The sequence below is a fragment of the Roseateles toxinivorans genome, from assembly GCF_004362525.1.
GTDB lineage: Bacteria > Pseudomonadota > Gammaproteobacteria > Burkholderiales > Burkholderiaceae_C > Paucibacter > Paucibacter toxinivorans.
This window is the reverse complement of record NZ_SNXS01000008.1, coordinates 55,330-111,389: the sequence shown is the minus strand read 5'-3', so window position 1 is coordinate 111,389 and position 56,060 is coordinate 55,330. Positions and strand designations below refer to the sequence as shown.

Sequence of the window (56,060 nt, the reverse complement as noted above, 5' to 3'; positions counted from 1 at the left end):
CGCGCGAGCTGATTGCCGCCCATCTGGAAAGCGATGTGGTCGAGGTCTATGGCGATGGCGCCGCGGATGCGGCCTCGCAGCACGCGGCCTTGGCTGAGCGCGTCGAGAGCAGCGGCGAGACCCGCTTCTTCTATCTGCGTGAGCCCAAGGCCCTGCTGCAGGCGCTGGGCGCCGATCACACCATCCGCTATCTGCACCGCCCGGCCAATCTGGAGGACCTGTTCCTCAAGCTGACCGGCCGGCAGATCCGCGATGAAGCCTGAGGCCTGAGACCCACACCATGCTCGTATCCGCCTATGCCTTGCCCCGCGTCAGCTGGCGCTTCCTGCCGGTGCTGCAGCGCAATCTGCTGGTCTGGATCAAGCTCGCCGGCCCCAGCATCCTGGGCAATATCGCCGAGCCGCTGATCACCCTGGTCGCCTTCGGCTACGGCCTGGGCTCGATGATCGGGCAGATCGAGGGCCTGCCCTACATCCTCTACCTCGCCTCGGGCAGCATCGCCGTCAGCGCGACGATGGCGGCCAGCTTCGAGGCGCTGTACTCGGCCTTCTCGCGCATGCAGGTGCAAAAGACCTGGGAGAGCATCATGAATGCGCCGGTGTCGCTGGACGACATCGTGTTCGCCGAGATGCTGTGGGCGGCGCTGAAGGCGATGTTCTCGGTCGCCGCCATCCTGGTCGTGCTGTTCCTGCTCAATATCAGCCGCGAGCCGACGATGCTGCTGGCCCTGCCGGTGCTGGGCCTGGTCGGCATCACCTTCGCGTCCATGGCCCTGGTCTTCAATGCCCTGGCCAAGGGCTACGACTTCTTCACCTATTACTTCACCCTGGTGCTGACGCCGATGACCTTTCTGTCGGGCGTCTACTTCCCGATCGGCCAGATGCCGGAGTGGCTGCAGCTGATTGCCCATGTGCTGCCGCTGACGGCCGCCGTTGAGCTGGTGCGGCCTTTGATCATCGGCCACTGGCCGGCTCAATGGCTGGGGCCGATGGCGGTGCTGGCGGGCTATGCGGTGGTGGGCTACTACATTGCCCTGGTGCTGACGCGCCGGCGTTTTTTTCGCTGACATTTCGCTGAACCCTTTTCTGAGGCGGGCCGGAACCAATCCGACCGCGTCACTGTCTGCCGTCCTATGCTGAAACTGCTGCTTCGATCCCTTCTTGCCCTGCTGCTTGGCGCCGCCGGCGCTGTCCATGCTGCCGATGACTTCCTGGCGCCCGAACAGGCCTTCAAGCTGGCGGTGCGCGCGCTCAATCCGACCATGCTGGAAGTCAGCTACGAGATCGCGCCGGGCTACTACATGTACCGCGAGCAGTTCAAGTTCGAGGCACAGGGCGCTGCCGTCGGCACGCTCGACTACCCCAAGGGCAAGGTCAAGTTCGACGAGACTTTCCAGAAGGAAGTCGAGACCTACCGTGAACGCTTTGCGTTGCGGGTCCCGGTCGCCCCATCCGGCGGCGCGTTCAAGCTCGCCATCACCGGTCAGGGTTGCGCCGACCAGGGGCTGTGCTATCCGCCGCAGACTCAAGTCGCCGAGCTTGATCTGTCTGATCCGAATGCGGCGCGTATCAAGCTCATTGGCGCCGATGGTGAGGTGCCGGCCATCACGCCGCTGGCCGACGGCGACTCGCAGCTTGATGCAGCGCTGCAATCGGGCCGCTTCTGGTCCGTTGTCGGTGTGTTCTTCATCGCCGGTCTGCTGCTGTCGCTGACGCCCTGCGTGCTGCCGATGCTGCCCATCCTGTCGTCCATCATCGTTGGCCGCAGCGGTGCGTCGGCGTCCCGTGGTCGATCCTTTCTGCTGGCGGTCAGCTACTCGCTGGGCATGGCCTTGATCTACACCGCCCTCGGCGTGGCCGCCGGCCTGGCCGGCGAAGGGCTTGCTGCGGCACTGCAAAAGCCCTGGGTGCTGGGCCTGTTCGCGCTGGCCCTGGTCGGCTTCTCGCTGTCGATGTTCGGTGTCTACGAGCTGCAGCTGCCGCAGGCGCTGACCGGCGGTCTGTCCAGTGCCTCGCAGCGCCTGCCCGCCGGCCAGTTTGCCGGCGTGTTCGTGATGGGCGGCGTGTCGGCGCTGATCGTCAGTCCCTGTGTAGCGGCGCCGCTCGCCGGGGCTCTGGTCTATATCAGCCAGAGCCGCGATGTTGTGCTCGGCGGCACGGCCCTTTTTGCCCTGGCCTGCGGCATGAGCGTGCCGCTGTTGCTGCTGGGCGCCTCGGCCGGTGCCTGGCTGCCGCACACCGGTGCCTGGATGGATGGCGTCAAGCATTTCTTCGGCCTGCTGCTGCTGGGCGTGGCGCTGTGGACGGTACAGCCCGTGCTGCCGGCAGGTCTGGCCCTGGCCCTCTGGGGCGCGCTGCTGATTGGTGGCGCCATCGTCTTCGGCCTGTTCGAACCGGCACACGTTCATGGCCGGCCACGGCTGTGGCTGCGCAAGACCGTGACCGCCGTCGCCGCGCTGTTCGGCCTGCTGCAGCTGATCGGCGCCGCCTCCGGCGGCCATGACCCGCTGCAGCCGTTGCGCCACTGGGTCGGTGTTGCCGGCGCGGCCAGCCCCGCCGGCCAGCAGGTGGCCTTTCAACGCGTACGCAGCGTGGCCGAACTCGACGCAGTGCTGGCCAGCGCCGGCCGTCCGGTGATGCTGGACTTCTATGCCGACTGGTGCGTGTCCTGCAAGGAAATGGAGCGCTTCACCTTCAACGAGCCGGCCGTGCGCCAACGCCTGGGCAAGGCCCTGCTGTTGCAGGCCGATGTCACGGCCAATAGCGAGGCCGACAAGGCCCTGCTGCGCCGCTTCCACCTGTTCGGCCCGCCCGGCATCATCTTCTTCGATGCCCAGGGCAGGGAGCTGGACGGTGTGCGCGTGATCGGTTTCCAGGACGCCGAACGCTTCGCCAAGTCGCTCGCTGCTGCAGGCATCTGAGCAGGTCACGCAAAGCGTGCTATAATTCGAGCTTCAGTCGCGGGGTGGAGCAGTCTGGTAGCTCGTTGGGCTCATAACCCAAAGGTCGTAGGTTCAAATCCTGCCCCCGCAACCAAAATACAGGGCATCAAGGTCCGCAAAAAGCCGCTCACCAGTCGGGCGGCTTTTTTATTCAGGCAGTCAATCGATCAGTCGCGGGGTGGAGCAGTCTGGTAGCTCGTTGGGCTCATAACCCAAAGGTCGTAGGTTCAAATCCTGCCTCCGCAACCAATCAAGAAAACCCGCTGAATGCGTGAGCGTTCAGCGGGTTTTTCTTTGCCCGGCGCGCTAGGAGCACTCCCTATTTGCGTTGCAGCGCGCGCGGGCCTAGGATGGGTTCGCCGTGCTACGCGGAGATGCCATGAAACTGCTATGCCTGACGGCCGGTTTGATGATGCTCTGTTCCACCGCCTGGGCAGAACCCGTGTGCGAAGTGCTGGCGGTACGCGGCGAGGCCTATGTCGGCGGCCGAGCGCTGGCCGTCGGCGACAAGCTCGACAGTGGCGCCGAGTTGCGCACTGGAGCCCAGGGCCGGGTGCGGCTGCGCTTCGTCGACGGTTCGACCCTGGTGCTCAGCGACGCCTCCCTGCTGAAGATCGAGCGGTTCGAGCAGGCGCCGGGCCGGCCGCGTGCGGTGAGCCTGCTGCTGGAGATGGGCCTGATCGGCCAGAAGGTCACGTCGGCGCCTGGGGGCAACTGGCAGGTGCGTACCCCCACGGCGGTGAACGTGCAGTCGGGCCAGGTCTCGGTTGAGGCGGTGCCCTTGGGCAATGCCACCCGGGCCCTGCGCCCGTCGCGCAGCCGGGTCGTGCTCGAGTCCGCCCAGGCCGGCACCCGCTGTTCGGCCGTTGGTGGTTGCAGCGCGTCCAGCACCTGGTCGCCCGAGCGCGTGCAGCGCTCGCAGGACGGGCCGTCCGGTGTCTGACGCGCTGGGCTCGCGCCGTGCCTGGTTGGGCGTGGCGCTGGGCCTGGCGGCCCTGCTGCAGGGGCTGTTGCTGCAGCGCCAGCTGTTCCTGGCGCCGGCCTTTCCGGCCCTGGCCTGGGCCTGGCCGTGCTGGGCGCCACCGCGCTGCGCAGCGGCCTGGAGCAGGCACGCAAGCGCGCGGCGCTGGAAGCCTTGCGTGCCAGCGAGCAGCGCTACGCCTTGGCCGTGCAGGGGGCCAATGACGGCATGTGGGACTGGGGCATGTCCGCCGGCGCCGTCTACTTCTCGCCGCGCTGGCTGACGCTGATGGGCCTGCTGCCCGAGCAGGCGCAGTCCATGGCGGCCTGGACCCCGCCGCTGGACGAACGTGGCCGCCAGGCGTTCAATGCTGCGCTGGTTGAGCACCTGGCCGGGCCCAGCCTGCAGTTCCACCATGTGCTGAACTCCGAGCAGGGCGGCGTCGAGCGCTGGCTGCTGGCCCGCTGTGTGGCGGTGCGCGAGCAGGGCCTGCGGGTGCGCATGGCGGGCTCGCTGACCGACATCAGCGAGCAGCAGCTGCTACAGCGCCAGATCACCTTCGACGCGCTCTATGACCGCCTCACCGGCCTGCCCAACCGGGTGCTGTTCCTCGAACGGCTGCGCTCGCTGTTCGCCGCCGAGCCCGTGCTGACCGGCGTAGTGCTGGTCGATATCGACGGCTTTCGCGTGCTCAACGAGCGCGAGGGCACGCAGGCCGGTGACGAGGTGCTGCGTCAGTTCGACACCCCGTTTCTGGTCGCCGGCCACAGTCTGGGCCTGGGCGCCAGCGTCGGCTGGGCCCATGGCGCCCAGGCCCGCTTCACCGACGCCGAGCTGATGAATGCGGCCGAGCTGGCCCTGGCCCATGCCAAGGCCCGGCTGCGCGGCCGCGCCCACGCCTTCGACCCGGCCGAGCAACTGATCGAGAACTCGCGCCGCTGGCTCAAGGAGAACATAGCCCTGGCCCTGCAGAACCAGGAGTTCCGCCTGTTCTACCAGCCGCTGGTGCGGCTCAAGGACCGCGAGCTGCTGGGCTTCGAGGCCTTGATACGCTGGCCTCATCCGCTCAAGGGCATGGTCATGCCGGGCGACTTCATCCCCTTCGCCGAGGAGAGTGGCCAGGTCGTGCCCATGGGCAGCTGGACCCTGCTCGAGGCGGCCGCCCAGCTGGTGCGCTGGGACGCGCTGGGCTTCAAGGTCTCGATCGACGACTTCGGCACCGGCTATTCATCGCTGGCCTATCTGCACCGCTTTCCGTTCGACACGCTGAAGATAGACCGCTCCTTCGTGATCCGCCTGGCCACGGGCCGCGAGGCGGTGGAGATCGTGCGCACCATCGTCGGCCTGGCCTTGGCGCTGGACAAGCAGGTGCTGGCCGAAGGCATCGAGGAGCCGTCCCAGGCAGGGCTGCTGCAGGAGCTGGGCGTCCACGTCGGCCAGGGCTGGCTGTTCGCCAAGGCCCTGCCGGCCGATCAGGTCCAGCAGCTGATCCTGCAGGGCTCGGCCGGTATCAAGCCAGCTCGCTGAGCAGCAGGGCCTGCAGCAGGCTGAGCCGCTTGTCATCGCTGGAGCCCGGACCGTCCAGCTCGGTGGCCCAGCGGGCCGATGGGTGGGCCGGCGCGGCGATGGCGTCGAAGACCGGCACGCCGGCCTCCTGGCGCACCCGTGCGACCAGGGCGCTGTCCATGTCCTGGCATTCGATCGCGTCGTACAGGCGGCCCAGCATGCGTGCGGTGTGCTGAACCTCCTGGGCGCTGCTATGCGCCGACAGGCTCACCGGCAGGCGGGCCACATGGGCGCCCAGCGCCTCGGCGGCGCGGCGGAACAGCAGGGCTGCCTCGCCGTCCTCGGCTGCGCACACCAGGCCCAGCTTCTTGCCGCGCAGCAGCGGCTGCAGGCTTCCGGCCTGGGCGGCTTGCAGCAGCTGGCGGGCATGGGCGCGCGGGGCAGAGGGGTCTTGTAGCGACATGACAACGGCACTGGCGAGACGGGGTGGGTTCACGGTGTTGCAGAGGAGCCGGGCACGCGGGGTAGCTTTGTGCATGGTTCGCAGACTAGCTATGCCTTGGCGGCCGACTTTGACGTGGGTCAAGCCAGGCCCAGCCAGCCTGTGCTGATACCAAGCGGACACAAACCATTCATTCACTGTTACCGAGTGATGCGCAGCGTCGTCATCTGTTGCCGGGCGCTGCCTAGGATGCAAAACATCGAATCGCATCCAGCCCCACGGGAGAACACCATGCTCAGCACCCAGATCGCCACCGCCGCCCATGTCACCCTGGCCAGCACGCTGGCCACCTCGACCCAGGGCCCGGCCCGCACGCTTCTGCGCGCACCGGCGCTGCCGGTGCTCAAGTCCGATGCGGCGGCCAACCAGCGTGCCAGCCAGCATGTGGCCGAGACCCTGAAGCTGCTGATCGAGAAGCTGGCCCCGCAGCGCCGCGTCGTCCACGCCGGTGATCTGGTCTACCAGGGCGGCGAGTCCTTCGGCCATCTGTACGTGATGACCTCGGGCTTCTTCAAGCTGGTCAATCTGTCGGCCGATGGCCGCGAGCAGGTCGTGGGCCTGAAGTTCCGCGGCGACTGGCTGGGCTTCGATGGCATCGCCAACGGCCGCTATGCCTGCGACGCCGTGGCCATGGACACCGGCGAGGTGCTGGTGATACGTTATGACGCGCTGTTTGCCGCCTGCGCCGCCCAGCCCGCGCTGATGACGGCCCTGCACGAGGCGATGAGCCGCGAGATCGCCCGGGACCGCGACTCGCTGATGTCGGTCTGCACCCTGCCGGCCGATGCCCGCGTGGCCGATTTCCTGCGTTACTGGGCCGAGTCGCTGGCCCGCCGCGGCCTGCGCTCCGACCAGATCACGCTGCGCATGACCCGTGCCGAGATCGGCAACTACCTGGGCATGACCCTGGAGACGGTCAGCCGCTCGCTGTCCAAGCTGGCCCGTGCCGGCGTGATCGTGTTCGCCGAGAAGGGCCGGCGCGATGTGCAGATCCCCGACGTCGATGCCTTGAGCGAGTTCATCCAGCACTGCCTGGCACCGGCCAGCCCCGTGCTGCAGTAAGCCGGCCACAGGCGCTGCCCGCAGTACCCCGGCGCATCGACAATGACTTCTCCGACCCGTCGCGCGGCGGCGGCCGCGCCCAGCCATACCCCCGCGGGCCTGCTGGCCATCGGCTATGCCCTGTTCGGCGTGGTCTGGATCTATTTCTCGGACGACTGGCTGCTGGCCATGGCGCCCAATCTGCAGATCTTCGCCCAGCTGGGCCAGGGCAAGGGCGTGGCCTTCGTGCTGGCCACCAGCGCCCTGCTGTTCGTGCTGGCGCAGCGCCGCGAGCGCGCGGTTGCCGAGCGCCAGCGCATCGAGCAGGACGAGAAGCTGCACGTGCTGCAGCTGCTGGACGCCATCGCCAATGGCTCGCCCGATGCGATCTTTGCCAAGGATCTGCAGGGCCGCTATGTGTTCGCCAACCGCGAGACCTGCCGTCTGCTGGGCCAGGCCGAGTCCATCGTGCTGGGCCATGGCGACGACAGCGTGTTCCCGCTGCACGAGGCCGAGATGCTGACCCAGGCCGATGCCGAGGTGCTGCGCAGCGGCCAGCTGATGCAGCGCGAGGAGCAGCTGACGACGGTGGACGGCCTGCGCGTCTATCTCGCCAGCAAGGGGCCGCTGCACGGGCCCGACGGCAGCATCATCGGCCTGTTCGGCGTCAGCCGCGACATCACCGAGCGCAAGCGCATCGAGGACGTGCACCGGCAATGGGCGATGGCCTTCGAGAACACCCGCGACGGCGTGATGATTGCCGACGACCATGGGCGCATCCAGGCCATCAACCGCGCCTTCACCGAGATCACCGGCTACACCGAAGCCGACGCGCTGGGCCGGACGGCCAAGATGCTGCAGTCGGGCATGCATGACGACGGCTTCTACGAAACCATGTGGCGCGCGCTGCGCGTCCATGGCCACTGGCAGGGCGAGATCTGGAACCGGCGCAAGGGCGGCGACATCTATCCCGAGTGGCTGACCGTCAGCGCGGTCGGCGACACCTCGGGCAAGCTGACCCACTATGTCGGCGTGTTCACCGACATCACCCGCGTCAAGCACAGCGAGGCCCAGCTCGATCACCTGGCCCATTACGATCCGCTCACCGGCCTGCCCAACCGCAGCCTGCTGCACACCCGGCTCGAGCAGACGCTGGCGCGGGCCGCCCGCCACCACACCAAGGCGGCGGTGCTCTACATCGACCTCGATGGCTTCAAGACCGTCAACGACAGCCGCGGCCATCCCGTCGGCGACGAGTTGCTGGTCTGCATCTCGCGCCGCCTGCGCGCCCGGCTGCGTGAGGAGGACCTGCTGGGCCGCCTCGGCGGTGACGAGTTCCTGGTCGTCGTCGAGCTGCCCGGCGGGCCGGCCGAGGTGGCGGGGCTCGCCCGCGATCTGCTGGCCGCGGTGGCCGAGCCCGTGCCCCTGCCCGGCGGCGGCGATGCCTATCTGACCGCCAGCATAGGCATCAGCGTCTTCCCGGACGACGGCTGCAGCAATGCGGTGGAGATGCTGCGCGATGCCGATGCCGCGATGTACCGCGCCAAGGACCAGGGTCGCAACCGCTTCTGCTTCTACACCAGCGACCTGAATGCCGAGGCCCAGGCCAAGCTGGAGCTGGAGGCAGCGCTGAGCCGGGCGCTGGAGCGCGACGAATTCAGGCTGCACTACCAGCCCAAGGTCGAGGCGCTGAGCGGCCGCATCGTCGGCGCCGAGGCGCTGCTGCGCTGGCAGCGTGGCGGGGTCGGCCTGGTCTCGCCGGGCCAGTTCATCCCGATTGCCGAGCGCTCCAGCATGATTCTGGGCATTGGGGCCTGGGTCATCGATGAGGCCTGCCGGCAGATCCGCCGCTGGATGGATGCCGGCCAGCCGGTGCTGCGCGTGGCCGTCAATGTGGCGGCTCGCCAGTTCGCTGCCGGCGATCTCGACCAGGTGCTGGGCGATGCCCTGATTCGCCACGGCGTGTCGGCCGAGCACATCGAGATCGAGCTGACCGAAAGCATGCTGATGGAGCGCCCCGAGATCACCGCCGCCATGCTGGGCAAGCTCAAGGCTCTGGGCGTGAAGCTGTCACTGGACGATTTCGGCACCGGCTATTCCAGCCTGGGCTATCTGCACAGCTTCCCTATCGACACGCTGAAGATAGACCAGTCCTTCGTGCGCGGCATCGGCGTTGGCGTCCAGGGCGAACCGGCCCCGGTGCTGGTGGACGCCATCATCGCGCTGGCCCATCGGCTGGGGCTGAGCGTGGTGGCCGAGGGGGTGGAGACGGCCGAGCAGAGCGACTACCTGCTGCGCCAGGGCTGCGACGAGTTGCAGGGCTACCGCTTCGGCCGGCCCGACACCGCCGAGGCCCTGCAGCTGCGGCTGGCGGCTCAGGCGCAGCCGGCCATGGAGGCTCAGCTCACGCCTTGAGCCGGGCGATGGCCTGTGCCAGCTGCTCGCGCGTATAGGGTTTGGGCAGCAGCTCCCAGCTGGGCGGCGAGTCGCGGTCGGCGTCCAGCAGCTCGGCCGAGAAGCCCGACATCAGCAGCACGGCCAGGTCCGGAAAGCGGGCCTGAGCCCGCTGCGCCAGCTCGGTGCCGCGCATGCCGGCGCCCAGGGCCACATCGGTGAGCAGCAAGTCGAAGCGGGCCTCGGGCCCCAGCAGCAGCAGGGCCTGCTCGGCGCTGGTGCAGACGGTGGTCTGGCACTGCAATGTGTCTAGGAACTGCCGCACCACACTGCGCACCTCGCCGTCGTCCTCGACCAGCAGCACCTTCAGGTCGGGCGGCACGCTCAGATCCGAGGGTAGCTCGGTCTCGACGGTTGCGGTCTCGGCCGCCCAGGGGCGCGGCAGGCGCAGCGTCACCGTCGTGCCGGCGCCCGGGGCGCTGTCTATGGTGATCACGCCCTTGGACTGCTTGACGAAGCCATAGACCGTGCTCAGGCCCAGGCCTGTGCCGCGACCGGCTGCCTTGGTGGTGAAGAAGGGCTCGAAGGCCCGCTCCTTGACGGCCTCGGGCATGCCGGCCCCGGTGTCGGAGATGGCAATCTCGACCAGCCGCTCATGGGCCATGCTGGGGTCGTCGAGTTCGCGCCGCGCCTCGGCCGGGAGGACCGTGCAGGCATGGGCGCGAAAACGCAGGGTGCCGCCTTCGGGCATGGCGTCGCGGGCATTGATGGCGATGTTCAGCAGCGCCGACTCCAGCTGTCCCGGGTCGGCCAGCACCGGCGGACTGTCACCGCAGTCGACCTCGATGCGTATGCGCTGGTCCAGCGTGCGACGCAGCATATCGGCCAGCGAATGCAGCATCACCGCCACATCGACCGCCGTGGGCTGCAGCACCTGACGGCGCGAGAAGGCCAAGAGCTTGGCCGTCAGCTCGGCGCCGCGCTTGGAGGCGCGCATCGCCGCGGTCACCAGCTGCTGGCCTTGGCTGTCGTCGGCCAGCGCGGGCAGCTCTTCCAGCACCTGCAGATTGCCCTGTATCACCGTCAGCAGATTGTTGAAGTCGTGCGCTATGCCGCCAGTCAGCTGGCCCACGCTTTCCAGGCGCTGGGCATGGTTCAGCGCCTCCTCGGACTGGGCCCGCTGCAGGCTGGTGGCCAGCAGGCTGGATAGCGACTCCATGAAGCGCAGCTCGTCGTCGCCGAAGCGGGCCTCACGTCGGGTGCGCACCGTCAGTGCACCGATGATGCGTCCGCGGTCCGACAGCGGCACCGCCATGCCCTGCACAAGCTCGGCGGCCAGATAGCTTGGCGGCACGGCAAAGCGCGACTCCAGGCGGTAGTCGGTCACCACCACCGGCCGGCCTTGGGCCAGCACAAAGCCGGGAGCGGTGTCGGGACGGTTGGGCACCAGCTGGCCAATGGCTTCGCCCTCCAGCAGACCCAGGCCGCTGGCGACACGAAACTCCAGCCGGTTGGGCTGCAGCAGCCAGACCATCGCCAGCTCGGCCTGCAGGGCCTCGGCGGCCATCGCCGGCACCTGGTCCAGCAGCACCTGAGGGTCGCGCGAATCGACCGCCAGCCGGCCCAGATTGGCCAGGAACTCGCTGTACCGGGCGCGCTGCAGCGCCTGCTTGACGCGGGGGTAGGCGCCGATGTCGCGGATCGAGGCGACGACGAAGGGCAGGCCATGGTCCTGCAGCGGGCTCAGCGCGATCTCGACCATCACCTCGCTGCCGTCACTGCGCTTGGCCGCCAGCTCCATCTGCGTGCCCATGGGGCGCGGCTTGGGGTTGTGGCCGTAGGTTTCGCGATAGGCGGCGTGGCGCGAGCGCACCGCATCCGGCACCAGCGCATCGACCCCGAGGCTCAACAGCTCGGCATTGCTATAGCCCAGCAGCGCGCTGGCGGCCGGATTGGCCAGCACGACCTGGCCCCGGCCATCGACGACCAGCAGGGCATCGGGGTAGGCCGTGTGCAGCGAGCGGAAGATGGTCTGCTCGTCGATCCCGCTGATCCCTTGCTGGGGTTGCGGCGTGTCGGGTGTGGTGGGCATGCTCATCAGCCCTGGGTGACCGGCGGCACCAGGATGTAGCCCGCGGCCCGCACCGACTTGATCAGCTGCGGATGCTCGGCGTCGGGTTCCAGCTTCTTGCGCAGGCGGCCAACCTGCACGTCTATCGTGCGGTCGAACGGCGCGGCCTCGCGGCCCCGCGTGTGCTCGAGCAGGAAGTCGCGCGACAGCACACGGCCCGGGTGCTGGGCAAAGGCGCACAGCAGGTCGAACTCGCCGCTGGTCAGTGCCACCTCCTGCCCCTGGGCGTCCAGCAACTGGCGCGCGCTCGGGTCGAGCTGCCAGCCGGCGAACAGCAGACGGTTGCGCGTGCCGGGGGCCGGGGCGGAGGCGGGCGCCGAAGCCTCGGCCGGGGCGATGCGGCGCAGCACCGCCTTGATGCGGGCCAGCAGCTCGCGCAGATCGAAGGGCTTGGTCACATAGTCGTCGGCGCCGACCTCCAGGCCGACCACCTTGTCGACCGCGTCGCCGCGGCCGGTGACGATGACCAGGCCACAGCGCCAATGCTCGCGCAGCTGGCGGGCAATGGTGAAGCCATCCTCGCCGGGCAGGCCCAGGTCCAGCAGCACCAGGGCCGGGGCGTCGGTGGGCATCAGCTCCATCAACGCACGGCCGGAATGCAGCGGCGTGATGCGGTAGCCATGGCCTTGCAGGTAATTGGCCAGCAGGGTGGTGATGTCGACCTCGTCGTCGACGATGGCGATGTGCGGGGCAGAACTCATGCGGTCGTCGGTGCAAATCCCAATGGACGGGCACCGAAGGGTAGCAGCTTTGGCTGCCTCCGCCAGCATCAAGGACTGCGCAGGTGACCTGCCTTCAGCCCGATTTCAGTCCGATTTCAGGCCTATTGGCGCCGGCACGGCGTTGACGATGCGGGTGAACAGGGCCCGGTACTCGGCCTCGGGCTGATGACCGGTGAGTGGGTCGCGGTTGGCGGCGAAGGCCTCGTCCAGCTCGGCCCAGTCCTGCTCGGTCAGCACCTTCTCGGCCAGCGGCAGTATCTCCTGCTCCTCCTTGCTCATATGGCTCAGGTAGAAGGCCACATAGCGTTCGGCCGCCTGCTCGAAGGCGGCGCGCCTGGCTTCGCCCATCATCTCGAAGGCCAGCAACGCATGCTGCAGATTGCGGATATTGCGCTCGCCGCAGGCGTGGTCGTGGTCCAGCTCATCAAGGACCTCGCGTGACAGCGGCGTGCGTGCGCGCAGTTTCGGGAACAGCAGCTCGGTTTCCTTGCGGTGGTGCTGCTTCTCGGGGAATTCGTCCACATAGAACAGCATCGCGCGCAGCGCGGCGAAGTCCGGCATCGAGCCCTGGCGGCGGTGCTGTTCCAGCAACAGCAGGATGGAGCGCAGCATGGCGGCAAGGGCCTGGTGTTCGTCGCGGATGATGCGCAAAGAGCTGTGTTTCATGCTGGACTCCCAGGAATCTCGTTTGGATGAGTGTTCGCTATGCGAACTGCAGCGGTGCGCCGCTGGCGTCGAGTGCGAGCAGGCCGCTCAGATGGCCGCTGCGCACGCGCTCCAGCAGCGTCTGCAGCGCCTGCTCGACCTGCTCCGCGCTGGGGGGCTCGCCGCGGCTGCCGGGCAGGCCGGCGGCAAACATCACCTGCCAGGGCGGGCCGGCGCGGCGCGCCTCGGCGGCCAGGGCTTCGAAGCTGCTCAGCTCGTCCAGGCCCTTGTCCACGCACATCAGCGGCTCCAGCGCCCCGCCGCTGCCGGCGGCGAAGCGTTCGCGCTGGGCCGGCGTGGCATCGTCGGGCAATTCTGCAGCGGTGAACACGAACAGCAGTCGCTGCGGCTCGGGCTGCGCGGCGGCGGCTTGCAGCAGCTGGTCAAACATCGTGCTCTGGCTCATGGCAGGGTCCTTGGTGAATGGGGTCAGGCCGCTGCCAGCGTAGCGGCTGAATCGCCGCCCATCAAGCGCACCAGCAATTCGCGCACGCTGCGTATCTGGCTGCCGAAGGGCAGGGCGCCGCGACCGCTGAAGAACAGGCCGCTCTTCAGGTCGCCGTGCAGCGCCGAGGCGAGTTGCTGGTCGATGCAGAACTGGCCCCAGCCGGCCTTGCCATCGCGCAGGCCGCACTGGGCCAGGCAGTCGAAGGCCTTGGTGCAGCGGGCCTTGACCTGGGCCACGGCCTGCAGCCGGGGCTCGGCCTTCAGATAGGCGCGCAGCCAGGGCGTGCCGACGGCGCGGGCGGGCAGGCCGGCGACGCTGGTGAACTCGACCATGTCTTCGTCACGGGCCTCGGCCAGCACCCGCTTGAATTCGGGATGGGCATCGCCCTCGGTGGTCACGGCAAAGGGTGTGCCCAGCTGCACGCCGGCAGCGCCCAGATCCTGCAGGCGGCGGATGTCGGCCAAGGTGCGTATGCCACCGGCGGCGATCACCGGTGTCTGCGACTCGATGCCGGCGGCGCGCAGCACCGCCAGCGTCTCGGGCACCGAGCGCTCGAAATCGAAGCGCGGGTCATGCAGATCCTCGATGCGGGCCGCGCCGAGGTGGCCACCGGCCAGGCCCGGGTGCTCAAGCACGATGGCATCGGGCATGCGCTTCTTGCGTTCCCATTTGCGCACCACCAGCTGCACGCCGCGAGAGTCGGACAGGATGGGGATCAGGGCGACCTGCGGATGGTCGCTGGCCAGCTCGGGCAGGTCCAGCGGCAGGCCGGCGCCGACGACGATGGCGTCGATGCCGGCCTCCAGCGAGCGCTTCACATAGGCGGCGTAATCGCTGACCGCGCGCATCACATTCATTGCCAGCAGGCCGTGGCCGCCAGCGATCTGGCGGGCGGCCTTGACCTCGCGCTCCAAGGCCTCCAGATTGGCTGCATTGATGCGGTCCTTGGCCTCCGGGCCCACGCCCAGGCTGCGCGTGGCCTCCATCAGATCGGGGTGGTGGCGGCGCAGGTCCACCGAGCTCAGCGTGCCGGTACCGCCCAGTGCGGCCACATGGCCTGCCAGGCTGTGGGCCGACACGCCAATGCCCATGCCGCCCTGCACGATGGGCAGCAGGTTGCGGCCGGCCAGGCGCAGCGCATTCAGGCCGCTGCGCTCCAGCATTTGTTTCAGGTCATTTGGGATCACGCAGGCTCTCCAGTCTTTGCGGGCAACTGTAGGCAAGACCGCGCCGCACCGGCATGACCCATATCAAGGCGGCTGGAAATGCCGCCCAAGCGCCTCAGTCCGAGGCGCCTGCACTTTCGCGCGGGGTGATCACCGTGGTGTCCAGCGGGGCCTGAGGTTCGCCGTAGCGGGGCGGGCTGTCGCTGACCAGCGGGGTGACCGGCGTCGGCTCCGCCGCGGGCTGGGAGGCCTGGCTGCTGAAGGCGACGCCCAGCACGAAGGCGCTGGCGAGGCTGACACCCAGCAGGGTGATGGAGGCATGGTCGTGGCGCATGGGGCGATCCGATGTGTTGGCTGTGCGCCGACGGGATTGCCAGGCGCCAGGCCATGTTCGGTGCGTCCCGCTTCAGCGCCGTTCCAACGCGGGGGCCGCCCTGTTTCATTGGTTGCAGTCGGGAGGCGAGGCTTCATCGGGCTCGGTGGCCGGAATGAAGCGGCCTGACTTCAGGTCGAAGACATGGACCTCGCCGTCCTCGATCACATAGTGCCAGCCATGCAGTGACAGCTCGCCGCGCTCGACGCGGCGGCGCACCATCGGATAGTCCAGCAGGCGCTCCAGCTGCAGCACCACCGAGCGCTGCTCGGTGCGGCGCAGGGCCTCGGGGCTGGGCAGCACCGGCAGTGCGGCCTCGCGGGCCAGGTCCAGCCAGGCGCCGAGGTTGACGGCCTCGGGCGAGACCTCGCCATACAGCGCGGCGATGGCGCCGCAATGGCTGTGGCCGCAGACGATGATGTGGCGCACCTTCAGATTCAGCACCGCGAACTCGATCGCCGCGGCCGTGCCGTGCAGGCCGCCGACCCAGCGCTTCTCGGGTTCGGGTGGCTGTTCCTGCGCCCGCTTGCCCAAGGTGTCGGGCAGGCGCGGCGTCAGCGTGCCGCAGCAGGGCGGGACGAGAGCGCCGACATTGCGCACCATGAACAGCTCGCCCGGGCCGGCGCCGGTCAGCAGATAGGGCACCAGGCGCGAGTCCGAGCAGCCGATGAACAGGCTGGTCGGGTGCTGGCCACCATCGACGAGCTCCTTGAACTGGGCCCTGTACTGCGGGAAGGCGTCGCTGTGGAAGCGGCGCAGCCGGGCTAGCAGGGCGTCCGGCATCACTGCACCAGCGGAGTCTCGGCGGCGTCCAGGCTCACGCCCTGCAGCTCGGCCGCACCGGCCAGCACCTGCAGGTATTGGCGCAGCGCATTGACCCAGGCCTGCTGGCGCAGCACCAGGGCCACCGCCTGGTGCACCTCCTCGAAGGCCGGCTGGGTGCCGACATCACGGGCCCGCACCTCGACGATGTGCAGGCCGAAGCGGCTGTGCACCAGGCGCGGCAGCACGCCCACCGTGTCCTGGCCGAACACCTCTCGGGCGAACTCGGTCGCGCACTCGTCCTTGCCGACCCAGCCCAGATCACCGCCCTGCTCGCCGCTGGGGCAGTTGGACCATTGGCGCGCGGCCTCGCCGAAGACGTCGCCGTCCGGGTCTGCGCAGCGCAGTTCGTAGAGCTTGGCCTCGGCGCGCTGGCGCAGCGCCTGCACATCGACGCCGGGGGTGACGGCAAACAGCAGATGGCGCAGCTGCAGCCGCTCGCCACGGCCGTAGCGGGCCGGATGGGCCTCGAAGTGGCGGCGGCAGGCCTCGGGCGAGGGCTCGGGGATCTTCAGTTCGCGTTCCAGCAACTGCTCGATCGCGTCGCCGGCCTTGGCGCTGTCGAAGCCGGCCGCGACGGCCGCCTGGCGCAGCAGCTCGGTGCAGGCACGCTGGCGCAGCGCGGTCTCGTCAAGCTGCTCCTCGTCTCCGTGGAGCGGCACGCCGTTGACGGTCGGGATCGCAAAGGTGGTGTTCATCAGCGGCCCTTGTAGTCAGGGAGGTTGAGCTTGCGGCTGCGCACCATCTGGTAGGGACGCAGCGCATAGACGAGCGTGCCGAAGCCACTCCAGACATGGACCAGCCGGGTGAAGGGGAAGATCAGGAAGATCGACATGCCCAGCACCATATGGGTCTTGAACACCCAGCCGGCACCGGCCAGCAACTCGACGCCACCGGCGCGGAAGGTGACGATGCGCTGCGCCCATTCGGCCAGGCGCATCATCATCCCGCCGTCCAGGTGCTGGGCCGACAGCGGTATCGTCGCCAGTCCCAGCGCGAACTGCAGCCACAGCAGCACCAGCAGCAGGATGTCGCTGGGCTTGGAGGTGGCGCGGATGCGATCGTCAGACAGGCGCCGATGCAAGAGCAGGCTCACGCCGATGAAGCCCAGCAGGCCGAACAGGCCGCCCGAGACCATGGCCATCAGCTGCTTGTTGCCGGCGCTGATGAAGGGCTCGTAGAGGAAGTGCGGCGTCAGCATGCCCACCGAATGGCCGAAGAACAGGAACAGCACGCCGATGTGAAACAGATTGCTGCCCCAGCGCAGACTGCCGGTGCGCAGCAGCTGCGAGGAGTCGCTCTTCCAGGTGTACTGGTCGCGGTCGAACCGTATCAGGCTGCCGAGCAGGAACACCGCCAGGCAGATATAGGGGTAGTAGCCGAACAGAAATGTGTCGAGCCAGCTCATGGTGCGACTCCTTGGGCCGTGGTGGCGGGGGATTTGCGGACGATGTGTATCGGCTGCGGGGTGCCGGGTCTTGCCTGGCCCTGGGTGCTGCAGCCGTCGAAGGCCATGGGCTCCGCCCAGGCCTCGTCCACCTCGGGTTCGGCCGCCACCGGCACGGCCGCCACCTTCTGGCCGGCCAGCTCCAGCACCGCGGCGATCACGCTGGCATAGGGGCTCTGGCGCTCCAGCAGCGCGCTGAAGATGGCGGTCAGGATGTGGGCGATCTCGCCGAGAAATTCGCGAGCCGTCTCGGGCGGCTGGGTGGAGGCGAACTCCAGCACCACGGTCAGATGGTCGGGCAGCTCGGTGCCGCCCAGCTGCAGGCCGGCGCTGGCATACGTCTGGCCCAGATCGACCAGGGCCTGGCCGCGGTCGCGCGAGTCGCCATGCACATGCTCGAACAGATGCAGCGAGGTGTTGCGGCCGCTGTCGAAGGTCTCGACGAAGCGGGCCTCGACGGCGTACGGGTCCATCGCGCCGAGCTGCTGCAGCAGCGCGTCCAGCTCGGCCAGGCGCTTCCTGCCCAGGCCGCAGTCATGGTGCAGCGCATCGCCCAGCTCGGGCAGGGCGGCACGCAGCGCGCCGTTGGGGTAGCTCAGCAGGGCGCCGAGGGCGCGCAGGGTCAGTGATATGTTTTTCATCGGGGGCTCCTCACAGGCTTGCCTTGATCGGTATGGTCCGCTTCTTGGTGCCACCGAACAGCGAGGCCTCGCTGGCGCCATCGGAGCAGCCATTGCCGAAGGTGAAGCCGCAGCCGCCCCGCATGTCGAAGGTGTTCTCGGCGTACTCGCGGTGGCTGCTCGGGATCACGAAGCGGTCCTCGTAGTTGGCGATGGCCATCACCTGGTACATGTCCTCCACCTGCGCGGCGCTCATGTCCACCTGGCGCAGCAGCTCCGGGTACTCGACGCCATCGACATGCTTGCCGCGCTGGTAGGCGCGCATGGCCAGCATGCGGTCCAGCGCGCGCACGACTGGCTGGGTGTCGCCGGCGGTGAGCAGGTTGGCCAGGTACTGGACCGGGATGCGCAGCTGGGTGACGTCCGGAATAGCGCCATTGATGCCGATATGGCCGGCATTGGCGGCGGCGGTGATCGGCGACAGCGGCGGCACATACCAGACCATGGGCAGCGTACGGTACTCGGGGTGCAGCGGCAGGGCGATCTTCCACTCCATCGCCATCTTCCAGACCGGGCTCTTCTTCGCCGCTTCCAGCCAGCTGTCCGGGATGCCATCGGCACGGGCCTGGGCGATCACCTTCGGGTCATTGGGGTCGAGGAAGATGTCGCACTGGGCCTGGTACAGATCGCGGTCGCGCTCGGTGCTCGCCGCCTTCTGTATGCCGTCGGCGTCGTACAGCATCACGCCCAGATAGCGGATGCGGCCGACGCAGGTCTCGGAGCAGACGGTGGGCTGGCCGGCCTCGATGCGCGGGTAGCAGAAGATGCACTTCTCGGCCTTGCCGCTCTGCCAGTTGTAGTAGATCTTCTTGTAGGGGCAGCCCGACACGCACATGCGCCAGCCGCGGCACTTGTCCTGGTCGATCAGCACGATACCGTCTTCCTCACGCTTGTAGATCGAGCCCGAGGGGCAGCTCGCCACGCAGGCGGGGTTCAGGCAGTGCTCGCACAACCTGGGCAGGTACATCATGAAGGTGTTCTCGAACTGGCCGTAGATGTCCTTCTGGATGTCGTCGAAATTCTTGTCCTTGGAGCGCTTGGCGAATTCGCCGCCCAGGATCTCCTCCCAGTTCGGGCCCCACTCGATCTTCTGCATGCGCTTGCCGGTGATCAGGCTGCGCGGGCGAGCCGTCGGCGTGGCCTTCATTTCCGGGGCCGACTGCAGATGGTCGTAGTCGAAGGTGAAGGGCTCGTAGTAGTCGTCGATCTGCGGCAGATTGGGGTTGGCGAAGATGCGCATCAGCAGCTTCCACTTGCCCCCCTGCTTGGGCTCGATCGAGCCGTCGGCATTGCGTATCCAGCCGCCGTTCCACTTGTCCTGGTTCTCCCAGTCCTTTGGGTAGCCGATGCCGGGCTTGGTCTCGACATTGTTGAACCAGGCGTATTCCATGCCGGGCCGGCTGGTCCAGACGTTCTTGCAGGTGACCGAACAGGTGTGGCAGCCAATGCACTTGTCCAGGTTCAGCACCATGCCGATTTGCGCGCGTATCTTCATGCTTGCACTCCCGCGGTGTTGTCTTCGCCATCGAGCCAATCGATCTTGTGCATCTTGCGCACGACGACGAATTCGTCGCGGTTCGTGCCTATGGTTCCGTAGTAGTTGAAGCCATAGCTCAGCTGCGCATAGCCGCCTATCATGTGGGTCGGCTTGGTGACGATGCGCGTCACCGAGTTGTGGATGCCGCCGCGCTGGCCGGTGATCTCGGAGCCCGGGGTGTTGATGATTTTTTCCTGGGCGTGATACATCATCGTCATGCCCGGCTTGACGCGCTGGCTGACCACCGCCCGGGCCGCGATCGCGCCATTGGCGTTGAACAGCTCGATCCAGTCGTTGTCGACAATGCCCGCCGAGCGTGCGTCATCCTCGCTGAGCCAGACCACCGGGCCGCCCCGGTTCAAGGTCAGCATCATCAGGTTGTCGGTGTAGGTCGAGTGGATGCCCCACTTCTGGTGCGGCGTGATGAAGTTCAGCGCGATCTCTTTATTCCCATTGGGCTTGATGCCGCTGATGCCGGCCACCGCCTTCATGTCCACCGGCGGACGGTAGCTGGTGAACTCCTCGCCGAAGGCGCGCATCCACTTGTGGTCCTGGTAGAACTGCTGGCGGCCGGTCAGGGTGCGCCAGGGGATGTACTCGTGCACATTGGTGTAGCCGGCGTTGTAAGAGACCTTCTCGCTCTCCAGCCCGCTCCAGGTCGGTGACGAGATGATCTTGCGCGGCTGGGCCTGCACGTCGCGGAAGCGGATCTTCTCGTCCTCGCGGTGGCGAGCCAGATGGGTGTGGTCGCGGCCGGTGATCTTGCTCAGCGCCTCCCAGGCCTTGACGGCGACATGGCCGTTGGTCTCGGGAGCCAGCATCAGTATCACCTCGGTGGCATCGATGTCGGTGTCGATGCGCGGCATGCCCTTGGTCGGGCCCTCGGTATGGACCTTGCCGTTCAGCTCGGCCAGCTGCCGCACCTCGTCGACGGTGTTCCAGCCAATGCCCTTGCCGCCGTTGCCGGCCGATTCCATCAAGGGGCCCAGCGCGGTGAAGCGGGCATAGGTGGCCGGGTAGTCGCGCTCGACCACGGTGATCTGCGGTGCGGTCTTGCCCGGGATCAGCTCGACCTCGCCGCGCTTCCAGTCCTGCACGTCCAGGCCCTGGGCCAGTTCGGCCGGCGTGTCGTGCATCAGCGGCGTCAGCACCACCTCCTTCTCGACGCCCAGATGGCCGACGCAGAGTTCGGAGAAGGCCTTGGCGAAGCCCTTGTAGATCTCCCAGTCGCTCTTGGACTGCCAGGCCGGGTCCACCGCCGTGGACAGCGGGTGGATGAAGGGATGCATATCGCTGGTGTTGAGATCGTTCTTCTCGTACCAGGTGGCGGTGGGCAGCACGATGTCCGAGTACAGGCAGGTCGTGCTCATGCGGAAGTCAAGCGTCACCAGCAGGTCCAGCTTGCCCTCGGGCGCATGCTCGTGCCAGCGCACCTCGTCGGGCTTGGCGTCGTCGGCGCCCAGATGCTTGCCCTGCACGCCGTGGCTGGTGCCCAACAGGTGCTTGAGGAAGTACTCGTGGCCCTTGCCCGAGGAGCCGAGCAGGTTGGAGCGCCAGACGAACATATTGCGCGGCCAGTTGGCCGGGTGGTCCGGGTCCTCGCAACTCATCTGCAACGAGCCGTCCTTCAGCCCCTTGACCACATGGGCCTTGACGTCGCCGCCGGCGGCATCGCGCACCACCTGCAGCGGGTTGGTTTTCAGCTGCGGCGCGCTGGGCAGCCAGCCCATCCGCTCGGCGCGCACGTTGTAGTCGATCAGGCTGCCGCCGAACTCGGCCTTGTCGGCCAGCGGCGAGAGGATCTCGTCGACGCCCAGCTTCTCGTAGCGCCACTGGTCGGTGTGGGCATAGAAGAAGCTGGTGCTGTTCATCTGGCGCGGCGGGCGCGACCAGTCCAGCGCAAAGGCCAGCGGCGTCCAGCCGGTCTGCGGACGCAGCTTTTCCTGGCCCACGTAGTGCGCCCAGCCGCCACCCGACTGGCCTATGCAGCCGCACAGCATCAGCATATTGATGATGCCGCGGTAGTTCATGTCGCAGTGGTACCAGTGGTTCATCGCCGCGCCGATGATGACCATGGACTTGCCCTTGGTCTTGTCGGCGTTGTCGGCGAACTGCCGGCCGACGGTGATGACCTGGTCACGCGGCACGCCGGTGATCTTCTCCTGCCAGGCAGGGGTGTAGGGTGCGTCGTCGTCATAGCTCTTGGCGCCGTCGCCATAGCCGCGCTCCACGCCGTAGTGCGCGACCAGCAGGTCGAACACGGTGGTGACCAGCACCTCGCGCTCCTCGCCGGCCTTGCCCAGCTTGATGCGCTGCACCGGCAGCTTGCGCACCATCACATCGCCGCCCTGCTTGTTGGCGTCGAAGTGCGGCGTGTCGATGCCGGCGAAGTAGGGGAAGCCGACCTCGGCGATCTCATGCCCCTCCTGGCCCTCGGCCACCGACAGGCGCAGCTTGACGTCCTGATCGTGGCGGGCCTCCTTGTCTTCGAGGTTCCACTTGCCGCCGTCCTTGCGGCCGTCCGGGCCCCAGCGGAAGCCGATCGAGCCATTCGGCAGCACAACCTTGCCGAGCGCGTCGAAGGCCAGCGTCTTCCACTCGGGGTTGTTGTCCTGGCCCAGCTTGCCGTTGAAGTCGCTGGCGCGCAGATAGCGCTGGCTGACCAGCACCTTGCGGCCGTCGTCCAGCGTGCGCTCCTCCAGCTGCACGATCATCGGCAGATCGGTGTAGCGGCGCGCGTAGTCGTCGAAGTAGGCCGAGCGCTTGTCGAAGTAGAACTCCTTCAGGATCACATGGCCCATGGCCATCGCCAGTGCCGCATCGGTGCCCTGCTTGGGGTGCATCCACAGGTCGGCCAGCTTGCTGACCTCGGCATAGTCGGGCGTCACCGCCACCGTCTTGGCGCCCTTGTAGCGCACCTCGGTGAAGAAGTGGGCGTCCGGCGTCCGCGTCTGCGGCACATTGGAGCCCCAGGCGATGATGAAGGTGCTGTTGTACCAATCGGCCGACTCGGGCACGTCGGTCTGCTCGCCCCAGACCTGGGGGCTGCTGGGGGGCAGGTCGCAGTACCAGTCGTAGAAGCTCATGCACACGCCGCCGATCAGCGACAGATAGCGCGAGCCGGCGGCATAGCTGACCATGCTCATGGCCGGTATCGGCGAGAAGCCGATGATGCGGTCCGGTCCATGCTTCTTGATCGTGTAGACATTGGCCGCGGCGATGATCTGGTTCACCTCGTCCCACTCGGAGCGCACCATGCCGCCCAGGCCGCGCTGCTTGACCCATTGCTCGCGTGCCTCGGGGTTCTCGACGATGCTGGCCCAGGCGTCGACCGGGCTCTTGGCCACCATCAACGCGGCGCGCCAGGCCTTCAGCAGGCGGGCTCGCACCAGCGGGTACTTGACGCGGTTGGCGCTGTACAGATACCAGGAGTAGCTGGCGCCACGGGCGCAGCCGCGCGGCTCGTGGTTGGGCAGGTCGGGCCGCGTGCGCGGGTAGTCGGTCTGCTGCGTTTCCCAGGTGACGATGCCGCCCTTGACGTAGATCTTCCACGAGCAGGAGCCGGTGCAGTTCACGCCGTGGGTGGAGCGCACGATCTTGTCGTGGGCCCAGCGGTTGCGGTAGGCGTCTTCCCAGGTACGGTCCTCGCCGGTGGTGAGGCCGTGGCCGCCGGAGAAGCTCTCCTTGGGCTGCGAGAAGTGGGTGAGGCGATCGAGAAAATGGCTCATGACAGATTCCTTAACAGGGCATGGGCGCGTTCTTGCGCGCGTAGTGCCACCAGGTGATGGCGATGCACAGCAGATAGAACGAGAAGAAGACGTAGAGGGCGGCCTCGGGCCCGCCGGTCAGCGAGATCGAGGTGCCATAGCTCTTGGGGATGAAGAAGCCGCCGTAGGCCGCCATCGCGGCGGTGAAGCCCAGCGTGGCCGCGCCCTCGGTATTGCCTTCCTTGGTGGCCCGGGCCACGGCCGCGGCGTCGCGCGTGTCGATCTCGCGGAGCTTCTGGTTCAGGAAGATCACCGGGATCATGCGGAAGGTCGAGCCGTTGCCGATGCCGGTGGTCAGGAACAGCACCAGGAACATCAAGAAGAAGCCGGTGAAGTTGCCTCCTGACGGGCCCGTGGGCAAAAAGTAGATCACGCCCAGCACCGCGCCGGCCATGACGATGAAGTTCCAGAAGGTGACGCGGGCGCCGCCGGCCTTGTCGGCCAGCCAGCCGCCGACCGGGCGTATCACCGCGCCGACCAGCGGGCCCAGCCAGGCATAGGCCAGCGGGTTGATGCCGGGGAACTGGCTCTTGATCAGCAGAGGAAAGCCGGCGGCATAACCGATGAAGGAGCCGAAGGTGCCCAGGTACAGCACGCACATCAGCCAGTTGTGCTTGCGGCCGAAGATGGTGGCCTGCGTTGCGAACGAGGCCTTGGCGTCGGCGATGTCATTCATGCCGAACCAGGCGGCCAGCGAGGCCAGTGCGATCCACGGCACCCAGATGAAGGCGGCGTTCTGCGTCCACACCTGCAGCGTCTGGCCGTTCTTCACGATGGTCTGCGCATCGCCGCCGAACACGCCGAAGATGCCGGCCGTGACGACCAGGGGGCTCAGGAACTGCACCACCGACACGCCCAGATTACCGAGGCCGGCATTGACGCCAAGCGCCGAGCCCTTGCGCTCCTTCGGAAAGAAGAAGCTGATATTGGCCATGCTGGAGCTGAAGTTGCCGCCGCCCAGGCCGCACAGCAGGGCCAGGGTCAGCATGGTCGGGTAGCTGGTGGTGTTGTCCTGCACCGCAAAGCCAATGCCCAGGGCCGGGATCAGCAGGGTGGCGGTGGAGATCGCCGTCCAGCGCCGGCCGCCGACCAGGGGCACGATGAAGGAGTAGAAGATGCGCAGGGTGGCGCCGGACAGGGCCGGCGCCGCGGCCAGCCAGAACAGCTGGTTTGTCGAGTACTTGAAGCCCAGGGCCGGCAGACCCACGGCGACCACGCTCCAGACCTGCCAGATGGCAAAAGCCAGGAACAGGGCGGGCACCGAAATCCACAGATTCAGCTTGGCCACGGCCTCGCCTTCTCGCTCCCAGAAGGTCTTGTCCTCTGGGGTCCAGATCGGCAGGACTTTCCCGCGCGTACTGGCTGTTGCGTTGTTCATGATGGTTCCTGTTGGAGGAGGGTCAGGCGCGGGCCGGCACGGCATTGCCGTGGGGGCCCAGCAGGTCGGTGCGACGCACCTCGGTGAAGTACATCCAGATCAGCGAGACCCAGACCACGCCATACATCAGCATGAAGGCCGAGGAGCGGATGCCGGTCAGGTCCACCAGCACGCCGAAGGCGATCGGCAGCACGAAGCCGCCCAGGCCGCCGGCCAGGCCGACAATGCCGCTGATCGTGCCGATGTTCTTGGGGTAGTCGTCGCTGATGTACTTGAAGACGCTGGCCTTGCCGAAGGCGAAGGCGATGCCGAGGATGAACATCAGGCCGGTGAAGGCATAGACGTTGAGGCCGATGTGGAAGGTGGTCGCGCCGTTGATGGTGGTGATGGTGAAGTCGGTCTGCGGATAGGACAGCAGGAACAGGCAGATCCAGCTCACCCACATCACCCACCAGGTGACGCTGTGCGCGCCATACTTGTCGGACAGCCAGCCGCCGATGGCGCGCAGCACGCCGCCGGGCAGCGAGAAGCAGGCGGCCAGCAGGGCGGCGACGCGGATGTCCAGACCATACTCGCCGACGTAGTACTGCACCATCCACAGCGACAGCGCCACATAGCCGCCGAACACGATGCTGTAGTACTGGCAGTACTTGAGCACGGCCGGGTCCTTCAGCGCCTTCAGCTGATCGCTGAACTTGACGGTGCTGGGTACCAGGTGGGCGGGGTCACTGGCGCTGAAGAACCAGAACAGCAGCACCGCGCCCAGCATCACCGCGGCATAGACCTGGGGCACCATGGCCCAGCCGAAGCCCACCACCAGGGCCGGGGCGACGAACTTGTTGACCGCGGCACCCGAGTTGCCGGCACCATAGACGCCCATTGCAAAGCCCTGGCGGTTCTTCGGGAACCAGCGCGCCACATAGGGCGTGCCCACCGAGAACGAGCCGCCGGCCAGGCCGACGAACAGGCCTATGGTCAGGAAGTGCCAGTACTCTGTGGCATAGGCCATCAACCAGATCGCAGGCACGGTGATGGCCATCAGTATGGTCATGACGATGCGGCCACCAAACCGGTCGGTCCAGATCCCCAGCGGCACGCGTATCAGCGAGCCGGTCAGCACCGGCGTGGCCGTCAGCAGGCCGAATTCGGTGGCATTGAGGTTCAGCGCCTTCTTGATCGGTATGCCGATCACGCCGAACATCATCCAGACCATGAAGCAGACGGTGAAGGCCAGGGTGCTGACGATCAGCACCGAGAGGGCTTTGCCATTGTGGTTTGTGCTGTTTTGAGAGGTACTTGCGAGGGCCATGACGGACTCCGGTTCTTTGGGAGTCACTGTCCGCTTTCGGCCCTGCGTTGAACATCCGCCGGTGGTAGGTCGGCCGCCGGCCAAAGGCAGGAGGTCGGAGCAGGCCGTCCTAGTTCTGAAGAACTAGCGCGGCCGGGATGGCCGCGATGCTTGCGCTGGATCAAGGCCCCGGCGGCCCGTTACCATGGCGAATCGCTGACAAAGGACTCTCATGCAATACCAGAACCTGGGCAAGAGCCCGCTCAAGGTCTCGCGCCTGTGCCTGGGCACGATGATGTTTGCCGACCAGACGGAACTGGCCGAGGCGCGCAGCATCGTTGACCATGCTCAGGAGCATGGCGTCAACTTCATCGACACCGCCGATGTCTATTCCAAGGGGCGTTCCGAAGCGATGGTCGGCGAGTTGCTGAAGGGCCGGCGCCACGACTGGGTGCTGGCCACCAAGCTGGGCAACATGATGTCGGAGCGGCCGAACGAGTCGCAGTATTCCCGGGCCTGGGTGCTGCGCGAGTGCGAGGCCAGCCTGCAGCGCCTGGCCACCGACCACATCGACATCTACTACCTGCACCGCGACTTCAACGGCATGGACCTGGAGGAGCCGCTGCGCGCCATTGCCACGCTGCTGCAGCAGGGCAAGATCCGCTACTGGGGCGTGTCGAACTTCCGCGGCTGGCGCATTGCCGAAATGGTGCACATGGCGCGGGCGCTGAACATGCCCGGCCCGGTGGTCTGCCAGCCCTATTACAACCTGCTGAACCGCCAGCCCGAGGTCGAGGTGCTGCCGGTCTGCGCCCACCACGGCATCGGCGTCGTGCCCTACAGCCCGATCGCACGCGGCGTGCTCTCGGGCAAGTACGCACCCGGCAGCCAGCCCGCCGAGGGTTCGCGCGCCGCCCGTGGCGACAAGCGCATGCTGGAAACGGAGTTCCGCGAAGAGTCGCTGCAGGTCGCGCAGACGCTGAAAGCGCACTGCGACGGCTCGGGTCGCGCCTTGAGCCACTTCGCCACCGCCTGGGTGTTGGCCAACCCCCGCGTCAGCTCGGTGATCGCCGGCCCGCGCACCCTGGCGCAATGGACCGACTATCTCGGTGCGCTGGACTGCGTGATCAGCGCGGAAGACGAGGCGCTGGTCGATTCATTGGTGCGCCCGGGTCATCCGTCGACGCCGGGCTATACCGACCCGGCGTATCCGCTCAACGGGCGTTGAAGTCAGGGGGGGCTGCGGGTGGCGGCGCAGGCCCAGCCCCGCCAGCCGCCGGGCTTCAGTGCGGGGGGCGCCCTTGCAGGGCGACTGCCCTGCGGTGCTCCCGTCTTGGGCCGGGCGCGTAACTCACTACGCTCGCCTTGCTCGCTGCGTTCAGACAAACGCGCCCAGTCAGTTTTTGATACGCACGCTGGCGCGTGCTGGCCCAAGCCGCTGCGCTCCTCGGCCCCGCACAGGCGCCCGTCGTCTGGCGGGGCTGCGCCTGCGCGGATGCAGTGTGGCGTAGGTGCGTTCTTACAGCCGCTCAAACACCGTAGCAATCCCCTGCCCACCGCCGATGCACATCGTCACCAGCGCATAGCGGCCGCCGCTGCGATGCAGCTCGTAGATCGCCTTGGTGGCCAGGAAGGCACCCGAGCAGCCGATCGGGTGGCCCAGGGCGATGGCGCCGCCGTTGACATTGGTCTTGCTCATGTCCAGCTCGAGGCCGCGGGCGACGGCAATCGCCTGGGCGGCGAAGGCTTCGTTGCTCTCGATCACGTCGATCTGGTCCAGGCGCAGGCCGGCCTTCTGCAGTGCCAGCCTGGAGGCGGGGATGGGGCCCTCGCCCATGATCTCGTTGGGCACGCCGGCGACGGCGTAGGACACCAGTCGCGCCATTGGCTTGTGGCCGGCGGCCGCAGCCACGGCGGCATCGGCGAGCACGAAGAAGGCCGCGCCGTCATTGATGCCCGAGGCATTGCCGGCGGTGACAGAGCCGTCCTTCTTGAAGGCCGGCTTCATCTTGGCCAGCGTCTCCATGGTCGTATTCGCCTTCACATGCTCGTCGGTGTCGAAGACGACCTCGCCCTTGCGGGTCTGCTTGACGATGGGCACGATCTGGTCCTTGAAGCGGCCCTCGGCAATGGCCGCTGCGGCGCGGCGGTGCGATTCCACGGCCAGTGCGTCCTGCTCCTCGCGCGTGATGCCCCATTTGGTCACCAAGTTCTCGGCCGTGATGCCCATATGGCCGACGCCGAACGGGTCGGTCAGGGTGGCGACCATCATGTCGATCAGCTTGGTGTCGCCCATGCGGGCGCCAGTGCGCATCGCTGCCGACAGATAGCCGCTGCGGCTCATCACCTCGACGCCACCGCCGACGCCATAGTCGCAGTCACCGAGCAGGATGTTCTGAGCCGTCGTGACGATGGCCTGCAGGCCCGAGGAGCACAGGCGGTTGACCGACATCGCCACCGAGTCCATCGGCAGGCCGGCCTGTATCGAGGCCACGCGGGCCACATAGGCAAAGCGGCTTTCGGTCGGGATGGTGTTGCCCACGGTCACATAGTTGATCGCCTTGGGGTCGACGCCGGAGCGCTGCACCGCCTCCTTCATCACCGTGCCGGCCAGCTCCGCCGGCTCGATATCGGCCAGGCCGCCGCCGAAAGTACCGATGGCCGAACGGGCCGCGCCCAGCACCACCACATCACGCTTGCTCATGCTCTGTCTCCTTGGGGTTTGATAGATCCATGCCGGAGTTGACGCCTCGGGACTGGCATTCAGCTTACGTCCGGCAACGCTCAGCTGTCTTGTCCAGTGTAAATGTTGCGGTGCACAATAGGCCAATTGCAGCAGCTGCCGGGATCCTCATGCGACGCGTCGTTTTCAATCAGAAGGGCGGGGTGGGCAAGTCCACCATCACCTCCAACCTGGCGGCGATTGCCGCTTTCCAGGGCCAGCGCACGCTGGTGGTCGATCTGGATCCCCAGGGCAACAGCACCCGCTATTTGCTTGGTGAGGCAGCTGACGAACCCCAGCCCGGCGCGGCCGAGTTTCTGGAAACGACGCTGAAGTTCAGCGTGCGCGCGCCCAAGACCAGCGACTTCATCGTTGCCACCCCCTGGGAGAACCTGCACCTGATGGGCTCCAGCCCCCTGCTCGACGAGCTGCACGGCAAGCTGGAGAGCCGCTACAAGATCTACAAGCTGCGCGATGCGCTGGTCGAGCTGGGCGAGGACTACGACCAGATCTGGATCGACACCCCGCCGGCGCTGAACTTCTACACCCGCTCGGCCCTGATAGCCGCCGAGACCTGCCTGATCCCCTTCGACTGCGACGACTTCTCGCGCCGGGCCCTCTACAGCCTGCTGGAGAGCGTGACCGAGATCCAGTCCGACCACAACAAGGGGCTGACGGTGGAGGGCATCGTCGTCAACCAGTTCCAGCCCCGCGCCGTGCTGCCGCAGCGCACCGTGCAGGAGCTGATAGACGAGGGCCTGCCGGTGCTGCAGCCCTATCTGAGCTCCAGTGTGAAGATGAAGGAGTCGCATGAGCTGTCGCGGCCGATGATCCACCTCGACCCGCGCCACAAGCTGACGCAGCAGTTTGTCGAGTTGTACGAGTCGCTGGCCTGATCAGCGCTCGGCCGGCACCAGCCCCCGCTCGCTGGCAAACACCGCCGCCTGCACGCGCGAGCTCAGATTGAGCTTGCGCAGGATGTGCTGCACATGGATCTTCACCGTCGTCTCGGCAATCTCCAGGGTGCGGGCAATCTCCTTGTTGCTGGCGCCGCGGGCGATCTCGCGCAGTGTGTCGCGCTCGCGCGGCGACAGCGCGTCCAGCGGATCGGCAGGGGACTGAGTCTCGGCGGGCGCCGGGCGCAGTGCGCTCTGCAGCGCCGTCACCAGCTTGCCGGTCAGCTCCGGGCTGATCACCGACTCGCCGCGCGCGCAGGCCTCGATCGCCGCCAGCAGTGCGTCGCCGTCTATGGTCTTCAGCAGATAGCCCTGGGCGCCGGCGTGCAGCGCCTGGGCCAGGTCGGCCTCGTTCTCGCTGACAGTCAGCATCAGCACCCGGGTCTGCGGTGCGGCCTCGCGCAGGGCGGGCAGGGCGTCGACGCCCCGCACCCCGGGCAGGTGATTGTCCAGCAACAGCACGTCGGGCTGCAAGGCGGCCACCAGGCGCTGCGCCTCGCCGGCGTCTCCGGCCTCGCCGACCACGCTGAGATTCTCGTGCTGCGACAGCAGCGCGATCAGACCGCGTCGGAACAGTGAATGGTCGTCAACGACCAGCAGTCGCAAGGGCGTTTTCATGGATATCCGGGTCCTCGGTGCCAAGGTTCTGGGGCACGCTGATCTGCACCCGCGTGCCCGCGCCCGGCGTCGATTGGACGCTGAGCTCGGCGCCGATGCGCTGGGCGCGTTCGCGCATGATGCGCATGCCCACATGGCTCTCGCCGGGATCGGGGGCGGGGTCGAAGCCCACGCCGTTGTCCATCACCTCGAAGCGCCACTGCGGGGTCTGCTGCACCCGCAGCCGGACATGGCTGGCCTGCGAGTGCTTGCGCACATTGGACAGCGCCTCCTGGATGACATGCAAGACCTGGATCTGGATGTCGGGCGGCAGCGGCACGCCATGGCCCTCGGTCTGCAGCTCGGTGCTCAGGCCGGTCTGGTGCTCGAACTTCTGCAGGGTGGTGCGCAGCGCCGGCTCGATGTCCTCGACATCGACACGGGTGCGGAAGTGCATCAGCAACTCGCGCACATCGCCATAGCTTTCCAGCACGCCGGTCTCGATCTCGGCCAGGCTGCGCTCGGTGGCCGGCGCATCGCCCTTGCGCAAAGCGCCGCGCAGCAGCTGCACCTGTATCTTCAGAAAGGCCAGGGACTGGGCGATCGAGTCGTGCAACTCCTGGGCCAGAAGGCTGCGCTCGCTGGCCACGGCGGCCTCTTTTTCAGAGGCGGCGGCGCGCAGACCCTCCATGCCGCCGGCCAGGTGGCTGGCCAGCAGTTCGACCAGGGACTGGTCCTCCTGCGACACCGCTTGCGGGCTGCGGAAGAACAGGTCGATCTCGCCGTGGATGTGATGGTGCAGACTCACCGGCACGGTCAGCAGGGTTTCGAAGCCGGCGCGTCCGCACAGACCGTGGGGACCCGGCTCGGCATGGATCGCTATCACGCGGGTGCGCGCGGTGGCCGCGCTCTGACCGCAGTGGCAGTCGCCGCTGGGCAAGCATTGCTCCTCGTGCCTGAAGCTGGCCGGCAGGCCCTCCTGGGCCAGCAGCAGATAGCGTTTGTTGGCGGCGTCCGACCAGCGCAGTGCCACGGCGTCGGCGCGGGCGATGCGGCGTATCTTGCTGACGAAGCCGCGCGCCATATCGTCCAGGTTCTCCGCCTCGGCAATGAAGGCGCTGACTTCGTACAGCGCGCCCAGGCGCTGGCGCTGGGCCTCGATCTTGGCGGTCTTGTCGCGCACCTTGTCTTCCAGCTCGGCGTACTGCGATTGCAGGCGGGCGGCCATGGCATTGAAACCCACTGCCAGCTCGCCGAATTCGTCATCGGCCCTGACCTTGACCCGGGTGCCGAAGTCACCGCCGCGGATGGCCCCGAGTGCCTGGCCCAGGCGTTTCAGCGGATCGAGCACCATCAGATGGCTGGCATAAAGCAGCATCAGCGCGCTGCCTATGGACAGGGCGATCAGTGCCAGCTGGAAGCCGCTCAGCACCGCCGTCCAGTAGGACAGCCGCTGCTCGATCACGGTCACGAATTGGTCGATACGGGCCACCATGACCTCGACCTGGCCGGGGCTGACCGGCATGCGCTGGTCCAGCCAGGTCTCGCGCAGGTCCAGCCATTGCTGGCGCACCAGGGCAAGTTCGCGGCGCGAGGCATCACCCGAGGGGACGAACAGCGGGCGCGAGGGGTCGCCGCTGTGCAGCAGGTCCAGCGTGGCATCCAGCGCCGCCGCCTGCTGGGCCAGGCCGGCACGCTGGCCGGTGGAGATGTCCAGGGCCATGCGATAGGTCATCATGCGCATGCGGCCGGCCTCGTTGACCGCCGCGGCACCGCCCTCGAGCTGCCAGGTCACCCACAGGGTCAGCGCGATCGAGGCCAGCGCCAGCACCAGGCAGGCGACACCGCTGGCGGTGAGCTTGAAGGCGAGGCTTTGGCGGGCTTGCATGGGCCGATGCTAGCCGCCCGGGGCAATTATTGCTTGACTGAAATCAAGCCGGGGGCTTGTCCAGCGGCGCGCGACCCGACAGGCGCAGCAGCGCGGGCACATCATGGACGCGGATGCGATAGCGGTCGATTTCCACCGCGCCGATCTCGCGCAGCTGGCGCAGCGTGCGCGAGAAGGTCTCCGGCGAGGTGCCCAGCTGCGAGGCGATGAAGCGCTTGTGCTGATGCAGCACCAGCTCGTTCGGGTCTTCGCTGCTGCTCAGCGAGTCCAGCAGCCAGCCGGCGCAGCGCGCCATCACATCCTTGGCCAGCAGATCGTGCACATCGCTGGTCAGCCGACGGACGCTGGCGGCCATCGAAGTCAGCAGCCAGCGCGACACCTCGGGGTGGGCGGCGGCCACGGCAGCCAGCTCGTCCACCGGAAACTCATGCACCCAGACCGCCGTCTGCGCCTGGGCCGTCTCCAGATAGGGCCCGCCCAGCCAGGCGCTGCTGAGGTCGATCCAGCCGTGGGCCTCGACCGTGTGTGTCTGCCACCAGTGGCCCTGCGAATCATGGTTGCCGACACAGACCGTGCCCTGGGTCAGCAGCCACAGCGCATGGGCCGGCTGGCCGCGTTGAATCACGCAGGCCTTGGGCGCCACCGCATGGGAGTGGCCGATCCGGGCCAGCGCCAGCAGGGCGGCCTCGCCGAGCGACTGGGCGCCATTGGCCTGGCGCAAAGCGGCATACAGGCCGTCATGGACCGGCAACGGCGGGGCGGCGGCGAGCGCGTTGTTCATGATCGGGCTTGTGGAGGAGTAGCCAAACGGGTGGGGGGCGATGTCCATGGCGTGCTCTTTGAGTACAGGTGCTGCCACTGTGGCGTGGCGAAACGGCCGAGTTTTTGCTTCAACGCAAGATGCCGCTTCTTTGGCGTTTGAGCGAAGTCAAAGTTTGAGGCGGGGCTCATGTCGGATCCAATGCCAGGCGGATGCTCAAAAGAAGTGCTCCCAGACAATGGTGCCCATGATGCGCAGGCAGCGCTCCGGCCCCCTTGACCTGGGTCAAGACAGCCGCAGCCGGGCCATCGCATGCTGTGCGCTGCGGGGCCGGACCCGCTTGCGCGGGAGCGACGATGGAGAAGCGTCAGAGCTGGAGTTGGGGCACGCTGGTGTTCGTGCTGGCGCTGGTGCTGCTCGCCAGGGACTGGTGGGCGCAGAGCCGCAGCATCGAGACCCTGCCCTACAGCGCCTTCGAGCAGCAGCTGCGCGACGGCCGATTCGCCGAGGTGGTGGTGGGCGATCGCGTCATCACCGGCCGGCTGAAGGCCCCGGACGCCAACGGCAAGCAGCTGGTCGTCTCGATGCTGGTGGAGCCGCAACTGGCCGAGCGCCTGTCCGTCTACGATGTGCCCTACCAGCGCGTGCACGAGCCGACCTGGCTGCAGGATCTTGTCGGCTGGGTGGCGCCGTTGCTGCTCATGATGGGCGTCTGGACCTTCATGTCACGGCGCCTTGCCGGGCGCTTCGGCGGCGGCGGTCTGTTGGGCATTGGCCAGAGCAAGGCCAAGGTCTACATGGAGAGGAGCACTGGCGTGCGCTTCGACGATGTGGCCGGCGTCGATGAGGCCAAGGCCGAGTTGCAGGAGATCGTCGAGTTCCTCAAGCACCCGAAGGAGCATGGCCGGCTGGGTGCCCGCGTGCCCAAGGGCGTGCTGCTGATGGGGCCCACGGGTACCGGCAAGACCCTGCTGGCCCGTGCCGTGGCCGGGGAGGCCGGCGTCGCCTTCTTCTCGATCAGCGGTTCGGAGTTCATCGAGATGTTCGTGGGCGTTGGTGCCGCGCGGGTGCGCGATCTGTTCGAGCAGGCCCGTGCCCATGCGCCTGCCATCATTTTTATCGACGAACTCGACGCGCTGGGCAAGGCCCGCGGCGTGTTCCCGGTATCCGGCGGCCATGACGAGCGCGAGCAGACCTTGAACCAACTGCTGGTTGAGCTGGACGGCTTCGACCCCAGCGTCGGTGTGGTGCTGCTGGCCGCCACCAACCGGCCCGAGATCCTGGACCCGGCCCTGCTGCGTGCCGGCCGGTTTGACCGCCAGGTGCTGGTGGACAGGCCCGACCGCGCCGGCCGCGTGGCCATACTGAAGGTCCATGCGAAGAAGATTCGCCTGGCCGCCGGTGTCGATCTGGACCAGGTCGCGGCCATCACCGTGGGGTTTGCCGGCGCCGATCTGGCCAATGTCGTCAACGAGGCGGCGCTGGTGGCGACGCGGCGCAATGCCGAGTCCGTGAGCCTGGCCGACTTCACCGCGGCGATCGAGCGCATCGTCGCCGGCATCGAGAAGAAGCACAGCCTGCAGAGCCCGCGTGAGCGCGAGCTTGTTGCCACGCACGAACTGGGCCATGCCTTGACCGCGCTGGCACTGCCCGGCGTGGACCGGGTGCACAAAGTGTCCATCGTGCCGCATGGCATAGGCGCGCTGGGCTATACCCTGCAGCGGCCCACCGAGGACCGCCATCTGCTGCGCCGCAGCGAACTGCAGGACAAGCTGTGCGTGCTGCTGGGCGGCCGTGCGGCCGAGCTGCTGGTCTTCGGCGAACCGTCCACCGGGGCGGCCGACGACTTGGCCCGAGCCACCGATTTGGCGCGCGACATGGTGCAGCGCTTCGGCATGGACGAGGGCCTGGGCCCGGTGGCCTACGCCGAGCGACCGGGCAGCATGCTGGCCATGCCCGAGGGCGCGGCCGCCGGCAGCCTGGGCCCGCAGACCGCGCAGCAGATCGATGAGGCGGTGCGCGGCCTGCTGAGCCAGGCGATGGCCCGCGCCGGCACCTTGCTGGAGCAGCGTCGCGCGGTGCTGGAGCGCTGCGTGAAGGCGCTGATGGCCCGCGAAACGCTGGACGAGGCCGACTTGCTGGCCCTGGCTGCGACAGACTCCGCCCTTGCCGTCCCGCCCGCGGCGGCCTGAGGCCACTTATCATGCGGGCTCACCCCTATCATCACGAGCGTGCATCCGAGCATGGAAGATCTGCCCCCCGAGGCCCTGCAACAGGTGGCGGCCTATTTCCAGGCGCTGTCGGAGCCGACGCGGCTGCAGATACTCAATCTGCTGCGCGGTGGCGAGCGCAATGTCGGCGAGCTGGCCAAGGCCTGCGGCTACACGGCCGCCAACGTCTCGCGCCACCTGACCCATCTTCAGCAGCAGGGCCTGGTCGAGCGTGAGGGGCGCGGCACTTCGGTGTTCTACCGCATCGCCGATCCGGCGGTGTTCGCGCTGTGCGATCTGGTCTGCGGCAATATTGCCCGCAAGCACGAACGCAACGCCGCCGAGCGCCGGGTGTTCTCGCGCACGGCCGGCACCGGCCCGCTCAGCAAGCCCTGAACACGGGCTGGCGCTTCTCGCTCCAGGCGCGCACGCCCTCGGCCAGATCCTGCGAGGCCACTGAGCGGGCGATGTCTGCCTGCAGCGCCGCCTCATTGAGCGCACCTCGGGCGATCGCATTCAGATGCTGCTTCATGCCCAGCAGGGCCAGCGGCGCCATCGCCAGCAGTTGCGCGATCAGCGCCTCGGCCGCCTGACCCAGCGCCTCGGGCGTGTCATGCAGCTGGTCTAGAAAGCCGCAGTCCAGCATCTGCTGCGAGTGCAGCGTCTCTCCGGCGAGCAGCACCCTTTTGGCCATGCCCAGGCCCAGGCGCGTGACATAGCGCTGCAGGCCGCCGCGGTAGAAGTGCAGGCCCAGCCGGGCGGCCGGCACGAACATCTCGGTGCTGCGCGCGCCCAGACGAAAGTCGCAGGCCAGGGCCAGATCGGTGGCGCCGCCATAGATGCCGCCGTGGATCTCGGCCACGGTGACCGGCCGAGCCCGCTCCAGGTCATCCGCCAGCGCCTCGAACAGCGCGCCGGCATCGACCCCTGGCACGCTGCCGATATTGAAGCCGGCGCAGAAGTGCTTGCCGGCGCCGCGCAGCCGCAGCACGCGCAGCTCGGGGTTGGCATTGACGCTGGCGATGTGCTCGCGCAGCAGGGCGATGTCGTCTATCTCCAGCCGGTTGGCGACGCGGGGGCGGCGCAGCAGCAGGGTGGCGACGTGGCCGTCACGAGTCAGTTCTGGGGCGAGGGCGGGCATGCCCCGAGTCTATCCACCCCGGCGACGCAGTACTGCCAGTGCGCCCAGGCCCAGCCCCCAAAGCGCCCAGGTTCCCGGCTCAGGCACCGCCTGCGCCTGGAACACCGCGCCGCCGTCCGCTGTGTAGCTGAAGTTGCTGATCGTGTACTGGCAGGCACTGGCGCTGAACTGCACGCCGCTGAAGGCTTCATCGGGAAGGGCCGCGTCGGCGGCGCTCATGAAGCGGTCCACGTCGAAGCCGCCGCCGGCCTGGGAGGCATTGGGGTCGGTGGCGCCGAGGAACCTGAACTCGATTGCCAGGCCGGTCTGGTCCACGGCATGGGCGCCCGCCAGCACAAGTTTATCGGTGACAAAGCCGCCCAGGCCGTCGCTCTGCACCTCCTGCACCAGGCGCGAGCCGGCCGCCGCCGTGAAGCTGCCATTGATGGTGAGCGTGCCGGGCGAGTTGCCGGTGCCAGAGCCGACCGAGAGGCTGGCGCCGATGCTGCAGCTGGTGCGTCAGGCGCCCTCGAGCCTGAGCGTGGCGTTGTCGATCTGGGTGGTACCGGCGGCGCCGAAGTCGGCGATGCCCATCAGCGTGGTCCGCACCAGAGCGCCGTCCAAAATGCCCAGGTGGCCGCTGCCCTAGGCGCCGCCACCGACAGTGATGAAGGGATTGCTGCCCAGGGTCTCGAGTTTGGAGCCCGGGCCGCTGACCTCGATCCGACCGCTCGACGGCGCACCCCAGCCATTGCCGGCAATGACGCCGGCCCCCTCAAAGAACAGTTCGGGCCCGGTGGGCGCCAGGCCCTCGATGCGCAGCGCCGCGCCGTCACGGATGGCCAGGACGCCGTTGGAGCTCCAGCCGATGTTGACCGTCGGGTTGAAGGTGTTGGCGTTGTCGGCCACGCCGACCGCACCGCGGCCGACGAAGAGGTCGGCGACGCTGCTGCCATAGGTGATGCTGCTGAGGGGGCCGCTGACGTTGAAGCTTGCGACCGCGCCGGTGTTGCCGACCTGGATGAGGTTCACGCCTTCGATGGCGCCGCCGTTGGCCACCGACAGGTTGGCGGTGGCGCCGCTGCGTCCGATCCAGAGACCGCCGTTGAGCGTGTCCGCATAGCTCAGCTTGGCGCCGGCGCCCGAGATCAGCAGGCGCTGCGTGCCGCCGTTCTGACCGAGTATCAGCTGGGCATTGGTGCAGGCCGCGGCGTTGAGCAACGCTCCGCCGCTGACGGTCACGCTGCCGCGGTTGATGCTCAGGCGATGCCAGTCCACGCCATCCAGTGTCAGCGTGCTGCCTGTGCCGTCGAGCGTGACGCTGCCCTGGCTGTCCAGTTCCCAGCCGTTGCCCACGCCGAGGGTGAAGGCGTTCACGGCGCCGCCGTTGCGCACCGTCATGTCGCCCCGGCCGCTGCTGGCGACAAAGATCTGACCCTCGTTACCGGTGGTGTGGGCCAGGGTGAGCTGGCTGCCGTCGTCGTCAACGAGCAGGCTACTGCAGCGCGATGCGGCCGTGCGCAGCAGCCGGCCCGACCATTGGGTGCCGGCGCCGGCGCCGGCGCCGGCGCAGACGCTGCTGCTCGAGCCTTCCGGCACGATCCGCCTGGCCAGCGACGGGGCCCCGCGTCTGCTGAAGCTGGTCGACGCCTGGTTTGCAGGGCCGGGATCCTGCCGAAGGCCTGAGACTGCGGCGAAATCGAGACACTTGATTCGACCGATCGGTCGGGTTTGCTGCCTATGGTTTAGAGTGCCGTGCGGCGCCGCGTCCGGACGGGGCCTGAGGTATGCCCTGTATGGATCTGTCAATCGCAAGCATCCTGATGCTCGATGGCGTCACCAATGGCGCGATCTACGCCTTGCTGGCGCTGGCCACGGTGCTGGTGTTCGCCGTCACCCGCGTGATCTTCATTCCGCAGGGCGAGTTCGTGGCCTTTGGCGCGCTGACCCTGGGCATGCTGCAACTGGGCCAGACGCCAGGCACGATCTGGTTCCTGCTCTTGATGGCGGTGCTGGTGGCCGTGCTGGACCTGGTGGCCGGGCTGCGCCAGGGCCGGCCACCCGCGCGCATCCTGCTGACGGTCCTGAAGGCGGCGGCATTTCCGGTGTTGATCTCCCTCTTCGCGCTGTGGGCCGCGCCGCAGAAGTTTCCGCTACTGGTGCAGGCCGGCCTGACGCTGGCCCTGGTTACGCCGATGGGCCCGCTGCTGTACCGTCTGGCCTACCAGCCGCTGGCCGATGCGACGGTGCTGGTGCTGCTGATCGTCTCGGTGGGCGTCCACTTCGCGTTGACCGGCCTGGGCCTGGCCTTCTTCGGCGCCGAGGGCTTTCGCACCCCGGCCTTCTGGGACGCCAGCTTTGCCGCCGGGCCGCTGATGCTGTCGGGCCAGACCCTGATCATCTTCGCCGCCTCGATCGCGCTGATCATCTCGCTGTGGCTGTTCTTCGAGCGCTCGCTGTATGGCAAGGCCCTGCGCGCCACCGCGGTGAACCGGCTGGGCGCGCGGCTGATGGGGATTTCGAGCACCACGGCCGGCCGGCTGACCTTCACGATGGCGGCCTTCATGGGCGCGCTGTCGGGCCTGTTGATCGCGCCGACGACAACGATCTTCTATGACAGCGGCTTCCTGATCGGCCTGAAGGGCTTCGTTGCCGCAGTGTTTGCCGGCTTGGCCAGCTATCCCGGGGCGGCACTGGGCGCCATCCTGGTCGGGCTGCTGGAGTCGTTCAGCTCCTTCTGGGCCAGCTCGTACAAGGAAGTGATTGTGTTCACCTTCATCCTGCCGGTGCTGCTGTGGCGGTCCCTGCGCGACCCGCACAGCGAGGAGGAGTGATCATGCTGAGCACACGCAAGATATTCCCCCTCGCCGCGCTGGCCCTGCTGGCCGTGCTGCCCCAGTTGCCGGTGCCCGAGTTCTGGATCACCCAGCTCAACTACATCGGCCTCTATGCGATGGTCTCGCTGGGCCTGGTGCTGCTGACCGGCATCGGCGGCCTGACCTCGTTCGGCCAGGCCGCCTTCGTCGGCCTGGGCGCCTACACGACGGCGGTGCTGAGCACGCGCTTCGGCATCTCGCCCTGGGCGGCGCTGGGTGTGGGCATCGTGCTGACGGTGGCCGCCGCTCTGGTGCTGGCCTGGCTGACCCTGCGCATGTCCGGCCACTACCTGCCGCTGGCCACGATTGCCTGGGGCCTGAGCCTGAATTACCTGATGGGCAATATGGAATTCCTGGGCAAGTACGACGGCATCCAGGGCATACCGCCGCTGGAGGTCTTCGGCATCAGCCTGAACGCCGGGCGCAGCATTTACTACCTGATCTGGGCCTTTGCGGTGCTGGCGGCGATCGGCGTCAGCAACCTGCTGGACTCGCGCCCCGGCCGTGCGATACGCGCGCTCAACGGCGGCGTGACGATGGCCGAGGCGATGGGCGTTTCGACCTTCCGTTACAAGGTGGTGATCTTCGTGCTGGCGGCCATTCTGGCGGCCGTCTCGGGCTGGCTCTATGCCCACTTCCAGCGCAGTGTGAATCCCTCGCCGTTCGGCATCAAGCTGGGCATCGAGTACCTGTTCATGGCTGTGATCGGCGGCGTCGGCGGCGTCTGGGGGGCCTTCACCGGCGCTGCGGTGGTGAAGATCGTCGAGGACCAGCTGCAGACGATTCTGCCCAAGCTGATGGGGGCCAGCGGCAACTTCGAGATCATCGTCTTCGGCGTGGCCCTGGTGCTGGTGCTCCAGTACGCGCCCAAGGGTCTGTGGCCGGCGATCGCGCGCTGGTTCCCGGCCGGCCCGCGCCCGCGTGACTGGGGCGACGCGCCGGCTCTGGAGTCGCGCAGCAAGCCCAGCCCAGGCGAGCTGCTGCTGGATGTGGACAAGGTCCGTAAGGAGTTCGGCGGCCTGGTTGCGGTCAACGACGTCAGCTTCCAGATCCGTGCCGGCGAGATCGTCGGCCTGATCGGCCCCAATGGTGCCGGCAAGTCCACCACCTTCAATCTGATCACCGGCGTGCTGAGCCTGACCTCGGGTGGCGTGCAGTTCCGCGGCGAGGCGGTTGGCGGCCTGGCCTCGCGGCTGATCGCCCGGCGCGGCATGTCGCGCACCTTCCAGCATGTGAAGATGATTGCCGATATGACGGTGCTGGAGAACGTCGCGCTGGGCGGCTATCTGCGCAGCCACAGCGGTGCGGCGCGCGCGATGCTGCGGCTGGACCGGGCCGAAGAGAAACGGCTGTTCGCCGAGGCCGAGCGCCAGCTGCAGCGCATCGGCATGGCCGGGCAGATGCACGAGCTGGCCGGCAATCTTGCCCTGGGCCCGCAGCGGCTGATGGAAATCGCCCGGGCGCTGTGCACCGACCCGGCCCTGCTGTTGCTCGACGAGCCCGCCGCCGGCCTGCGCCACAAGGAGAAGCAGGCACTGGCCGAGGTGCTGCGCCAGCTGAAGGGCGAGGGCATGAGCATCCTGCTGGTCGAGCACGATATGGACTTTGTGATGGGCCTGACCGACCGCCTGGTGGTGATGGAGTTCGGCACCAAGCTGATCGAGGGCACGCCGGCCGACGTGCAGGCCAGCCCCGAAGTGCGCGCCGCCTATCTCGGAACGGAGCACTGAAGCATGACCATGCCACTTGATCACGATCTGCTGCTGAGCGTCAGCGATCTGCACGCTGGTTACGGCAAGGCCGAGGTGCTGTCCGGCCTGAATCTGCGTCTGCCCCGGGGCAGCGTGGTGACGGTGATAGGCCCCAACGGCGCCGGCAAGTCCACCACCCTGAACGCGCTGATGGGCGTGCTGCCGGCCAAGGGTCAGGTCTTGTTCGACGGCGAGGACATTGCCTCGCTGAGCCTGGAAGAGAGGGTCATGAAGGGCCTGGCCCTGGTGCCCGAGAAGCGCGAGCTGTTCTCGACCATGAGCGTCGAGGACAACCTGGTGCTCGGCGGCTTCAGGCCGATGCGCCTGGGTGTGCGAGATTGGCGCGGCGGCCTGGAAAAAGTGTTCGAGCTGTTCCCGCGCCTGAAGGAGCGCCGCGCCCAGCTGGCCGGCACGCTGTCGGGCGGCGAGCGGCAGATGCTGGCCGTGGGCCGCGCGCTGATGAGCCAGCCAAAGGTCTTGATGCTGGACGAACCCAGCCTGGGCCTGGCGCCGCTGATCGTCAAGGAGGTGTTCCGCATCGTCCAGCGCCTGCGCGATAGCGGTGTGTCCATACTCCTGATCGAGCAGAACGCCCGCGCCGCACTCGAAGTCGCCGACTACGGCTATGTGCTGGAGACCGGTGAAATTGCGCTGGAAGGCCAGGCCGCCGACCTGGCCCGCGACCCACGGGTGATCGAGACCTATCTCGGGGCGGCCAAGAAGGCGTCGCAGGCCGACTGAGATGGGCCGCGAAGCGCAATGCCTGTGCCGGGTCGGCGAGCAGAGCGCCGAGGCCAAGGTCTTGCTGGAGAGTGACGCGCTGCTGCTGCGGGGCGTCTTCAAGCGCCGCTATGCCCTGACCGAGCTGAGCGGCCTGCACGTCGAGGGCGAGCGCCTGTGCTTCGAGGCCGGCGGTGAATCGGTCGCTTTGGAGCTGGGCGCCAAACCCGCGGCCAGCTGGCTTAAGAAGATCGCCACACCGCCACCGACCCTGGCCGACAAGCTGGGCCTGAGCCTGGAGCACAAAGGCCTGGTCATCGGTGCGCTCGAAGAGCCCGCGCTGCTGGAGGCGCTGCGGGACGCCCGCACCGAACTGGCGGCCGAGGCCCACGTCGCCCTGGCGGTGGTGAGCAGCGAGGCCCAGTTGCTTGACGCCATCGCCGCCCATGCCGGCTTGCCGGATGCCCGCCACCTGTGGGTCATCCATCCCAAGGGTTCCAAGGCGAGTCTCGCTGACGCCACGGTGCGCCGGCTGATGATGGCTGCTGGCTATGCGGACAGCAAGACCAGCGCTGTCTCTGAGACGCTGACGGCCACGCGCTACGCGAGGCGCTGAGGGCCACCCATCGGGCCTGGCCCGGCAGCCGCCTAGAATCCGGATCATCAACGAGAGAGGAAACGGCGGCCCGCGCCGCCGACGCGAGAGTCAGGGCATCAGATGAGCTGCGACAGCTGGCTTCAAACGCTCGGAATCGGCGGCTGCATGCTTTGGCTGCCGGCGTTGCTGTTGCTGCAGAGCCTGTTGATCGGGGGCCTGGTGCGCAGCATGCTGGGCCGTCGCCGGGCCCTGCGGGCGCTGGCCGAGGAGCGGGCGCTGCTGGAGCAGCATGTGCACGAGCGCACCTTGGCGCTGGAGGCGGCCAATGCCAAGCTCGAGACCCTGAGCTTCACCGATGGCCTGACCCGGCTGCCCAACCGCCGCCGCTTCGACGAGACGCTGGCGGCCGAGTTCGCGCGGCACCGGCGCTCGGGTGCGCCGCTGTCGCTGATCATGCTGGACATCGACCATTTCAAGGCCTTCAACGACACCTACGGCCATGTGGCCGGCGACGAGTGCCTGCGCGAGGTCGGTGAGGCGATCGCCAAGCTGGTCAGCCGCAGCAGCGACCTGGCGGCGCGCTTCGGCGGCGAGGAGTTCGCCGTGATACTGCCCGAGACCGAGGCGCCCGGCGCCGCCCAGCTGGCCGAACGCCTGCGCGCCGGCATCGAGGGCCTGCAGATTCCGCATGCGAACTCGCTTGTGGCGCCGGTCGTGACCGTGAGCCTGGGCGTGGTCACCGTGCAGCCCGCCAAGCTCAGCAATCCGCTGGAGGCGCTGAGCCTGGCCGACGCACTGCTCTACCAGGCCAAGAGCGGCGGGCGCAACCGGGTGGTGGCACACGCTCTTGAGTAGGGCGCGCTATTCCTCTTTCAAAAAGCAGTGCATCGGTGCCGGCTGCAGCGGCTCGCGCAGACCGCGGCCTGCGGCCATCGGCCATCCCAGCACATCGTGGGTGATGGGCCCGCAGATGCGGCCCTGGCAGGCGCCCATGCCACAGCGCGTCTGCAGCTTGGCCTCGCGCCAGTCGGGCCAGGCCTTCAGATCGACCAGGGCCACGTCCTCGCAGCGGCAGATCAGTGTCTTGGCATCGGCCAGCTTCAGCAGCTCGGGGCGCAGCGCGAAGTGCCGGGCCAGCAGGCGGCCGAAGGCCAGCGCCCGCGCGTGGGGTTTGGCGAATGGGGCCAGATCATCACCCAGCATCGCGTGGGCGGCCAACTCGCCTTCCAGCAAGGCCTTGTCGACGCCGGCTATGCCGGTGCATTCACCGGCCGCGAAGACCTGGGGCAGCGAGGTTTGCAGTCGCTTGTCGACGGCAATGGCACCGTCATCGATCCGGCAGCCCAGCAGCTCGGCCAGCTCGGTGTTCGGCAGGAGGCCGAAGCCCAGGCCCAGTGCGTCGCAGGGCTGCTCCCATTCGCGCTGGCCGTCGGTCAGCACGACGGCGCGCACCTGGCGTTCGTCAGCAGTGCCCAGCGCACGCACCGGCCAGCAGCCGGTGCGGTAGGCCATGCCCTTGAGGCGCCAGCGCAGCCCCAGGGCCTGCATCAGCTTGGCCGAGGGCAGACCGGCGGCGAAGGCGCTCAATGCTTTGAACGAGGCCTGCTCGGCCACGCAGGCCACATCGGCACCGGCGCTGCGCAGTGTGTCGGCCGAGGCCAGCAGCAGCGGACCCGAGCCGGCCAGCACGACGCGCTGGCCCTTGATGGGCCAGCCGCCCTTGACCAGCGCCTGCAGGCCACCGGCGCCGGTGATGCCGGGCAGGGTCCAGCCGGGGAAGGGCAGGAAGCGTTCGCGCGCGCCCAGGGCCAGCAGCAGCTGCGCGCCGCCCACGCGCAGCGAGGCGCCACCCTGGCTGTCGTGCAACAGCAATTGCTGCGGCCTCTCGGCGGCAACCACCGCATGGCCTGGCAGATGGGTCAGCTGCGGATCGGCCAGCAGCCTGTCCAGTGACTGTGCCCAGCTGCGCCCCAGGGCGCTGCCATGCCGGGCCGGGCCGCCACGCCAGATCTGGCCGCCGGGCCGGGCCTGGTTGTCGATCCAGATCACCCGCTGCTTTGCTGCCAGCAGGATGCGCACGGCGGCGATGCCGGCCGGGCCGCCGCCGACGACGATCTGGTCTGCTGTGATGATCATGTCTAGGTCTCCACCCGCATGCCCTCGGCAACGAGGGTCATGCAGGCCAGGCGCTGCGGCTGGCCAGCTATGCTGACGCGGCACTCCTGGCACTGGCCCATGCCGCAAAAAGCGGCGCGTGGCTGGCCGCTGATCGAGACGCGGGTGGCCGCGAGGCCGGCCTGGGCCAAGGCGGCGGCGACGGTGATGCCCTCGGCCACCTCGCAGGCCCTGCCATTGATGTGCAGATGAGTCATGCGGCGAATCTCGCGGGCGAAAAGGGCTGCGGGTCCAGGGTCGGCGCCTGGGCCAGGCTCAGCTCGGCCAGCAGCTCGGCGCTGGCCAGCGAGGTGGTGATGCCCAGACCCTCGTGACCGGTGGCCAGCCAGACGCGCGGCAGCGTCGGATGCGCACCAATCAAGGGCTGACCATCGGCACTGGCCGGGCGTATGCCGGTCCAGCAGCGCAGCAGGCTGAGCTCGGCCAGGCCCGGCAGATAGCCGGTGGCGCATTGCAGCATCTGGCGCAGCATGGGCAGATCCAGCGCCCGGTCTTCGCGGCCGACCTGGCGCGACGAGCCTATCAGCAGCTGGCCGCCGGGCCGGGGCTGGACGTTGAACGACACCGTGTCCTCATCGACCAGATGGGCCTTCTTGATATAGCCGAGCTCGACCAGCTGGTGCTTGACGAGATCGGGATGGCGCTGGGTGATGGCCAGCTGGCCCTTCTTGGGCAGCAGGCAGCCGGGCGGTAGCCAACGCTGGCTGGCCAGGCCGGCGCAGAGCACGACCAGGGCGCCCCAGAGCTGGCGGCCATCGGCCAGGCGCAGGCCGGCGCCGTCCAGCGTGACCACCTCGCCGCGTATCAACTCGGCGCGGGCTTCTTCGAGCCAGCGCTGGGCGACCTTGGGCGGATAGACGCGGGCATCGCCAGGCACCCGCAGCGCGCCGGCCAGGCCCGGGCGCAGCATCGGTTCAACTTGAGCCAGCGCATGGGCGTCCAGCAACTCGGCCTGCAGGCCGCGTGCCGTCAGCCAGGCCTGCTTGCGCGCAGCGAGCGCCATCTCCTCGTCATCGGCGGCCACCCAGAGCGTGCCGCAGGCCTGATGCTCGGCCTGGGCGGCATGGTCGCGCGACTCATCAAGCCAGTCCTGCCACAACCGGACCGAGCGCCTCGACAAGGCGAACTCCGCCTCGTCGGCGCTGCCCTCGGCATCGACCACCAGCAGATGGCCCATCGAGGCGGCAGTTGCCCCACCGCCCACCGCCGCCGGCTCGACCACGGCGACCGACAGGCCCTGGCGCGCATAGGCGCGTGCGCAGGCGGCACCGATGATGCCGGCGCCGATGATGATCACATCGGCGGTTCTCATGGTCGGGCCGTCAGGAGGATGATGTGATGCCCCAGGCGAAGGGGTCGCCCGGTTGGAACACCAGGTTGGCGTCCATGTTCACGAAGGCGCGCCCCTGGATCGTGGGCAAGACATGGCCCTCGGGCAGTGCGGCGCTGCGCTCGAAGCTGCCGGCGAAGACGCTGCCGATCACGCTCTCCTGCTGCCACAGCGCGCCGGGCTGCAGCTTGCCGTCGGCCGCCACGCAGGCCAGCTTGGCGCTGGTGCCGGTGCCGCAGGGCGAGCGGTCATAGGCCTTGCCGGGGCACAGCACGAAGTTGCGTGCATCGTTGGCCGGGTCCTGGGCCGGGCCGACCAGCTCGATGTGGTCGATCTCGGCGCCGCCAGCGCCGGTCACGCCCTGCTCGCGCAGGGCCTGGCGGATGCGCCAGCTGAAGGAGGTCAGTGCGTCGATATGCGCGCGGTCCAGGCTCAGGCCGTGGTCCTCGCACAGAAAGAACCAGTTGCCGCCCCAGGCCACGTCGCCATGCACCAGGCCGTGGCCCGGTACCTGCACGGCGACCTTGCGGGCGTGGCGGTACGAGGGCACATTGGCGACGCTGACGCGGCCGTCCTCATGCAGGGTGGCGCTGACCTTGCCCACGGGCGTCTCGATGCTGTGCACACCCGGTGCGATGCGGCCCAGATAGGCCAGCGTGGCGACCAGGCCTATGGTGCCGTGGCCGCACATGCCCAGAAAGCCGACGTTGTTGAAGAAGATCACGCCACAGGCGCTGTCGGCCTCCAGCGGCTCGCACAGCAGGGCGCCGACCAGCACGTCCGAACCGCGCGGCTCGTTGACGATGGCGCTGCGCCAGTTGTCGTGCCGTTCGCGGAACGCGGCCAGGCGCTCGGCCATGCTGCCGCGGCCGAGATCGGGGCCGCCGCTGATCAGGATGCGCGTCGGCTCGCCGCCGGTGTGGGAATCAATGAATCGCATGGGCTTGCACGGTAAAGGCGAAATGTGTCAGGCGATGACCTTCTGCGCATAGCCGCGCAGATAGTCCATCAGCGCGTCGGAGGCGGCTGCGGCCGGCTCGGGCTCGCCCTGGGCGACGGCCTGGGCCAGCTCCATATGGCAGCGCGCGCCCTCGGTCATATCGCCCTGGTGCTGGTAGGCATACCAGAAGCGCCGGCACTGGATTGCCATTGGTATCACCGCCGACACGGCGAAGGGGTTGCGGCAGGCGGCGTGGTTGACATGGTCCAGCGCCTGGTCCGAGCTCATATAGGCTGTCAGGTCCGAGGCCTGGCTGGCGCAGACCATGGCCTCGGCGCAGGCCAGCAGGTCCTGGCGCTGCTGCGGCGTGGCGCGGCGGGCCGAGGTGGCGGCGATCAGGCGCTCCAGCACGCGGCGGGCCTCGATCAGGTCCAGATGCTCGGCCAGCCGGATCTCGCTGACGCGCAGGCCGCGGCGCGGCTGCTGCACGATCAGGCCGTTGGAGACCAGGCGCATCAGTGCCTCGCGGGTCGGCGTGCGCCCCAGGCCTGTGCGCTCGATCAGCTCGGCCTCGACGATGGGCGCGCCGGGCTTCAGCGCCAGGGTCGAGATCATCGCCTCCAGCGCGTCATAGGCCTGGTCGGCGACGCGGCGCTTGTCGGGCTCGCAGCTTTCTTGGGGGGTGTCTTGGGTGCTCATCTGGCGTGCATCATCGCAGGCGCGGCCCGGGCGGGGTATCGGGCTTTGCCTCCATGCCGGGCCTGCTCTTGAAGCTTGCCGCATCGGCCGGATATAGGCCGGGCCGGAATCGCCATCGCGGGTTGCCGTGGAGTGCTCATGGAGTGCCTGTTCGGGCTCTAATATATTTGAAGAATATCGACGCCCGGGATCCTTGTCAAGCCGGGGCTCGCCTGGGGTGAACCCTCGGAACGGCGCCTCCGGCTGCGGCGGGCCCGCCGCATACAATGCGCGATTCCGATTCGGGCTGGCTTGCTGCGTCAAGCCAGCGCTTTGCCTTGCTTATGCCGCCGCCGGCGGACTCTCTTCTTCGAGGATTTTCATGTTTATTTCCGACGCTTTTGCCCAGGCCACCGGTGCCGCCGCCGGTGGTGAGTCCAGCCTGCTGAGCATGCTGCCCCTGGTGCTGATGTTCGTGGTGTTGTACTTCGTGATGATCCGCCCGCAGATGAAGCGCCAGAAGGAACACCGCGCGATGATCGAGGCCCTGGCCAAGGGCGACGAGATCGTCACCTCGGGCGGCCTGCTGGGCAAGGTCACCAAGCTGGGCGAGAGCTTTCTGAGCCTGGAGGTGGCCAATGGCGTGGAGTTGCAGGTGCAGCGCTCGGCCGTGGTTCAGGTGCTGCCCAAGGGCACCGTCAAGTAAGTCGTTCTCCTGGCCGCAGCCCGCTGCGGCCCCACTCGGACGGGCCTGATCCGTCCGAGCCTGCAGGGCGCGAGCGCCCTGGATGCCCGCTGAGGAAGTTCCCATGAACCGTTACCCGCTGTGGAAGTACGCGATGCTGTTGGTCGCGCTGCTTATCGGCCTGATCTACTCCCTGCCGAATGTGTTCGGCGAGGCGCCTGCCGTGCAGGTGTCCAGTGGCCGTGCCACCTTGAAACTCGACGCCAGCGTCGTCGCGCCGATAGAGAAGGCACTGGCGGCGGCCAGCATCAAGCCCGACTTCGTGGTGTTCGAGGGCAACTCGGCCAAGGCCCGATTTGCCGACACCGACACCCAGATCAAGGCCAAGGATGCGATCAGCAAGGCGCTGAATCCCGATCCGGCCGACCCCAGCTACATCGTCGCGCTGAACCTGCTGTCGCGCTCGCCGACCTGGCTGACGCAGCTCCATGCCCTGCCCATGTACCTGGGCCTGGATCTGCGCGGCGGCGTGCACTTCCTGATGCAGGTCGACATGAAGACGGCGCTGACCAAGAAGGCCGAATCGCTGACCGGTGACGTGCGCACCCTGCTGCGCGACAAGAACATCCGTCATGCCGGCATCACCCGCGACGGCAACACCGTCGATGTGCGTTTCAAGGACCAGGCGGTGCTGAACCAGGCCCGCGAACTGCTGACGACCCAGGTGCCCGACGTGCAGTGGACGCCGCTGCCCGAGGGCGCCGAGTTCAAGCTCAGCGGCGCGCTGAAGCCCGCCGCCGCCGTGGCGGTGCAGGAAACCGCGCTGAAGCAGAACATCACCACCCTGCACAACCGTGTCAACGAGCTGGGCACGACCGAGCCGGTGATCCAGCAGCAGGGCCTGGACCGCATCGTTGTGCAACTGCCCGGCGTGCAGGACACGGCCCGCGCCAAGGACATCATCGGTCGCACCGCCACGCTGGAAATGCGCATGGTGGACGACAGTGCCGAGGCTGCCGCGGCGGCCGTTGGCTCCGGGCCCGTGCCCTTCGGCACCGAGCGCTATGTCGAACGCGGCGGCGCGCCGCTGATCGTCAAGCGCCAGGTCATCATCACCGGCGACAACCTGACCGACGCCCAGGCGGGCTTCGACGGCCAGAACCAGGAGCCGGCCGTGCACCTGACGGTGGATGCCAAGGGCGGCCGCATCCTCAAGGACGTGACCCGCGAGAATGTCGGCAAGCGCATGGCCATCCTGCTGTTCGAAAAGGGCAAGGGCGAGGTCATCACCGCGCCGGTGATTCGCAGCGAGCTTGGCAACAAGTTCCAGATCTCGGGCCGCATGAGCACCACCGAGGCGGCCGACACGGCCCTGCTGCTGCGCGCCGGCTCGCTGGCCGCGCCGATGGAAATCATCGAAGAGCGCACCATTGGCCCGAGCCTCGGCGCTGAGAACATTGCCAAGGGCATCAACAGCGTGATCTTCGGCTTCAGCGCCGTGGCCCTGTTCATGTGCCTGTACTACCTGCTGTTCGGCGTGTTCTCGTCGCTGGCCCTGGCCTTCAACCTGCTGCTGCTGGTGGCCCTGCTGTCGATGCTGGGCGTGACGCTGACCCTGCCGGGCATCGCCGCCATTGCGCTGACCCTGGGCATGGCGATTGACGCCAATGTGCTGATCAACGAGCGGGTGCGGGAGGAGTTGCGCAATGGCTCGGCGCCGCAGTCGGCGATCTCGGCCGGCTACGAGCGGGCCTTTGCCACCATCCTGGACTCGAACATCACCACCCTGATCGCCGGCCTGGCCCTGCTGGCGTTCGGCTCTGGCCCGGTGCGCGGCTTTGCCATCGTGCACTGCCTGGGCATCCTGACCTCGATGTTCTCGTCCGTGGTGTTCTCGCGTGGCCTGGTCAACCTCTGGTACGGCCGCCAGAAGAAGCTCAAATCGGTGTCGATCGGCCAGATCTGGCGTCCCGACGGCGACACCCCGAAAGCTTAATAGAGCCCCATCATGGAATTCTTCCGCATCAAACGGGACATCCCGTTCATGAAACACGCGTTGATACTCAACGCGGTTTCATTCATCACCTTCATCGCCGCGGTGTTCTTCATCGTCACCCGCGGCCTTTATTTCTCGATCGAGTTCACCGGCGGCACCGTCATCGAGCTGGAGTACGCGCAGGCGGCCGACATTGCCAAGACCCGCGAAGTGGTCGAGCACATGGGTTTCGGCGAGGTGCAGGTGACCAAGTTCGGCACCTCGCATGATGTGCTGATACGCCTGCCGCTGCGCGGCGAGGCCAAGGCCACCGATGTCGTTGCCCGCGTGTTCGGCGAGCTGTGCAAGGCCGAGAGCGGCACCGTGTCGGCCAAGCAGTTCGTCAGCGACAAGGGCGAGGCGATTGCCAAGCAGGTCTGCACGACGGCGGCCGGTGTCGAGCCGCTGAAGCTGCAGCGCAGCGAGTTTGTCGGCCCGTCCGTCGGTGCCGAGCTGGCCCAGGACGGCGCCAAGGCGCTGCTGGTCACCGTGGTCGGCATCATGATCTACCTGGCCTTCCGCTTCGAATGGAAGTTCGCGGTGGCCGGCATCGTCGCCAACCTGCACGATGTGGTCATCATCCTCGGCTTCTTCGCCTTCTTCCAGTGGGAGTTTTCGCTCTCGGTGCTGGCGGCGGTGCTGGCGGTGCTGGGCTACTCGGTGAATGAGTCGGTGGTGATCTTCGACCGTATCCGCGAGGCCTTCCGCAAGTTCCGCAAGATGAACACGCACGAGATCATCGACCACGCCATCACCAGCACCACCAGCCGCACCATCATCACCCACGGCAGCACCCTGATGATGGTGCTGGCGATGCTGTTCTTCGGCGGCCAGACGCTGCACTACTTCGCGGTGGCCTTGTCGATCGGCATCCTGTTCGGCATCTACTCCTCCGTGTTCGTCGCGGCGGCCATCGCGATGTGGCTGGGCGTCAAGCGCGAGGACCTGATCAAGACCACAGTCAACAAGGACGGCGACCCGGATGATCCAAATGCCGGGGCCGTGGTGTAGAGTCGAATCGAGCCGCAACCCGAGACCGACCCAAGCCCATTCATGCTGAACGCCGCAAGTTCCAAAGCCCTGGCCACCCAGGCGCGGCGTGTCTACATCGAGGCGCTGCTGCGGGCATTGCCCGGCTTGATCCAGACGCTGAGCGAAACCACCCGCCAGCTGCTGATGCAGCCGGCCGAGTATGCCGTGCAGGTGGCGCGGCGTGACGGGGTCAACACCTGGCAGCGTCACCATGCCACCTGGCATATAAAGCTGGCAGACGCCCTGCGTCAGGCCGCCCAGCATGGCGTCAATGTCGCCCATGCTCCGGAGCTGACGACAGGGCGCGACCAGATGTCGCTGGTCGACGACGACACCATAGAGCGCGAGATCCACAGCTCGCGCCTTGCCCTGTCCATCATGGACAAGGCTACCTGGGAGTTCAGCGACCTGCGCAACCGCATCTCGATGCTGGAGCAGCAGGAGGAGCTCAGTGCCCAGGACCTGCTGCGCGCCCATGTGGTGGCCCGCATCGTGCTGGACACCTGGCACAGCAGCGGCCTGACCAATGCCGAATGGCAGATGCTGCAGAACGTGCTGCACGACGAGCTCTCGCTGCTCACCGGCGAGGCCTATCACGAGACGAACCGCTGGCTGGTCGGCCAGAAGGTGCTGCCCGAGGTGGATCTGCGGCCGATGATTCGGCGCACCGGCGCATCCTCCGGGCCGAATTCCAGCGGCGGTGGCAGCACGGGCGTCGGCGCTGCGTCGCGTTACAACAGCCAGCCCGCGGCCGACACTCAGCCCTCGGCCCATGTGGCCGGCGACGAGACCCGAGTCATGACACGGTCCGGCAGCCTGGGCGGCCGCGCCACAGCTCATGCCGAGGCGGTGCTGGGGCGGCTGAATCGTTTGATCGGCCGCCAGTTGCCCGAGTTCGTGGCCACCCAGGCCCATCCGAATCAGCGCCAGCCGATGTCACCCAAGCTGACCGCTGCCATGGACCTGGCCGAGGAGATGGCGCGCAAACGGGTGGCCTTCGGCGATGCGGTCACCAACAAGGGGTCTTCGCTGCTGGAGGAGCTGCAGCAGCGCAAGCAGACGCTGAAGAAGGCCGCCGAAACCCCGGCCGAGCGGGCCACGATAGAGATCGTCGCCCTGCTGTTCCAGGCCATCCTGACGGAGGAACGCATTCCTGCCTCGATGCGGGTCTGGTTTGCCCGGCTGCAGATGCCGGTGCTGCGCGTGGCCGTCAGCGAACCCGACTTCTTTGCCACCACCGACCACCCGGCGCGCCGGCTGATCGACCGTATGGGCGCCTGCGTGATGGGCTTCAACCCCTCGGCGGGCGAGGTCGGTCAGTCGCTGGAGAAGGAGATCAAGCGGGTGGTGCAGGTCGTCGAGGCCTATCCGGACACCGGACGGCGTGTGTTCCAGACCGTGCTGACCGAGTTCGAGAAGTTCCTCGACCATTATTTCAAGAACGAGAACCAGACCACCAAGAAGGGCGTGTCCCTGGCCCAGCAGGTCGAGCAGCGTGAGACCTTGGCGATCCAGTTCACCATCGAGCTCCGCAAGATGCTCAATGAGGTGCCGGTGCAGGACGGCGTGCGCGAGTTCCTGTTCCAGGTCTGGGCTGATGTGCTGGCGGTCACCGCCGTGCGCTCCGGCCCCCAGGCCGACGCCACGCGGCTGATGAAGCGCGCCGCCGCCGACCTGATCTGGTCGGCCAGCGCCAAGGTCTCGCGCGAGGAGCGGGCCGAGGTCATCCGACGCCTGCCGCCGCTGCTCAAGACGCTGCGCGAGGGCATGGGCCACGCCGGCCTGCCTGCGGCCAAGCAGGACGAGTACATCCGCACCTTGAACAACTCACTGGCGGCGGCCTTCACTGCCAAGGCGGCGGCCATTCCGCGCGAACGGCTGGAAGAGCTGATGGAGCAGCTCGAGGCGCTGGAGGAGATGCTGCCCGAGTCGGACGATGTGCAGATCAACGAATCGATGGTGCGGGATCTGTCGGGTCACGAGAGCGAAGACCTCGAAGTGGTGGCCGATGGCGGCACAGCGCCGACGCCGGCCATGCTGGCCTGGGCCCGTGAGCTGCAGGTCGGCAGCTGGTACATGCTGGACTACCGCGGCCGAAATGAACCGATGCAACTGGCCTGGCGCGGCATGCGCCGCCAGCTGGCGCTGTTTGTCTCGCCACAGGGCCGCGGCGTGCTGTTCCAGCTGAACCGGATGGCGGCCTTCCTGCAGGCGGGCCTGCTGCTGCCGGCGCAAGACGAGTCGTTGACGGTGCGCGCAACGCGTACCGCAATGGAAAAGCTTGAGGTCGATCCGACCCGCTTGCTTGGCTAGCCGCTCCCGCGGCCGCCTTTCAGTCGTTCAGTGAATCAGCCGGTCTTCCGGCGCCACGAACAACTCGTCCAGTATCAGCGCGTCCGGCTCTTCGCCCAGGCTCCAGAACACCATCAGCACGATGATCTTCAGGTCTTCCAGGTCCAGCGGGTTGCCGGGAATGGCCATCGCGCGGTCTATCACCGTTTCGCGCATCGGCGGAGGCAGCACGCCGGCCGACTCGAGGAAGCTGATGAAGCCCACCGAGTCCTCGCCCAGGTGCTCGGTCTCCAGCGGCGAGTAGACGCGCAGGCTCTCGGCACCCTGCTCGCCGTGGTAGCTCTGAGCCGCCACGGCCAGTCCATCCAGCCAGGACAGGGCCTCCTGGATCTCGTCGGTTTCGAAGCCGATGGCGGACAATTTGCGCCGCAACTGGGCCTGATCCGGGCAGGCATCGGGGCGCCAGTAGGTTTCGTAGAGGTAGACGAGCACATCAAACATGAGATCACTATACCCCAGGGCCTATGGCCCTTTTCGAGCAAAAGGCCTGGATTTGGCTCAGTGATTGCCCTGGTTTTGTTGCCCATCAGCCGCTGACCCGGCGCTGAAACAGTTGGCCGGGCAGGCGCTGGATCTGGCCGTCCAGCTCCAGTTCCAGCAGGCGGGCGCTGAGATGGGCGGCGTCCTCGCCGGTCCGTGCCATCAGCGCGTCCAGGCTCATCGGGTCATGACCCAGGGCCTGCAGCAGGCTGTTCTCCACCGCTGCAGGGGCGGGCGGTGCTACCGCACGGGGCCGCAGCTCCGGGTGCAGTTCGTCGAGGATGTCCTCGGCCGTGGCCACCAGCTTGGCGCCCTGCTGTATCAGCTGGTGGCAGCCCCGGGACAGCGATGCGTGGATGGAGCCGGGAATGGCGAACACCTCGCGTCCGGCCTCGGCCGCCAGCCGGGCGGTGATCAGCGAGCCCGATTGCAGCGCGGCCTCGACCACCAGGGTGCCTCGGGTCAGGCCGGCGATCAAGCGGTTGCGCTGTGGAAAGTTGGCCGCCAGCGGGGGCGTGCCAAGTGGGTATTCGCTCACCAGCAAGCCATCGCGGGCAATGCGTCGGGCCAGTTGCTGGTGGCGCTTGGGATAGGCGTTGTCGAGGCCCGTGCCAAGCACGGCGATGGTGCTGCCGGGGCCCAGCAGGGCGCCCTCATGGGCGGCACCGTCGATGCCCAGGGCCAGGCCGGAGACCACACACCAGCCGGCCCGACTCATTTCACGGGCCAGGCCACGGGCGTTGTCACAGCCCTGCGGGCTGGCGCTGCGGCTGCCGACGATGGCGATGCCGGGTCGGCTCAGCAGTTCCCGGTATCCATCCAGATAGAGCAGCAGAGGCGGGTCGGCCGTCTGCAGCAGGGCTTCGGGATAGTCGACGTCGCCCAGGGCCAGCAGGCTGCGCGGCGAGTCGCTGGGTGCAGCCAGCCAGTCGCAAGTGGTGTGCAGCAGGCCTTCCCAGCGTTCGGGCACTTGAGCCAGGGCGGCCGCAATGGGCGCGCCGACCACGCTGCGCCAGGCGCCAGGCTCGGCGGCGAATACCGACTCGGGTGAGCCGAAGGCAGCCAGCAGCCGACGCGCGGACTCTCGGCCGACGCCGGGAGTTTCCAGCAGGCGCAACCAGGATCCGAGCTCGTCGCGGTCCATTGCTGCAGCCCCGGAGGCCTGGCTAAGGCTGGCTGAAGGCGTCGCCAGGCTTGACCGGCTCCTGCACCGAGAGTATCAGCGCGTACGAGACGCGCTCGAACACCCGGAACACGAACAGCAGCCCATGGCGTTCGTCGGGCAGCTTCAACTCCGGCCGCTTGGCGTCGGTCGTGTCTATCACGGTGCGGCCGGCGCGCCACAGCGCCAGCACATGGCCGCGCTCGACGCCATCGCGGGCGCCGCGGTTCAGCGCCACGATCTGGTTCTGCCCGGCCGTCAGCGCCTCGCCATAGATAGACACCAGCTGGCCGCTGATAGGCTTGTCCGGGGAGTGCGGTGCATAGCTGGTGAACTCGCGCGGCGGAATCGGTGCCAGGCGGTCACCGACACCCACTTCCTGGCGGATGCTGGTGATGGTGATGGTGGCCGGCACCTCGCGGGTCTTGCCGTCGGGCAGCTTCTGTTCGTCGGCGGCCCGGGTGTGCTCGGCCGTGCCCAGATAGCCGGCCTCGTAGCCGAGGATCTCGCGCGTGCTTGGATCCAGCAGGGCCTTGGGTTGACGGAACAACCGGTACTCGCGGGCCTGGCTCAGGTCGCCGCGGACATAGGCCACGTCGCCGCGGGACAGCAGCACGCGACCCTCCTGGGCGGCCACGATGCGTGGGGCCTGGTTCAACGCGTCGCTGTCGAACACCACGGCCTCGTTCAGAAAGGGGGCGATCAGGTGCAGCGGCAGGGACGTGATAGGGCTTTGGTCGACTGCCGATGAGCGGATCTGCGGGCTCAGCCTGACATTGCTGCTGGCGGTGGCTCCGCCCAGGTTCTGCGCCAGCTGCAGCCGCGCGCGGCCGTCCACCTTGACCAGCAGCAAGACCTGGCCCGGGTAGATCAGGTGCGGGTTGCGGATCTGCTCCATATTCATGCCCCACAGCTCGGGCCAGCGCCAGGGGCTCTTCAAAAACAGGCTGGAGATATGCCAGAGCGTGTCGCCGGCCTTCACGGTGTGCGAGTCTGGGGCGTTGGGCGAGAGCTCGGACAATGGCACGCCGGCCTGGGCGACCCTGCCGGCGGTGTCACGCTGTTCAGTGGTGATGGGAAAGTTGGCAGCGGCTGCGGGGGCGCTCAGCAGGCTGCTTCCTATCAGGGCGCCCAGCAGGCTCAGCATCAGGTGTGAGCGCTTGGAGGCGGCGACAGGCTTGCAA

At 67.8% G+C, this 56,060-nt stretch carries 50 protein-coding genes and 2 tRNA genes (2 of these 52 only partly in view); 22 read left to right on the top strand and 30 right to left on the bottom strand.

Translation table 11 applies throughout. From position 1 onward, the window contains the following. The 7 genes from DES47_RS23275 to DES47_RS23245 all read left to right on the top strand — a co-directional run. Positions 1-263, top strand: the final stretch of a protein-coding gene (locus tag DES47_RS23275) for an ATP-binding cassette domain-containing protein (protein ID WP_133703171.1). Its footprint begins 664 nt before the window's first position; the window shows 263 of its 927 coding nt (coding positions 665-927); the start codon falls outside the window, past its left edge; its stop codon occupies positions 261-263. Positions 264-280: 17 nt separating this feature from the next. Beyond that, positions 281-1,066: an ABC transporter permease gene (locus DES47_RS23270; RefSeq protein WP_133703170.1), complete on the top strand. Its 786-nt coding sequence runs from the start codon at positions 281-283 to the stop codon at positions 1,064-1,066. 66 nt (positions 1,067-1,132) lie between these two features. Continuing rightward, positions 1,133-2,920 carry a protein-disulfide reductase DsbD gene (gene dsbD, locus DES47_RS23265; RefSeq protein WP_133703169.1) on the top strand — a complete coding sequence of 596 codons (1,788 nt, stop codon included), beginning with the start codon at positions 1,133-1,135 and terminating at the stop codon, positions 2,918-2,920. 38 nt (positions 2,921-2,958) lie between these two features. Next, a tRNA-Met gene (locus DES47_RS23260) sits at positions 2,959-3,035 on the top strand. Between the two features lie 78 nt (positions 3,036-3,113). Further along, positions 3,114-3,190: transfer RNA gene (locus DES47_RS23255), tRNA-Met, on the top strand. Between the two features lie 130 nt (positions 3,191-3,320). Further along, a complete protein-coding gene (locus DES47_RS23250; RefSeq protein WP_133703168.1) occupies positions 3,321-3,884 on the top strand; it encodes a FecR domain-containing protein in 564 nt (187 codons plus the stop codon). A gap of 126 nt (positions 3,885-4,010) precedes the next feature. Continuing rightward, complete coding sequence (locus DES47_RS23245; RefSeq protein WP_133703167.1) at positions 4,011-5,429, top strand: putative bifunctional diguanylate cyclase/phosphodiesterase; 1,419 nt, start codon at positions 4,011-4,013, stop codon at positions 5,427-5,429. Here DES47_RS23245 and DES47_RS28825 read toward each other — a convergent pair. Then, the gene (locus DES47_RS28825; RefSeq protein ID WP_166652130.1) at positions 5,413-5,871 is read right to left on the bottom strand and encodes a Rossmann-fold NAD(P)-binding domain-containing protein; all 459 of its coding nucleotides are present in this window, start codon (positions 5,869-5,871) and stop codon (positions 5,413-5,415) included. The genes DES47_RS23245 and DES47_RS28825 overlap by 17 nt on opposite strands. A 270-nt stretch (positions 5,872-6,141) precedes the next feature. On the opposite strand from DES47_RS28825, the gene DES47_RS23235 reads away from it, so the two are divergent. Together DES47_RS23235 and DES47_RS23230 are read left to right on the top strand one after the other, a co-directional pair. Beyond that, positions 6,142-6,972 (top strand): Crp/Fnr family transcriptional regulator, encoded by an 831-nt coding sequence (locus DES47_RS23235; protein ID WP_133703165.1) that lies wholly within the window; start codon positions 6,142-6,144, stop codon positions 6,970-6,972. A 42-nt stretch (positions 6,973-7,014) separates the two neighbouring features. Continuing rightward, a complete protein-coding gene (locus DES47_RS23230; RefSeq protein WP_133703164.1) occupies positions 7,015-9,366 on the top strand; it encodes a putative bifunctional diguanylate cyclase/phosphodiesterase in 2,352 nt (783 codons plus the stop codon). On the opposite strand, the gene DES47_RS23225 is transcribed toward DES47_RS23230, so the two are convergent. The 14 genes from DES47_RS23225 to DES47_RS23160 all read right to left on the bottom strand — a co-directional run bounded on the left by DES47_RS23225 (position 9,356) and on the right by DES47_RS23160 (position 25,830). Further along, positions 9,356-11,437 (bottom strand): ATP-binding protein, encoded by a 2,082-nt coding sequence (locus DES47_RS23225; protein ID WP_243748434.1) that lies wholly within the window; start codon positions 11,435-11,437, stop codon positions 9,356-9,358. The genes DES47_RS23230 and DES47_RS23225 overlap by 11 nt on opposite strands. Positions 11,438-11,442: 5 nt before the next feature. Continuing rightward, entirely contained in the window at positions 11,443-12,177 is a 735-nt protein-coding gene (locus DES47_RS23220) for a response regulator (RefSeq protein WP_133703162.1), read from the bottom strand. 105 nt (positions 12,178-12,282) lie between these two features. Beyond that, complete coding sequence (locus tag DES47_RS23215) at positions 12,283-12,864, bottom strand: hemerythrin domain-containing protein (protein ID WP_133703161.1); 582 nt, start codon at positions 12,862-12,864, stop codon at positions 12,283-12,285. Positions 12,865-12,901: 37 nt separating this feature from the next. Next, the gene (locus DES47_RS23210) at positions 12,902-13,309 is read right to left on the bottom strand and encodes a ribonucleotide reductase subunit alpha (protein ID WP_133703160.1); all 408 of its coding nucleotides are present in this window, start codon (positions 13,307-13,309) and stop codon (positions 12,902-12,904) included. Between the two features lie 23 nt (positions 13,310-13,332). Then, a complete protein-coding gene (locus DES47_RS23205; RefSeq protein WP_133703217.1) occupies positions 13,333-14,514 on the bottom strand; it encodes an NAD(P)H-dependent flavin oxidoreductase in 1,182 nt (393 codons plus the stop codon). Between the two features lie 118 nt (positions 14,515-14,632). Then, positions 14,633-14,851, bottom strand: coding sequence for a hypothetical protein (locus DES47_RS23200; protein ID WP_133703159.1), 219 nt, complete (start codon positions 14,849-14,851; stop codon positions 14,633-14,635). 105 nt (positions 14,852-14,956) lie between these two features. Then, positions 14,957-15,673, bottom strand: coding sequence for a carbonic anhydrase (locus DES47_RS23195; protein ID WP_133703158.1), 717 nt, complete (start codon positions 15,671-15,673; stop codon positions 14,957-14,959). Then, positions 15,673-16,410, bottom strand: coding sequence for a peptidylprolyl isomerase (locus DES47_RS23190; protein ID WP_133703157.1), 738 nt, complete (start codon positions 16,408-16,410; stop codon positions 15,673-15,675). Before DES47_RS23190 ends, DES47_RS23195 begins: the two co-directional genes overlap by 1 nt. Then, positions 16,410-17,120, bottom strand: coding sequence for a respiratory nitrate reductase subunit gamma (narI, locus tag DES47_RS23185; RefSeq protein WP_133703156.1), 711 nt, complete (start codon positions 17,118-17,120; stop codon positions 16,410-16,412). Before narI ends, DES47_RS23190 begins: the two co-directional genes overlap by 1 nt. Continuing rightward, positions 17,117-17,800, bottom strand: a complete 684-nt coding sequence (gene narJ / locus DES47_RS23180) for a nitrate reductase molybdenum cofactor assembly chaperone (RefSeq protein ID WP_133703155.1) — start codon at positions 17,798-17,800, stop codon at positions 17,117-17,119. Before narJ ends, narI begins: the two co-directional genes overlap by 4 nt. A 10-nt stretch (positions 17,801-17,810) precedes the next feature. Continuing rightward, positions 17,811-19,334, bottom strand: coding sequence for a nitrate reductase subunit beta (gene narH, locus DES47_RS23175; RefSeq protein ID WP_133703154.1), 1,524 nt, complete (start codon positions 19,332-19,334; stop codon positions 17,811-17,813). Beyond that, positions 19,331-23,104: a nitrate reductase subunit alpha gene (locus DES47_RS23170; protein WP_133703153.1), complete on the bottom strand. Its 3,774-nt coding sequence runs from the start codon at positions 23,102-23,104 to the stop codon at positions 19,331-19,333. Before DES47_RS23170 ends, narH begins: the two co-directional genes overlap by 4 nt. Positions 23,105-23,114: 10 nt before the next feature. Beyond that, positions 23,115-24,521, bottom strand: coding sequence for an MFS transporter (locus tag DES47_RS23165; RefSeq protein WP_133703152.1), 1,407 nt, complete (start codon positions 24,519-24,521; stop codon positions 23,115-23,117). 22 nt (positions 24,522-24,543) lie between these two features. Then, positions 24,544-25,830, bottom strand: a complete 1,287-nt coding sequence (locus tag DES47_RS23160) for an MFS transporter (protein WP_133703151.1) — start codon at positions 25,828-25,830, stop codon at positions 24,544-24,546. A 211-nt stretch (positions 25,831-26,041) separates the two neighbouring features. Between DES47_RS23160 and DES47_RS23155 the strand changes: the two genes are divergently transcribed. Then, positions 26,042-27,037, top strand: a complete 996-nt coding sequence (locus DES47_RS23155) for an aldo/keto reductase (protein WP_133703150.1) — start codon at positions 26,042-26,044, stop codon at positions 27,035-27,037. A gap of 291 nt (positions 27,038-27,328) precedes the next feature. Here the strand turns inward: DES47_RS23155 and DES47_RS23150 are convergent, their stop codons facing one another. Then, positions 27,329-28,513 (bottom strand): acetyl-CoA C-acyltransferase family protein, encoded by a 1,185-nt coding sequence (locus tag DES47_RS23150; protein WP_133703149.1) that lies wholly within the window; start codon positions 28,511-28,513, stop codon positions 27,329-27,331. Between the two features lie 149 nt (positions 28,514-28,662). Between DES47_RS23150 and DES47_RS23145 the strand changes: the two genes are divergently transcribed. Beyond that, positions 28,663-29,427, top strand: a complete 765-nt coding sequence (locus DES47_RS23145) for a ParA family protein (RefSeq protein ID WP_133703148.1) — start codon at positions 28,663-28,665, stop codon at positions 29,425-29,427. Here the strand turns inward: DES47_RS23145 and DES47_RS23140 are convergent, their stop codons facing one another. From DES47_RS23140 to DES47_RS23130, 3 genes are read right to left on the bottom strand one after another with little or no spacing between them, the layout of a single operon-like run. Further along, complete coding sequence (locus DES47_RS23140) at positions 29,428-30,105, bottom strand: response regulator (protein WP_208115096.1); 678 nt, start codon at positions 30,103-30,105, stop codon at positions 29,428-29,430. It lies immediately after the preceding gene. Next, on the bottom strand, positions 30,074-31,972 hold the full coding sequence (locus DES47_RS23135; RefSeq protein ID WP_133703147.1) for a type IV pili methyl-accepting chemotaxis transducer N-terminal domain-containing protein: 1,899 nt from the start codon (positions 31,970-31,972) through the stop codon (positions 30,074-30,076). The genes DES47_RS23140 and DES47_RS23135 overlap by 32 nt, the downstream gene beginning before the upstream one ends. A gap of 43 nt (positions 31,973-32,015) precedes the next feature. Next, on the bottom strand, positions 32,016-32,801 hold the full coding sequence (locus tag DES47_RS23130) for a Crp/Fnr family transcriptional regulator (RefSeq protein ID WP_133703146.1): 786 nt from the start codon (positions 32,799-32,801) through the stop codon (positions 32,016-32,018). A 287-nt stretch (positions 32,802-33,088) separates the two neighbouring features. Here DES47_RS23130 and ftsH point away from each other — a divergent pair, with 287 nt between their 5' ends. Next, a complete protein-coding gene (ftsH, locus tag DES47_RS23125) occupies positions 33,089-34,924 on the top strand; it encodes an ATP-dependent zinc metalloprotease FtsH (RefSeq protein ID WP_133703145.1) in 1,836 nt (611 codons plus the stop codon). 51 nt (positions 34,925-34,975) lie between these two features. Beyond that, positions 34,976-35,338 carry an ArsR/SmtB family transcription factor gene (locus tag DES47_RS23120; RefSeq protein ID WP_133703144.1) on the top strand — a complete coding sequence of 121 codons (363 nt, stop codon included), beginning with the start codon at positions 34,976-34,978 and terminating at the stop codon, positions 35,336-35,338. On the opposite strand, the gene DES47_RS23115 is transcribed toward DES47_RS23120, so the two are convergent. The 3 genes from DES47_RS23115 to DES47_RS23105 all read right to left on the bottom strand — a co-directional run bounded on the left by DES47_RS23115 (position 35,325) and on the right by DES47_RS23105 (position 37,661). Continuing rightward, positions 35,325-36,083 carry an enoyl-CoA hydratase/isomerase family protein gene (locus DES47_RS23115; protein WP_133703143.1) on the bottom strand — a complete coding sequence of 253 codons (759 nt, stop codon included), beginning with the start codon at positions 36,081-36,083 and terminating at the stop codon, positions 35,325-35,327. The two genes, DES47_RS23120 and DES47_RS23115, sit on opposite strands and share 14 nt — an antisense overlap. A gap of 9 nt (positions 36,084-36,092) precedes the next feature. Further along, the gene (locus DES47_RS23110) at positions 36,093-36,461 is read right to left on the bottom strand and encodes a PEP-CTERM sorting domain-containing protein (protein WP_133703142.1); all 369 of its coding nucleotides are present in this window, start codon (positions 36,459-36,461) and stop codon (positions 36,093-36,095) included. A gap of 246 nt (positions 36,462-36,707) precedes the next feature. Continuing rightward, a complete protein-coding gene (locus DES47_RS23105) occupies positions 36,708-37,661 on the bottom strand; it encodes a hypothetical protein (protein WP_133703141.1) in 954 nt (317 codons plus the stop codon). A 197-nt stretch (positions 37,662-37,858) separates the two neighbouring features. Here DES47_RS23105 and DES47_RS23100 point away from each other — a divergent pair, with 197 nt between their 5' ends. The 5 genes from DES47_RS23100 (at position 37,859) to DES47_RS23080 (ending at position 42,862) form a co-directional block, all read left to right on the top strand. After that, complete coding sequence (locus DES47_RS23100; protein ID WP_133703140.1) at positions 37,859-38,896, top strand: branched-chain amino acid ABC transporter permease; 1,038 nt, start codon at positions 37,859-37,861, stop codon at positions 38,894-38,896. Positions 38,897-38,898: 2 nt separating this feature from the next. After that, a complete protein-coding gene (locus DES47_RS23095; RefSeq protein WP_133703139.1) occupies positions 38,899-40,668 on the top strand; it encodes a branched-chain amino acid ABC transporter ATP-binding protein/permease in 1,770 nt (589 codons plus the stop codon). Between the two features lie 3 nt (positions 40,669-40,671). Further along, positions 40,672-41,430 (top strand): ABC transporter ATP-binding protein, encoded by a 759-nt coding sequence (locus DES47_RS23090; RefSeq protein WP_133703138.1) that lies wholly within the window; start codon positions 40,672-40,674, stop codon positions 41,428-41,430. Position 41,431: 1 nt separating this feature from the next. Next, the gene (locus tag DES47_RS23085; protein ID WP_133703137.1) at positions 41,432-42,025 is read left to right on the top strand and encodes a M15 family metallopeptidase domain-containing protein; all 594 of its coding nucleotides are present in this window, start codon (positions 41,432-41,434) and stop codon (positions 42,023-42,025) included. A 147-nt stretch (positions 42,026-42,172) separates the two neighbouring features. Further along, positions 42,173-42,862 carry a GGDEF domain-containing protein gene (locus DES47_RS23080; RefSeq protein WP_208115095.1) on the top strand — a complete coding sequence of 230 codons (690 nt, stop codon included), beginning with the start codon at positions 42,173-42,175 and terminating at the stop codon, positions 42,860-42,862. Positions 42,863-42,868: 6 nt separating this feature from the next. Here the strand turns inward: DES47_RS23080 and DES47_RS23075 are convergent, their stop codons facing one another. The 5 genes from DES47_RS23075 to DES47_RS23055 are packed head-to-tail and all read right to left on the bottom strand — an operon-like array spanning position 42,869 to position 47,151. Then, a complete protein-coding gene (locus DES47_RS23075) occupies positions 42,869-44,143 on the bottom strand; it encodes an NAD(P)/FAD-dependent oxidoreductase (protein ID WP_208115094.1) in 1,275 nt (424 codons plus the stop codon). Positions 44,144-44,145: 2 nt separating this feature from the next. Continuing rightward, positions 44,146-44,379 (bottom strand): 2Fe-2S iron-sulfur cluster-binding protein, encoded by a 234-nt coding sequence (locus DES47_RS23070; RefSeq protein WP_133703136.1) that lies wholly within the window; start codon positions 44,377-44,379, stop codon positions 44,146-44,148. After that, positions 44,376-45,494 (bottom strand): NAD(P)/FAD-dependent oxidoreductase, encoded by a 1,119-nt coding sequence (locus DES47_RS23065; RefSeq protein ID WP_133703135.1) that lies wholly within the window; start codon positions 45,492-45,494, stop codon positions 44,376-44,378. The genes DES47_RS23070 and DES47_RS23065 overlap by 4 nt, the downstream gene beginning before the upstream one ends. Positions 45,495-45,504: 10 nt before the next feature. Beyond that, positions 45,505-46,452 (bottom strand): 4-hydroxyproline epimerase, encoded by a 948-nt coding sequence (locus DES47_RS23060; protein ID WP_133703134.1) that lies wholly within the window; start codon positions 46,450-46,452, stop codon positions 45,505-45,507. A gap of 27 nt (positions 46,453-46,479) precedes the next feature. Then, entirely contained in the window at positions 46,480-47,151 is a 672-nt protein-coding gene (locus tag DES47_RS23055; RefSeq protein WP_133703133.1) for a GntR family transcriptional regulator, read from the bottom strand. 361 nt (positions 47,152-47,512) lie between these two features. Between DES47_RS23055 and yajC the strand changes: the two genes are divergently transcribed. The 4 genes from yajC to DES47_RS23035 all read left to right on the top strand — a co-directional run bounded on the left by yajC (position 47,513) and on the right by DES47_RS23035 (position 53,195). Beyond that, positions 47,513-47,836, top strand: coding sequence for a preprotein translocase subunit YajC (gene yajC / locus DES47_RS23050; RefSeq protein WP_133703132.1), 324 nt, complete (start codon positions 47,513-47,515; stop codon positions 47,834-47,836). A 103-nt stretch (positions 47,837-47,939) separates the two neighbouring features. Then, positions 47,940-49,811 (top strand): protein translocase subunit SecD, encoded by a 1,872-nt coding sequence (secD, locus tag DES47_RS23045; protein WP_133703131.1) that lies wholly within the window; start codon positions 47,940-47,942, stop codon positions 49,809-49,811. Positions 49,812-49,823: 12 nt separating this feature from the next. Further along, positions 49,824-50,861: a protein translocase subunit SecF gene (gene secF / locus DES47_RS23040; protein ID WP_133703130.1), complete on the top strand. Its 1,038-nt coding sequence runs from the start codon at positions 49,824-49,826 to the stop codon at positions 50,859-50,861. 42 nt (positions 50,862-50,903) lie between these two features. Then, entirely contained in the window at positions 50,904-53,195 is a 2,292-nt protein-coding gene (locus DES47_RS23035) for a DUF1631 family protein (RefSeq protein WP_133703129.1), read from the top strand. A 27-nt stretch (positions 53,196-53,222) separates the two neighbouring features. Here the strand turns inward: DES47_RS23035 and DES47_RS23030 are convergent, their stop codons facing one another. The 3 genes from DES47_RS23030 to DES47_RS23020 all read right to left on the bottom strand — a co-directional run. Further along, complete coding sequence (locus DES47_RS23030; RefSeq protein ID WP_133703128.1) at positions 53,223-53,675, bottom strand: Smg family protein; 453 nt, start codon at positions 53,673-53,675, stop codon at positions 53,223-53,225. 85 nt (positions 53,676-53,760) lie between these two features. Beyond that, entirely contained in the window at positions 53,761-54,858 is a 1,098-nt protein-coding gene (dprA, locus tag DES47_RS23025; RefSeq protein ID WP_133703127.1) for a DNA-processing protein DprA, read from the bottom strand. 22 nt (positions 54,859-54,880) lie between these two features. Next, positions 54,881-56,060: the 3' portion of a LysM peptidoglycan-binding domain-containing protein gene (locus tag DES47_RS23020; RefSeq protein ID WP_133703126.1), read on the bottom strand. Its footprint extends 8 nt past the window's final position; only the last 1,180 of its 1,188 coding nucleotides appear in the window; its start codon lies off the right edge, out of view; the stop codon is at positions 54,881-54,883.

Excerpts from the sequence above, each read along its gene's own strand:
- DES47_RS23270 (WP_133703170.1), top strand. The coding sequence starts at position 281 with ATGCTCGTATCCGCCTATGCCTTGCCCCGCGTCAGCTGGCGCTTCCTG.
- dsbD (WP_133703169.1), top strand. The coding sequence starts at position 1,133 with ATGCTGAAACTGCTGCTTCGATCCCTTCTTGCCCTGCTGCTTGGCGCC.
- DES47_RS23250 (WP_133703168.1), top strand. The coding sequence starts at position 3,321 with ATGAAACTGCTATGCCTGACGGCCGGTTTGATGATGCTCTGTTCCACC.
- DES47_RS28825 (WP_166652130.1), bottom strand. The coding sequence starts at position 5,871 with ATGTCGCTACAAGACCCCTCTGCCCCGCGCGCCCATGCCCGCCAGCTG.
- DES47_RS23235 (WP_133703165.1), top strand. The coding sequence starts at position 6,142 with ATGCTCAGCACCCAGATCGCCACCGCCGCCCATGTCACCCTGGCCAGC.
- DES47_RS23230 (WP_133703164.1), top strand. The coding sequence starts at position 7,015 with ATGACTTCTCCGACCCGTCGCGCGGCGGCGGCCGCGCCCAGCCATACC.
- DES47_RS23225 (WP_243748434.1), bottom strand. The coding sequence starts at position 11,437 with ATGCCCACCACACCCGACACGCCGCAACCCCAGCAAGGGATCAGCGGG.
- DES47_RS23220 (WP_133703162.1), bottom strand. The coding sequence starts at position 12,177 with ATGAGTTCTGCCCCGCACATCGCCATCGTCGACGACGAGGTCGACATC.
- DES47_RS23215 (WP_133703161.1), bottom strand. The coding sequence starts at position 12,864 with ATGAAACACAGCTCTTTGCGCATCATCCGCGACGAACACCAGGCCCTT.
- DES47_RS23210 (WP_133703160.1), bottom strand. The coding sequence starts at position 13,309 with ATGAGCCAGAGCACGATGTTTGACCAGCTGCTGCAAGCCGCCGCCGCG.
- DES47_RS23205 (WP_133703217.1), bottom strand. The coding sequence starts at position 14,514 with ATGCTGGAGCGCAGCGGCCTGAATGCGCTGCGCCTGGCCGGCCGCAAC.
- DES47_RS23200 (WP_133703159.1), bottom strand. The coding sequence starts at position 14,851 with ATGCGCCACGACCATGCCTCCATCACCCTGCTGGGTGTCAGCCTCGCC.
- DES47_RS23195 (WP_133703158.1), bottom strand. The coding sequence starts at position 15,673 with ATGCCGGACGCCCTGCTAGCCCGGCTGCGCCGCTTCCACAGCGACGCC.
- DES47_RS23190 (WP_133703157.1), bottom strand. The coding sequence starts at position 16,410 with ATGAACACCACCTTTGCGATCCCGACCGTCAACGGCGTGCCGCTCCAC.
- narI (WP_133703156.1), bottom strand. The coding sequence starts at position 17,120 with ATGAGCTGGCTCGACACATTTCTGTTCGGCTACTACCCCTATATCTGC.
- narJ (WP_133703155.1), bottom strand. The coding sequence starts at position 17,800 with ATGAAAAACATATCACTGACCCTGCGCGCCCTCGGCGCCCTGCTGAGC.
- narH (WP_133703154.1), bottom strand. The coding sequence starts at position 19,334 with ATGAAGATACGCGCGCAAATCGGCATGGTGCTGAACCTGGACAAGTGC.
- DES47_RS23170 (WP_133703153.1), bottom strand. The coding sequence starts at position 23,104 with ATGAGCCATTTTCTCGATCGCCTCACCCACTTCTCGCAGCCCAAGGAG.
- DES47_RS23165 (WP_133703152.1), bottom strand. The coding sequence starts at position 24,521 with ATGAACAACGCAACAGCCAGTACGCGCGGGAAAGTCCTGCCGATCTGG.
- DES47_RS23160 (WP_133703151.1), bottom strand. The coding sequence starts at position 25,830 with ATGGCCCTCGCAAGTACCTCTCAAAACAGCACAAACCACAATGGCAAA.
- DES47_RS23155 (WP_133703150.1), top strand. The coding sequence starts at position 26,042 with ATGCAATACCAGAACCTGGGCAAGAGCCCGCTCAAGGTCTCGCGCCTG.
- DES47_RS23150 (WP_133703149.1), bottom strand. The coding sequence starts at position 28,513 with ATGAGCAAGCGTGATGTGGTGGTGCTGGGCGCGGCCCGTTCGGCCATC.
- DES47_RS23145 (WP_133703148.1), top strand. The coding sequence starts at position 28,663 with ATGCGACGCGTCGTTTTCAATCAGAAGGGCGGGGTGGGCAAGTCCACC.
- DES47_RS23140 (WP_208115096.1), bottom strand. The coding sequence starts at position 30,105 with ATGAAAACGCCCTTGCGACTGCTGGTCGTTGACGACCATTCACTGTTC.
- DES47_RS23135 (WP_133703147.1), bottom strand. The coding sequence starts at position 31,972 with ATGCAAGCCCGCCAAAGCCTCGCCTTCAAGCTCACCGCCAGCGGTGTC.
- DES47_RS23130 (WP_133703146.1), bottom strand. The coding sequence starts at position 32,801 with ATGGACATCGCCCCCCACCCGTTTGGCTACTCCTCCACAAGCCCGATC.
- ftsH (WP_133703145.1), top strand. The coding sequence starts at position 33,089 with ATGGAGAAGCGTCAGAGCTGGAGTTGGGGCACGCTGGTGTTCGTGCTG.
- DES47_RS23120 (WP_133703144.1), top strand. The coding sequence starts at position 34,976 with ATGGAAGATCTGCCCCCCGAGGCCCTGCAACAGGTGGCGGCCTATTTC.
- DES47_RS23115 (WP_133703143.1), bottom strand. The coding sequence starts at position 36,083 with ATGCCCGCCCTCGCCCCAGAACTGACTCGTGACGGCCACGTCGCCACC.
- DES47_RS23100 (WP_133703140.1), top strand. The coding sequence starts at position 37,859 with ATGGATCTGTCAATCGCAAGCATCCTGATGCTCGATGGCGTCACCAAT.
- DES47_RS23095 (WP_133703139.1), top strand. The coding sequence starts at position 38,899 with ATGCTGAGCACACGCAAGATATTCCCCCTCGCCGCGCTGGCCCTGCTG.
- DES47_RS23090 (WP_133703138.1), top strand. The coding sequence starts at position 40,672 with ATGACCATGCCACTTGATCACGATCTGCTGCTGAGCGTCAGCGATCTG.
- DES47_RS23085 (WP_133703137.1), top strand. The coding sequence starts at position 41,432 with ATGGGCCGCGAAGCGCAATGCCTGTGCCGGGTCGGCGAGCAGAGCGCC.
- DES47_RS23080 (WP_208115095.1), top strand. The coding sequence starts at position 42,173 with ATGCTTTGGCTGCCGGCGTTGCTGTTGCTGCAGAGCCTGTTGATCGGG.
- DES47_RS23075 (WP_208115094.1), bottom strand. The coding sequence starts at position 44,143 with ATGATCATCACAGCAGACCAGATCGTCGTCGGCGGCGGCCCGGCCGGC.
- DES47_RS23070 (WP_133703136.1), bottom strand. The coding sequence starts at position 44,379 with ATGACTCATCTGCACATCAATGGCAGGGCCTGCGAGGTGGCCGAGGGC.
- DES47_RS23065 (WP_133703135.1), bottom strand. The coding sequence starts at position 45,494 with ATGAGAACCGCCGATGTGATCATCATCGGCGCCGGCATCATCGGTGCC.
- DES47_RS23060 (WP_133703134.1), bottom strand. The coding sequence starts at position 46,452 with ATGCGATTCATTGATTCCCACACCGGCGGCGAGCCGACGCGCATCCTG.
- DES47_RS23055 (WP_133703133.1), bottom strand. The coding sequence starts at position 47,151 with ATGAGCACCCAAGACACCCCCCAAGAAAGCTGCGAGCCCGACAAGCGC.
- yajC (WP_133703132.1), top strand. The coding sequence starts at position 47,513 with ATGTTTATTTCCGACGCTTTTGCCCAGGCCACCGGTGCCGCCGCCGGT.
- secD (WP_133703131.1), top strand. The coding sequence starts at position 47,940 with ATGAACCGTTACCCGCTGTGGAAGTACGCGATGCTGTTGGTCGCGCTG.
- secF (WP_133703130.1), top strand. The coding sequence starts at position 49,824 with ATGGAATTCTTCCGCATCAAACGGGACATCCCGTTCATGAAACACGCG.
- DES47_RS23035 (WP_133703129.1), top strand. The coding sequence starts at position 50,904 with ATGCTGAACGCCGCAAGTTCCAAAGCCCTGGCCACCCAGGCGCGGCGT.
- DES47_RS23030 (WP_133703128.1), bottom strand. The coding sequence starts at position 53,675 with ATGTTTGATGTGCTCGTCTACCTCTACGAAACCTACTGGCGCCCCGAT.
- dprA (WP_133703127.1), bottom strand. The coding sequence starts at position 54,858 with ATGGACCGCGACGAGCTCGGATCCTGGTTGCGCCTGCTGGAAACTCCC.